The sequence below is a fragment of the Rhizobium arsenicireducens genome (assembly GCF_964021225.1).
Window position 1 is genome coordinate 115,783 of sequence record NZ_CAXHYK020000001.1, and the last position, 55,411, is coordinate 171,193.

At 62.8% G+C, this 55,411-nt stretch carries 55 protein-coding genes (1 of these 55 cut by a window edge); 32 read left to right on the forward strand and 23 right to left on the reverse strand.

Annotation, left to right across the window (positions count from 1 at the left end; genetic code table 11):
* The 3 genes from minD to ACWPVA_RS00580 all read left to right on the forward strand — a co-directional run.
* Positions 1-193: the end of a septum site-determining protein MinD gene (minD, locus tag ACWPVA_RS00570; protein WP_454285811.1), read on the forward strand. Its footprint begins 623 nt before the window's first position; only the last 193 of its 816 coding nucleotides appear in the window; its start codon lies beyond the left edge, outside the window; the stop codon is at positions 191-193.
* Positions 190-450, forward strand: coding sequence for a cell division topological specificity factor MinE (gene minE / locus ACWPVA_RS00575; protein WP_454285812.1), 261 nt, complete (start codon positions 190-192; stop codon positions 448-450). The genes minD and minE overlap by 4 nt, the downstream gene beginning before the upstream one ends.
* A 361-nt stretch (positions 451-811) precedes the next feature.
* Positions 812-1,285: a hypothetical protein gene (locus ACWPVA_RS00580; RefSeq protein ID WP_454285813.1), complete on the forward strand. Its 474-nt coding sequence runs from the start codon at positions 812-814 to the stop codon at positions 1,283-1,285.
* A 388-nt stretch (positions 1,286-1,673) separates the two neighbouring features.
* On the opposite strand, the gene ACWPVA_RS00585 is transcribed toward ACWPVA_RS00580, so the two are convergent.
* Positions 1,674-2,501: a transporter substrate-binding domain-containing protein gene (locus ACWPVA_RS00585; protein WP_454285814.1), complete on the reverse strand. Its 828-nt coding sequence runs from the start codon at positions 2,499-2,501 to the stop codon at positions 1,674-1,676.
* A 161-nt stretch (positions 2,502-2,662) separates the two neighbouring features.
* The gene (locus tag ACWPVA_RS00590; RefSeq protein ID WP_454285815.1) at positions 2,663-3,592 is read right to left on the reverse strand and encodes a LysR family transcriptional regulator; all 930 of its coding nucleotides are present in this window, start codon (positions 3,590-3,592) and stop codon (positions 2,663-2,665) included.
* A 150-nt stretch (positions 3,593-3,742) separates the two neighbouring features.
* Here ACWPVA_RS00590 and ACWPVA_RS00595 point away from each other — a divergent pair, with 150 nt between their 5' ends.
* From ACWPVA_RS00595 to ACWPVA_RS00635, 9 genes are all read left to right on the forward strand, one after another.
* The gene (locus ACWPVA_RS00595; RefSeq protein WP_454285816.1) at positions 3,743-4,918 is read left to right on the forward strand and encodes an NAD(P)/FAD-dependent oxidoreductase; all 1,176 of its coding nucleotides are present in this window, start codon (positions 3,743-3,745) and stop codon (positions 4,916-4,918) included.
* Positions 4,915-5,169, forward strand: a complete 255-nt coding sequence (locus ACWPVA_RS00600) for a 2Fe-2S iron-sulfur cluster-binding protein (protein WP_454285817.1) — start codon at positions 4,915-4,917, stop codon at positions 5,167-5,169. The genes ACWPVA_RS00595 and ACWPVA_RS00600 overlap by 4 nt, the downstream gene beginning before the upstream one ends.
* The gene (locus tag ACWPVA_RS00605; RefSeq protein ID WP_454285818.1) at positions 5,162-6,499 is read left to right on the forward strand and encodes an FAD-dependent oxidoreductase; all 1,338 of its coding nucleotides are present in this window, start codon (positions 5,162-5,164) and stop codon (positions 6,497-6,499) included. The genes ACWPVA_RS00600 and ACWPVA_RS00605 overlap by 8 nt, the downstream gene beginning before the upstream one ends.
* Positions 6,496-7,914, forward strand: coding sequence for an aldehyde dehydrogenase family protein (locus ACWPVA_RS00610; protein ID WP_454285819.1), 1,419 nt, complete (start codon positions 6,496-6,498; stop codon positions 7,912-7,914). The genes ACWPVA_RS00605 and ACWPVA_RS00610 overlap by 4 nt, the downstream gene beginning before the upstream one ends.
* An 11-nt stretch (positions 7,915-7,925) precedes the next feature.
* Complete coding sequence (locus ACWPVA_RS00615; RefSeq protein WP_454285820.1) at positions 7,926-8,669, forward strand: 4-hydroxy-tetrahydrodipicolinate reductase; 744 nt, start codon at positions 7,926-7,928, stop codon at positions 8,667-8,669.
* Between the two features lie 23 nt (positions 8,670-8,692).
* On the forward strand, positions 8,693-9,610 hold the full coding sequence (gene dapA / locus ACWPVA_RS00620) for a 4-hydroxy-tetrahydrodipicolinate synthase (RefSeq protein ID WP_454285821.1): 918 nt from the start codon (positions 8,693-8,695) through the stop codon (positions 9,608-9,610).
* 189 nt (positions 9,611-9,799) lie between these two features.
* Positions 9,800-10,465 carry an amino acid ABC transporter permease gene (locus tag ACWPVA_RS00625; protein ID WP_454285822.1) on the forward strand — a complete coding sequence of 222 codons (666 nt, stop codon included), beginning with the start codon at positions 9,800-9,802 and terminating at the stop codon, positions 10,463-10,465.
* A gap of 18 nt (positions 10,466-10,483) precedes the next feature.
* Entirely contained in the window at positions 10,484-11,257 is a 774-nt protein-coding gene (locus ACWPVA_RS00630) for an amino acid ABC transporter ATP-binding protein (RefSeq protein ID WP_454285823.1), read from the forward strand.
* 8 nt (positions 11,258-11,265) lie between these two features.
* On the forward strand, positions 11,266-12,342 hold the full coding sequence (locus ACWPVA_RS00635) for a saccharopine dehydrogenase family protein (protein ID WP_454285824.1): 1,077 nt from the start codon (positions 11,266-11,268) through the stop codon (positions 12,340-12,342).
* A gap of 49 nt (positions 12,343-12,391) precedes the next feature.
* Here ACWPVA_RS00635 and ACWPVA_RS00640 read toward each other — a convergent pair whose 3' ends face one another.
* The gene (locus ACWPVA_RS00640) at positions 12,392-12,595 is read right to left on the reverse strand and encodes a hypothetical protein (protein WP_454285825.1); all 204 of its coding nucleotides are present in this window, start codon (positions 12,593-12,595) and stop codon (positions 12,392-12,394) included.
* Positions 12,596-12,851: 256 nt separating this feature from the next.
* On the opposite strand from ACWPVA_RS00640, the gene ACWPVA_RS00645 reads away from it, so the two are divergent.
* Entirely contained in the window at positions 12,852-13,112 is a 261-nt protein-coding gene (locus tag ACWPVA_RS00645; protein WP_454285826.1) for a DUF6455 family protein, read from the forward strand.
* A 233-nt stretch (positions 13,113-13,345) separates the two neighbouring features.
* Positions 13,346-14,113: an SDR family oxidoreductase gene (locus ACWPVA_RS00650; RefSeq protein WP_454289493.1), complete on the forward strand. Its 768-nt coding sequence runs from the start codon at positions 13,346-13,348 to the stop codon at positions 14,111-14,113.
* Between the two features lie 61 nt (positions 14,114-14,174).
* On the opposite strand, the gene msrA is transcribed toward ACWPVA_RS00650, so the two are convergent.
* From msrA to denD, 4 genes are all read right to left on the reverse strand, one after another.
* A complete protein-coding gene (gene msrA / locus ACWPVA_RS00655) occupies positions 14,175-14,684 on the reverse strand; it encodes a peptide-methionine (S)-S-oxide reductase MsrA (RefSeq protein WP_454285827.1) in 510 nt (169 codons plus the stop codon).
* 123 nt (positions 14,685-14,807) lie between these two features.
* Positions 14,808-16,592, reverse strand: coding sequence for an IlvD/Edd family dehydratase (locus tag ACWPVA_RS00660; protein WP_454285828.1), 1,785 nt, complete (start codon positions 16,590-16,592; stop codon positions 14,808-14,810).
* Positions 16,589-17,500, reverse strand: a complete 912-nt coding sequence (locus ACWPVA_RS00665; RefSeq protein ID WP_454285829.1) for an NAD(P)-dependent oxidoreductase — start codon at positions 17,498-17,500, stop codon at positions 16,589-16,591. Before ACWPVA_RS00665 ends, ACWPVA_RS00660 begins: the two co-directional genes overlap by 4 nt.
* Positions 17,500-18,483, reverse strand: coding sequence for a D-erythronate dehydrogenase (denD, locus tag ACWPVA_RS00670; RefSeq protein WP_454285830.1), 984 nt, complete (start codon positions 18,481-18,483; stop codon positions 17,500-17,502). Before denD ends, ACWPVA_RS00665 begins: the two co-directional genes overlap by 1 nt.
* Positions 18,484-18,686: 203 nt before the next feature.
* Here denD and ACWPVA_RS00675 point away from each other — a divergent pair, with 203 nt between their 5' ends.
* The 6 genes from ACWPVA_RS00675 to ACWPVA_RS00700 all read left to right on the forward strand — a co-directional run bounded on the left by ACWPVA_RS00675 (position 18,687) and on the right by ACWPVA_RS00700 (position 25,095).
* Positions 18,687-20,108, forward strand: a complete 1,422-nt coding sequence (locus tag ACWPVA_RS00675) for an FAD-binding oxidoreductase (RefSeq protein ID WP_454289494.1) — start codon at positions 18,687-18,689, stop codon at positions 20,106-20,108.
* Positions 20,109-20,140: 32 nt separating this feature from the next.
* Positions 20,141-20,857: a FadR/GntR family transcriptional regulator gene (locus ACWPVA_RS00680; RefSeq protein ID WP_454285831.1), complete on the forward strand. Its 717-nt coding sequence runs from the start codon at positions 20,141-20,143 to the stop codon at positions 20,855-20,857.
* Positions 20,858-21,050: 193 nt separating this feature from the next.
* Entirely contained in the window at positions 21,051-22,220 is a 1,170-nt protein-coding gene (locus ACWPVA_RS00685; protein ID WP_454285832.1) for a fumarylacetoacetate hydrolase family protein, read from the forward strand.
* Positions 22,221-22,231: 11 nt separating this feature from the next.
* Positions 22,232-22,765: a TRAP transporter small permease gene (locus tag ACWPVA_RS00690; protein ID WP_454289495.1), complete on the forward strand. Its 534-nt coding sequence runs from the start codon at positions 22,232-22,234 to the stop codon at positions 22,763-22,765.
* On the forward strand, positions 22,765-24,042 hold the full coding sequence (locus tag ACWPVA_RS00695; RefSeq protein ID WP_454285833.1) for a TRAP transporter large permease: 1,278 nt from the start codon (positions 22,765-22,767) through the stop codon (positions 24,040-24,042). Before ACWPVA_RS00690 ends, ACWPVA_RS00695 begins: the two co-directional genes overlap by 1 nt.
* A 48-nt stretch (positions 24,043-24,090) precedes the next feature.
* On the forward strand, positions 24,091-25,095 hold the full coding sequence (locus tag ACWPVA_RS00700) for a TRAP transporter substrate-binding protein (protein WP_454285834.1): 1,005 nt from the start codon (positions 24,091-24,093) through the stop codon (positions 25,093-25,095).
* A gap of 184 nt (positions 25,096-25,279) precedes the next feature.
* Here the strand turns inward: ACWPVA_RS00700 and ACWPVA_RS00705 are convergent, their stop codons facing one another.
* The 9 genes from ACWPVA_RS00705 to ACWPVA_RS00745 all read right to left on the reverse strand — a co-directional run bounded on the left by ACWPVA_RS00705 (position 25,280) and on the right by ACWPVA_RS00745 (position 34,796).
* Complete coding sequence (locus ACWPVA_RS00705) at positions 25,280-26,155, reverse strand: DMT family transporter (protein ID WP_454289496.1); 876 nt, start codon at positions 26,153-26,155, stop codon at positions 25,280-25,282.
* A 77-nt stretch (positions 26,156-26,232) separates the two neighbouring features.
* Positions 26,233-27,435 carry a mandelate racemase/muconate lactonizing enzyme family protein gene (locus ACWPVA_RS00710; protein WP_454285835.1) on the reverse strand — a complete coding sequence of 401 codons (1,203 nt, stop codon included), beginning with the start codon at positions 27,433-27,435 and terminating at the stop codon, positions 26,233-26,235.
* Positions 27,436-27,524: 89 nt separating this feature from the next.
* Entirely contained in the window at positions 27,525-28,367 is an 843-nt protein-coding gene (locus tag ACWPVA_RS00715; RefSeq protein WP_454285836.1) for a fumarylacetoacetate hydrolase family protein, read from the reverse strand.
* Positions 28,368-28,463: 96 nt separating this feature from the next.
* A complete protein-coding gene (locus ACWPVA_RS00720; RefSeq protein WP_454285837.1) occupies positions 28,464-29,210 on the reverse strand; it encodes an SDR family oxidoreductase in 747 nt (248 codons plus the stop codon).
* A gap of 186 nt (positions 29,211-29,396) precedes the next feature.
* The gene (locus ACWPVA_RS00725; protein ID WP_454285838.1) at positions 29,397-30,422 is read right to left on the reverse strand and encodes an Ldh family oxidoreductase; all 1,026 of its coding nucleotides are present in this window, start codon (positions 30,420-30,422) and stop codon (positions 29,397-29,399) included.
* Between the two features lie 89 nt (positions 30,423-30,511).
* Positions 30,512-31,423 carry a dihydrodipicolinate synthase family protein gene (locus ACWPVA_RS00730; RefSeq protein ID WP_454285839.1) on the reverse strand — a complete coding sequence of 304 codons (912 nt, stop codon included), beginning with the start codon at positions 31,421-31,423 and terminating at the stop codon, positions 30,512-30,514.
* A gap of 160 nt (positions 31,424-31,583) precedes the next feature.
* Complete coding sequence (locus ACWPVA_RS00735) at positions 31,584-32,726, reverse strand: M24 family metallopeptidase (protein WP_454285840.1); 1,143 nt, start codon at positions 32,724-32,726, stop codon at positions 31,584-31,586.
* Between the two features lie 35 nt (positions 32,727-32,761).
* Positions 32,762-34,024, reverse strand: a complete 1,263-nt coding sequence (locus tag ACWPVA_RS00740) for an NAD(P)/FAD-dependent oxidoreductase (RefSeq protein ID WP_454285841.1) — start codon at positions 34,022-34,024, stop codon at positions 32,762-32,764.
* Positions 34,025-34,073: 49 nt separating this feature from the next.
* The gene (locus ACWPVA_RS00745) at positions 34,074-34,796 is read right to left on the reverse strand and encodes a GntR family transcriptional regulator (protein ID WP_454285842.1); all 723 of its coding nucleotides are present in this window, start codon (positions 34,794-34,796) and stop codon (positions 34,074-34,076) included.
* A 278-nt stretch (positions 34,797-35,074) separates the two neighbouring features.
* Between ACWPVA_RS00745 and acsA the strand changes: the two genes are divergently transcribed.
* From acsA to ACWPVA_RS00765, 4 genes are read left to right on the forward strand one after another with little or no spacing between them, the layout of a single operon-like run.
* Positions 35,075-36,823 carry an acetate--CoA ligase gene (gene acsA, locus ACWPVA_RS00750; protein WP_454285843.1) on the forward strand — a complete coding sequence of 583 codons (1,749 nt, stop codon included), beginning with the start codon at positions 35,075-35,077 and terminating at the stop codon, positions 36,821-36,823.
* Complete coding sequence (gene pdhA, locus ACWPVA_RS00755; protein ID WP_454285844.1) at positions 36,820-38,826, forward strand: pyruvate dehydrogenase (acetyl-transferring) E1 component subunit alpha; 2,007 nt, start codon at positions 36,820-36,822, stop codon at positions 38,824-38,826. Before acsA ends, pdhA begins: the two co-directional genes overlap by 4 nt.
* A gap of 2 nt (positions 38,827-38,828) precedes the next feature.
* Positions 38,829-40,037 carry a dihydrolipoamide acetyltransferase family protein gene (locus tag ACWPVA_RS00760; RefSeq protein ID WP_454285845.1) on the forward strand — a complete coding sequence of 403 codons (1,209 nt, stop codon included), beginning with the start codon at positions 38,829-38,831 and terminating at the stop codon, positions 40,035-40,037.
* Complete coding sequence (locus tag ACWPVA_RS00765) at positions 40,034-40,288, forward strand: acyl carrier protein (RefSeq protein WP_454285846.1); 255 nt, start codon at positions 40,034-40,036, stop codon at positions 40,286-40,288. Before ACWPVA_RS00760 ends, ACWPVA_RS00765 begins: the two co-directional genes overlap by 4 nt.
* 89 nt (positions 40,289-40,377) lie before the next feature.
* On the opposite strand, the gene ACWPVA_RS00770 is transcribed toward ACWPVA_RS00765, so the two are convergent.
* From ACWPVA_RS00770 to ACWPVA_RS00780, 3 genes are read right to left on the reverse strand one after another with little or no spacing between them, the layout of a single operon-like run.
* Positions 40,378-41,970 (reverse strand): acyl-CoA dehydrogenase family protein, encoded by a 1,593-nt coding sequence (locus ACWPVA_RS00770; protein WP_454285847.1) that lies wholly within the window; start codon positions 41,968-41,970, stop codon positions 40,378-40,380.
* 5 nt (positions 41,971-41,975) lie between these two features.
* Positions 41,976-42,737 (reverse strand): SDR family NAD(P)-dependent oxidoreductase, encoded by a 762-nt coding sequence (locus ACWPVA_RS00775; RefSeq protein ID WP_454285848.1) that lies wholly within the window; start codon positions 42,735-42,737, stop codon positions 41,976-41,978.
* Positions 42,734-44,587: a feruloyl-CoA synthase gene (locus ACWPVA_RS00780; protein WP_454285849.1), complete on the reverse strand. Its 1,854-nt coding sequence runs from the start codon at positions 44,585-44,587 to the stop codon at positions 42,734-42,736. Before ACWPVA_RS00780 ends, ACWPVA_RS00775 begins: the two co-directional genes overlap by 4 nt.
* Positions 44,588-44,726: 139 nt before the next feature.
* Between ACWPVA_RS00780 and ACWPVA_RS00785 the strand changes: the two genes are divergently transcribed.
* The 6 genes from ACWPVA_RS00785 (at position 44,727) to ACWPVA_RS00810 (ending at position 49,920) form a co-directional block, all read left to right on the forward strand.
* Positions 44,727-45,521: a crotonase/enoyl-CoA hydratase family protein gene (locus ACWPVA_RS00785; protein WP_454285850.1), complete on the forward strand. Its 795-nt coding sequence runs from the start codon at positions 44,727-44,729 to the stop codon at positions 45,519-45,521.
* A gap of 10 nt (positions 45,522-45,531) precedes the next feature.
* Positions 45,532-46,002 carry a MarR family winged helix-turn-helix transcriptional regulator gene (locus ACWPVA_RS00790; protein WP_454285851.1) on the forward strand — a complete coding sequence of 157 codons (471 nt, stop codon included), beginning with the start codon at positions 45,532-45,534 and terminating at the stop codon, positions 46,000-46,002.
* Entirely contained in the window at positions 45,993-46,874 is an 882-nt protein-coding gene (locus tag ACWPVA_RS00795; RefSeq protein WP_454285852.1) for an amidohydrolase family protein, read from the forward strand. Before ACWPVA_RS00790 ends, ACWPVA_RS00795 begins: the two co-directional genes overlap by 10 nt.
* Before the next feature lie 43 nt (positions 46,875-46,917).
* Positions 46,918-48,033: a C4-dicarboxylate TRAP transporter substrate-binding protein gene (locus ACWPVA_RS00800; RefSeq protein WP_454285853.1), complete on the forward strand. Its 1,116-nt coding sequence runs from the start codon at positions 46,918-46,920 to the stop codon at positions 48,031-48,033.
* Positions 48,034-48,100: 67 nt separating this feature from the next.
* Entirely contained in the window at positions 48,101-48,616 is a 516-nt protein-coding gene (locus ACWPVA_RS00805; RefSeq protein WP_454285854.1) for a TRAP transporter small permease, read from the forward strand.
* Positions 48,613-49,920, forward strand: a complete 1,308-nt coding sequence (locus ACWPVA_RS00810) for a TRAP transporter large permease (RefSeq protein WP_454285855.1) — start codon at positions 48,613-48,615, stop codon at positions 49,918-49,920. The genes ACWPVA_RS00805 and ACWPVA_RS00810 overlap by 4 nt, the downstream gene beginning before the upstream one ends.
* Positions 49,921-50,110: 190 nt before the next feature.
* Here the strand turns inward: ACWPVA_RS00810 and ACWPVA_RS00815 are convergent, their stop codons facing one another.
* Positions 50,111-51,022: a methylenetetrahydrofolate reductase gene (locus ACWPVA_RS00815; protein WP_454285856.1), complete on the reverse strand. Its 912-nt coding sequence runs from the start codon at positions 51,020-51,022 to the stop codon at positions 50,111-50,113.
* Positions 51,023-51,229: 207 nt separating this feature from the next.
* Here ACWPVA_RS00815 and purU point away from each other — a divergent pair, with 207 nt between their 5' ends.
* Positions 51,230-52,078, forward strand: coding sequence for a formyltetrahydrofolate deformylase (gene purU / locus ACWPVA_RS00820; protein WP_454285857.1), 849 nt, complete (start codon positions 51,230-51,232; stop codon positions 52,076-52,078).
* A 13-nt stretch (positions 52,079-52,091) separates the two neighbouring features.
* Here purU and ACWPVA_RS00825 read toward each other — a convergent pair whose 3' ends face one another.
* The 3 genes from ACWPVA_RS00825 to ACWPVA_RS00835 are packed head-to-tail and all read right to left on the reverse strand — an operon-like array spanning position 52,092 to position 54,304.
* On the reverse strand, positions 52,092-52,412 hold the full coding sequence (locus ACWPVA_RS00825; protein ID WP_454285858.1) for a YciI family protein: 321 nt from the start codon (positions 52,410-52,412) through the stop codon (positions 52,092-52,094).
* A gap of 4 nt (positions 52,413-52,416) precedes the next feature.
* Positions 52,417-53,259 carry a class III extradiol dioxygenase family protein gene (locus ACWPVA_RS00830; RefSeq protein WP_454285859.1) on the reverse strand — a complete coding sequence of 281 codons (843 nt, stop codon included), beginning with the start codon at positions 53,257-53,259 and terminating at the stop codon, positions 52,417-52,419.
* Positions 53,252-54,304: an alpha/beta fold hydrolase gene (locus ACWPVA_RS00835; RefSeq protein WP_454285860.1), complete on the reverse strand. Its 1,053-nt coding sequence runs from the start codon at positions 54,302-54,304 to the stop codon at positions 53,252-53,254. The genes ACWPVA_RS00830 and ACWPVA_RS00835 overlap by 8 nt, the downstream gene beginning before the upstream one ends.
* Before the next feature lie 228 nt (positions 54,305-54,532).
* Between ACWPVA_RS00835 and ACWPVA_RS00840 the strand changes: the two genes are divergently transcribed.
* Positions 54,533-55,267, forward strand: coding sequence for a GntR family transcriptional regulator (locus ACWPVA_RS00840; protein WP_454285861.1), 735 nt, complete (start codon positions 54,533-54,535; stop codon positions 55,265-55,267).
* Positions 55,268-55,411 lie beyond the last annotated feature (144 nt).

The following is a 55,411-nucleotide window of genomic DNA, read 5'->3' on the forward strand; positions in this document are numbered from 1 at the left end:
CATTCCCGAAAGCATGGAGGTGCTGCGTGCCTCCAATATCGGCGCACCGGTGACGCTTGCCGATGCCCGCAGCGCGCCCGCTCTCGCCTACTTCGACGCGGCACGCAGGCTTTGCGGCGAAGCGTTGCCGATCGAGATCCCCGGCGAAAAGCGGGGGCTTTTCGGCAAGATTTTCGCGCGGAGGGCAGCATGAGCATTTTCAGCCTGTTCCGCAAACAGAAGTCGGCACCAACCGCACGCGAGCGCCTGCAGGTCCTTCTTGCCCACGAACGCGCCTCGGCCGGCTCCGACCTCGTCGCCGTGCTTCGTGAGGAGATTCTCGCTGTGATTGCGAGACACGTGCAGGTCGATGCCGACAAGGTGCACGTCACCATGGATCGCGCCGAACATGTCTCCATCCTCGAGATCGAGGTCGAGATCCCGCTGGACGGCGCAAGATTGGCTGCCTGAGGCGGGTCGGGTCGGTTGCGCGCCATCCACCGTAGGACTACGTCACGGGACCGCCCCAAGGGGCGGTCCCCATTGTACGATTGATCCGCCAAAGCTCCGCCGGTCCACCGTGGCGCCAATCGGGACCGCTGGCGAATATCCGGCTGACCATTTCCGTGGAATGATTGCGGCGCATGAGCGACAGACGAGAGTTTTCGGCAGAATGCGGCGTCGCCACCGGACGATGAGGCGTGTCGCGCTGCAAGCTTGACGGAGGGACATCGCTGACTCAAGCACTGGCCGGCACCGATGCGAGTTGCATTCGGGGAGGCTTTGCCTATCTTAAAGGTATGAACACTCGTCCATATAGGGAGGTGGCATAATGCCTTGGGCCGCTGCCACCGCAATCCTTCTTGTCATCGTCCTTTTCTATCTGAACCGCCGCGTGGCTGCCATTGTCTTGGCTGTTGCCGTGGTTGTCGGTGGGATCCTGTGGGTTGTCACTGAAAGACAAACCAAAGAGCGGACAGCACGGAAAGAAGCAGTCGCTGCAACGGCAGCCGACAATATGGAGGCATGTCCTGATCCCAGTCGGCCCATCATGGTTGAATTTCAAAATCAGAGTGATCAGACTGTCGAACGCCTCTCGTTTGAGCTTGCGGGCAGGCTGAGAGGGCATTCATCGATCAGTTATCGAGCCTTTCTGCGGGATGACAAGATCATTTCGCCGGGCCAATCTTCAATGACCTGCTATGGCGTTCTTCCTCACGGTTTTTCCTCTGCTGGGCGAGATAGTGACGATCCCAGTGACTATGAGTGGTCCGTTCGCATCTCGTTGGTCAGCTTTTCTCCATGATAACAATTGGGCAAGGAACCTGATCAACAAGATGCGGGTTCGACACGAGAAGGCCGCACCTTGACGGGTGCCGGATGTGGGCGGCTCGGCTCGATCTGCCCAATGGGCCCGGCGCCTATGGCGAGAGCATCTCTAACCTGCTTGCGTTTCGGGCTGCAGATCGTCTTCATCAAAGTCTGCTCGATCGGAATGCCCGAGAATTGGCTACTTTTGAACCCATTTTTTTGCGGGGGGATTACCTCTGCAATCTAGGGCTATCCAGATCGATAAAAGGAAGGCCGGCGCAAACCTGCGCCGGCCTTCTTAGATGAACTTGCAGAGGGGAAGGTTGCCAAAGCCCAGGTCAAGGGCAACTTCTCCTCGCATGGCGAGAGACAAAAGCGCGTTCTTAACCGCCGAAGCCGAAGCCGACCGGCATGTCGGCCAGTGTGATGCCGAAAGGCTCGAGGCTCTTCAGGATCCAGGTCTGATTGTTGCCGATGCGGCGATTGTATTCGGCCCACGCGGAAACGAAGCTCTTGAAGGTTTCATCGGCGCCGTAGTTGAGGGCGATGACCGAAGGCGTGGAGAGAACCGGCGTTGGAACTTTGACGGCGCCGATAGCCGGAGCCTTCTTGGAGATCACGAGACCATTCAGCATGGTGTTGACGAGGCCATCGGCCTTGCCCGTGGTGACGGCGATGATTGCCTCGTCACGGGTCTTGAAGCGCAGGATATTGGCTTTTGGAAGATATTGCTGCGTGATCAGGTCCTGGGCGGAGCCGAGGTCAACTGCAAAGGTGTATTGCGGATCGTTGAGTTCGGTCCAGGACTTGCCGTCCAGTTCCTCCTTGGCGGAGACGAGCACGAAGCTGTTGTAATAGGTCGGGTCGGAGAAGGAGACCGACATGGCGCGGACCGGCGTCGCGGTCACCGCAAAGGCCATGTCGACCTTGCCGCTCTGTACGTCCAGAATGGCGTTCGCCCAGCTGGATTCCACCACTTCAAGCTTCACGTCGAGCGTCTTGGCGACATCGTTCGCCATGTCGATGACGAAGCCCTGCCATTCGCCCGTACGCGGATCCTTGTTGAAGTAGGGCGTCTCGTTGAGGATCGCCGGAATGCGAAGGACGCCGCGGGCGCGGATGTCATCGATGGTGCCGGCCACGGCCGCCGTGCCGCCCAGCAGCGACAGCGCCATCGCCGCCACGCCACAGATCTTCGAGAATAGTTTCATGGTCTGGTTCTCCTTTGTTCCCCGGGTACTCTTTGATGTTCGCCGCCACGCACCGAATATGTCGTCCGCAGTTCACCGGCCGAAAGTCAGCCTATCCGTGAATCGATCGCGAACAATGCTAGAGAGTCCGAGCCTCTTATCGGCTTTTTTATATGTCGCGGTCAGAGCGGTGGCAGGGAGAGTTCGCTGCTGCGCGGCGGATCGAGCACCGGACCGACCAACTCGCGCCGGCAGTCCTCGTACAATTGCTGCACCATGGGATGCTTCTGCAGGAAGCCGGCATTACCGAAGTAGACACGCACTTCCGGCAGGTTGGTGAGCTTCGTGCTGCGGATAGAGACATCCTCGACTCCAACACACCAGGAGGGAATGATCGAGAAGCCGAGGCCCTCCTCGACGCAGCGCTTGACGCTGGAACTGCCGGAAGTGGAGACCGCCGGCTGGATGACCGCGCCGTCCCGGCCGAGGAAGTCGACTGCCAGGTTTCGAAGCGTCTGGCCGGGCTCATAGGTGATGAAGGGGCGGCCCTCTGCCCAGCCCGGAATGTCCTGTTGCTCAGGCGGCTCGCCCCAGGCCCGGGGATAGACGAGGCTCAGCCGGTAGCTGCCAAGCAGACGTTGCGGCACGACGGGGTCGCCGAAATAGCGTTCGGAAATGCAGACGTCGAGGCTGCCGTTCTTGACGAGTTCGGCGAGCACCGTGTCGCGCTCGTAAACGGCAAATTCCATTTCGGGAAAGGCTTCGCGGAATCGCGAAAGGACTCTCGGGAACAAATAGAAGAAGATCGCCTGGGGCATGCCGACGCGCAGCGACGAACGCTGGTTCTCGATCAGCTTGGTCAGCCGCTCGAGCATGATGTCGAGTTCGGGGTGGAGCAGGCTGTAAAGCGCCCGTCCGCGTGGGGTGAGCGAGATCCGCTTCGCACCCTGCTCGGAATCGATCAGCTTGCCCTGCAGGATCTGCTCGAGCCGACGGACATGGTTGGCGGCCGACTGGTAGCTCAGGTTCAGATCGCGCGCCGCACCCGAAAAAGAGCCGTGCCGCGCCACCTGGTAGAAAGTCTGGATGAGTGTGAGGCTGATCTTGGCCATGGCGTTGGTCCCCCTCCTTCTCTGTTAAGGGGTCGGGACTTTGTAGCGGATACAAATTTCGTGAACAAGCAAGGCCGTCATCTTGTATCGACGGTCAAGCCCTGCCGCCGCCAATATTGGTCGACAACCAACAAGGCCGGCTCGAAACCCATGCAATCCCGTCACCCGTCCAGTGCGATCGTCATCGGCTCCGGCATCGTCGGAGCCGCCACGGCCTATTTCCTGGCCAAGCGTGGCATCGCCGTCCGACTGATCGATGCGTCGGCTCCGGCCGCGGAAGCGACGGGTGCAGCCGACGGCGCCGTTTCGGTTGCCAGCAAGCGACCGGGACCTATGATGGCGGCGGCGCTCAAGGGTGTAGCACTCTATGGCGAACTGGCGGATACGGGCCTGTTCGCCGGCGCCTTCAAGCGTCGCTCGACCTTCATCGTTGCGGCATCGGATGAGGAATGCGCCGTGCTCGACGCCCATTCGTCCGCTCTCGCCAGCGCAGGCGTCAGGGTCGAGACCCTGTCCGAAGCCGATTTGCGCCAGACCTTCCCGGCCCTCTCGCCGCAGGCGAAGATGGCGGTCGAGGTGCATGGCGAGGGCCATGCGATCGGCTATCAGATCGTCCACAGGCTGCTCACCGCATCCGGCATCACTGTCGACCGCGATATGCGGGTCGAGTGCCTTCGGCTTGGAGAAGGGGGCAGACGCATTGCCGGGATCACCACGAACCGCGGCTCCCTTGACGCCGATGTTGTGGTCATCGCCGCCGGCAATGGATCGGCAGAGCTCCTCGGGTTGTCCGGCGTGCTGACCCCGCGCAAGGGCCAGTTGCTGGTGACGGAACGGGCACCTGAGCTCAACGCCGCGATGCGCGGCGCGATCATGTCGGGTCGCTACCTGCTCAGCAAGGGCAGCCAGAAGGCCGGCCACGCCCCGCCGCCGCGCGGGCTGGGACTGGTGATCGACCCGCTCGTCACTGGCCAGTTCCTGATCGGTGGTACGCGCGAGGATTTCGGCAATCGCGAAACCAACGACATCGACGCGGTCTCGCGTATTCTCACAGACGCCGTGGCGCTCGTGCCTGGCCTTGCCGACCTCAGATTGCTGAGGAGTTTCGCCGGCGTGCGCACCGCCGTTGTCGATGGTCTGCCACTCGTCGGCCGGATCCCCGGTCTGGAGAATGGCTATGTGGCGACCGGCTTCGAGGGCGACGGCATCTGTCTCGGCCCGGTCACCGGCAAGTCGATTGTCCAGCTTATCTGCGGCGAAGAGCCGGACATTGATCTTTCATCCTTCGATCCGGCCCGGTTCGCCGGCCAAGGAGTGGCGGCATGAGCGCGCTGACCTTTGACTGGATGGGACAGAGCATCCCGTTCCGCACGGGAGAGAGCGTCACGGCCGCGCTGGAGGCCGCCGGCATCCTCACCTTCGGCCCCGACGCGCTCGGCCAGGAGACGCGCTATTTTTGCGGCATCGGCGCCTGCCAGTGCTGCCTGCTGCGGGTTGACGGTGTCGTCCGGGAAGCGTGCATCACGCCGGCCAAGACGGGCATGCACGTCGAAGCGCTGGAGAGACGCCATGATTGAGCCCGATGTCATCATCATCGGCGGCGGTCCGGCCGGGCTTGCGGCAGCGACCGAAGTTGCTCGCTCCGGTTACACGGTCGAACTCGTCGAACAACGCGAGAGCCTCGGCGGTGCGATCCATCGCCAGCCGATCGAAGGCGTTGCGCCGATCAACCAGGCGGCTGGTCCCAAGGCCCGCTGGCAAGCGCTGGCGGACGCCTTTTCTGCCGCACGCATCCCGGTGCGTCATGCTTCGGTTTTCCTCGGCGTCGACGGCGACGGGCGGGTGCTGATCGAGAACCGGCGAACCGGCCGGGTCGAACAGTTGTGCCCCAAGGCTGTCATCCTCGCGACCGGCGCGGTCGAGAAGGTCTATCCGCGGCCCGGCTGGCAGATGGCCGGGGTTTCGACCGCCGGCGGGTTGCAGGTGATGATGAAGGAAACCGGACAGGCGCCCCAAGGTCGCGTCCTGCTCGCCGGTAGCGGGCCGTTGCTGATTGCGGTCGCGGCGCAGATGGCACGGCTCGGAAATCCACCGGTAGCGATCATCGAGGCGGGCGATCCTGTGCGGCGGATCGGACCAGCGCTTGCCATGCTCGGCCACGCCGCACTACTGCGCGAAGCAGCGGGCTATCTCTCGGACATTTATCTGCGCCGCATTCCGTGGATGCGTGGCACGCAGTTCATGGCGATCGAGCGCGATGGCGCGAGCCTTCAGGGCGTCGTACGCCGACGCGACGGTAGTGAACAGCGGATCGCGGTCGATCGCATCGGCCTGCATGACGGCATTCGTCCCAACGACTTCGGCCTGCCAAACGAGACGACAGAACCGACGTCCGGGCCTTTGATCCTCAGGGCCGGGGATTGCCGCGAGGCGCTCGGCGCCTTCGCCGCCAAGGCCGACGGACGGCGGGCGGGCCGCGCGGTCGTGGACATCCTGTCGGGGAGCCGCGACCGCGCGCAGCTTGATCGGGCGATCGAACGCGCCCGCACAGCGCAAGCGACCTTGGCCGCGCTGTTTGCGCCAGTCCACGGCGCTCGCCCGCTCTCATCCCTGCCGGACGAAACCATCCTTTGCCGTTGCGAAGGCAAGACGGTCGGCGACCTGCGCAATCTTTGCGACCGGGCGGATCGGCTGACGGGCCGGGAAATCAAGCACAATGGCCGTTTTGCCATGGGCGCCTGCCAGGGCCGTTTCTGCGCCGCCAACACGGCGGCGCTGATGGCCGAGATCAATCCGGATGTCCCCGCACCTAAGCCCGAGGATTTGACCGGTCGCCGCTGGCCAGTTCGGCCGATTTCCATCGCGGCGCTAACCGGCGCCACTTCCCAGAACACTGAAAACGAATGACGAGGTTTACCGACATGACGCAAGCCCAGCGCCTGGCTCTTGAGACAACCAATACGATCCTGGTCCGCAACCCCTTCGACGGCGCAGCGGTCGGTGAGATCGCCGTGAACTCGACGGCCGAGATCACTGCAGCCGTTGTCCGCGCCAAGGCTGCCCAATGGGATTTTCGTCGCTCGACCCCGGCCGTGCGCCGCGCCATGCTGAACGCACTGGCCGCCGAGATCGCAGCCGACGCCGAAAATCTGGCACGCATCATTTCCAACGAGATGGGCAAGACCATTCGCGAAGCTCGCAACGAGGTACGCCGTGCGCAGAACACGCTGAAGCTTTCGGGCGATGCCGCGACCTTCCTCGACGGAGAGGCGCTGCACTGCGCGATCGTCGAGGGCGGTGCGGACCGGCTGGCGACGATCACCTACGAACCCGTCGGGGTCGTGGGGGCGATCACCCCGTTCAACTATCCGCTCAACCTGCTTTGCCACAAGCTGGGTCCGGCGATAGCCGCCGGCAATGCCGTGGTGGCCAAACCGTCGCCCAAGGCGCCGCTGGCCGCCCAGCGCTTGCGCGAACTGGCGCTGAAGGCCGGCTGGCCGGCCGACCTGTTCCAGATCGTGCATGGCGCGGCGGAGGCTGCCCTGTCGCTGGCCCGCTCGCCGATCGATCTTCTGTCGTTTACCGGCGGGCCGGGTGCGGGCCTCGCGCTCAAGAATGCCAGCGGGCTCATTCGCTGTCTGATGGAACTCGGCGGCAACGACCCGCTGTTCGTGCTGCCCGATGCCGATCTTGACATGGCGGTCGCCACCACCATCGGCCACCGCTTCGAGATCGCCGGACAGAGCTGCGCCGCGGTCAAGAAGCTCTACCTGCACCAGGACATCGAGAAGCTCTTCACCGAGAAGTTGCTCGCGGCCGTCGACGCCGTCGAGTTCGGCGATCCCTCCAAGGACGACACCGACATGGGCACGGTGATCGACCTGGCTGCGGCCAAGACCGTGGCCGAGCGGGTCAATGCCAGCATCTCCGGCCATGGTGGCAAACTGCTGACCGGGGGCACCCATGACGGCACGGTCTTTGCGCCGACCGTCATCTCGCAGGTTGCGGTCGACGCGCCAGTGATCGCCGACGAGACGTTCGGCCCGATCATCGCGATCCGCAGCTTCACCGACCCGCGCGCGGCGATCGCCGAGGTGAATGCCGGCGCCTATGGCCTGCAGGCCGGCGTCTTCACCAATGATCACGCGCTCATCAAGACCTTCTCGCGCGACCTCATCGTCGGCGGCGTGATGATCAACGAAGGTCCGGACTTCCGCGCCGAACACGTGCCCTTCGGCGGCGTCAAGCGTTCCGGCCTCGGTCGCGAGGGTGTCCGCATCGCGCTACGCGAAATGTCCGAGCCCAAGGTGGTTATCGACTGAGGAGCGAGGTCATGCGCATTGGTATCATGGGGGCATCGGGCCGGGTCGGAACCCGGCTCGTCGAACTGATCCTCGCCAATCCGGGGATGGAACTCGCCGCGGCCCTGGTCTCGCCCGGTTCGAAGCTCGCAGGAACGCCGGTCGCCGGCGGCAGCATCGAATACCGCCCGGCCGAGGCGGCGATGAAGAGCCATTGCGACGTGATGATCGATTTTTCGACTCCGGTCGCGAGCTTGGCATTGCAGGAGGGCGTCGGCAAGAAGGCCATCCCGATGGTGATCGGAACCACCGGCTTCACGGCTGAGGAGGACGAGCGGCTTACTGCGTTCAGTCGATATCGGCCGATGCTGGTCAGCGCCAATTTCGCCCGCGGTTTCGAAGCTTTCAGGTTGGCGGCTATCGATTTTTCGCGACGCATGCCCGACGCCGAGGCCTCCGTTTCCGAAACCTACCACGCACGCAAGAAGGCAGAACCCTCGGGGACCTCCCGGCTTCTTGCCCGACAGCTTTTCGAGGCGCGCAGTCGAGCCATGGGTTTTGCCGCACCAGAACCGGCAATCACCGTCAACCGCGAAGGCGATACGGTCGGTGTTAACGAGATCCGCTTCGACCTGGGTTCGGCCGAGGCCGTTTTCACCTACCGCGTCCACACGCTCGCAGCCTATGCCGAAGGGGCAATTGCCGCGGCGCAATGGCTGGTTTCCACACCGCGCACCGCCGGCCGCTACAGCCTGGCGGACAGCCTGAACGACTAATGATACTAGAGAGGAACATGACCATGCAGGACCTTCATCAACGCTTCAACGGCGTCTTCACCGCCCTTATCACGCCCTTCAAGGACGGCGCCGTCGATACAGCGGCCTATGACGCCCTGGTCGAGCGCCAGATCGAAGCCGGGGTCGCCGGTCTCGTTCCGGTGGGAACGACAGGGGAAGCAGCGACGCTTTCCGACGAAGAGGCCGACGCACTGATCGCCCGGACCGTGAAGCTTGCCGCCGGGCGTGTCCTGGTGATGGCGGGCGCTGGCGCCAACGACACGAAAAAGACGATCGACAAGGTCAAGCGGGCCGAGCAGGCCGGGGCGGATGCCGTTCTGATCGTCACGCCCTATTACAACAAGCCGACCCAGGCCGGTCTCGTCGCGCATTACGGCGCAGCGGCTGAGGCGACCTCGCTGCCGATCATGCTCTATTCGGTTCCCGGACGCTGCGGCGTGGAGATATCACCGGAGACCTGCGCGGTCCTGATGGAAAAGCACGACAACATCATCGCGATCAAGGAGGCCGGCGGATCGGCCGCCCGCGTCACCCAATTGCGCGCCGCCTGTGGCGACGGGCTGATCATCCATTCGGGCGATGACGGGCTGACCTTGCCCTTCCTGTCACTCGGCGCGCTTGGCGTCACCAGCGTCGTCGCCAATGTCGCGCCGCGCGAGATGGTGCAGCTGGTCGAGGCCTGGAAGGCGGGCGAAACGGCGCGGGCCCTCGCGCTGCACGAACTCATTGCCGAACTCACCGACGGCATGTTCATCGAATCCAATCCGGGCCCGGTCAAGGCGGCGCTGGCGCTCGCCAACCTTGCCGGACCGGAAATGCGCCTGCCGATGGTTCCGGTGTCTGCCGCCAACCGCGAACGGCTCGCCGGCATTCTCGGACGCTTCACCTCGGCTTCGGCCGCCTTCCAAGAAATGCGGTAAGCGGCGGCATCAGCTTTGCATTGTCCGTGGCGTTCGGACGTAGGACTATCAACCGTCGGCTCCCGGCCTTGCCGGAGGCCGACGCAAGACCAGGGGAACAAGAATGACAAACAGGACTGACAAAGACCGGTGTCCCCGGTGCGGGCGTCGCCCGTCTTGCCGGGTGACCAGGATCGCAGGAGGTGCCCTATGAGTTATAGCTGGGACTTCCATTCTGTATGGCAATACTGGGACCTCTTTCTCTGGGGGCTCTGGATCACCGTCCTCTACACCTTCGGCTCGATCTTCTTCGGCATCCTGATCGGCTTCCTCACCTGCGCGGCGCGGCTGTCCGGCTTGAAAATCCTTTCCGGCATTGCCCGGGTTTACCAGGAAATCTTCCGCTGCACGCCGCTACTCGTCCAGCTTTTGTGGTTCTACTATGCCTTCCCGTTGCTGGTCGGTGCTTCGATCGACAACCGCGTCGCGGCGATGCTGACGCTGTCGCTCTATGTCGGCGCCTTCTACGCGGAAATCTTCCGTGGCGGGATCGTCTCGATCGACAAGGGACAGCGCGAGGCGGCCTCGGCGATCGGCATGAGCCCCTGGCAGTCGATGCACCGGATCATCCTGCCGCAGGCGATGAAGCGCGTGCTGCCATCCTTCATCAACCAGTCGGTCATCCAGTTCAAGAACACGTCTCTAGTCTCGGTCATCTCTGTTGCGGACCTTGCCTACATGGCAGCGGTGGTGAATGGCCAGACCTACCGGCCGCTGGAATCCTACACCCTCATGGCCGGTCTCTACATCGCCATGCTTCTGCCGCTCACTCAGGCCGCGGACTGGATCGAACGGCGCCTCAGGGTCAGCGACTAACGGAACGGAAGCACGGACATGACACAGAACTCCACACTCAAGGCACCCGTGATCGAAGCCTCCGCGCTACGCAAGAGCTACGGTACGCTCGAAGTCCTCAAGGGGCTCGACCTCAGCCTCGAGCGCGGCGAAGTGGTGGCGCTGATCGGCCCCTCCGGGTCCGGCAAGTCGACCTTCATCCGCTGCCTCAACATGATGGAAATCCCGACGGGCGGAACGATCCGGTTTCGCCAGAAGGCGGTCGGCGAGCGGTTTCGCGACAAGGGCGACGAGATCGGCATCGGCACGCTGCGCCGCCATGTCGGCATGGTGTTTCAGCACTTCAACCTCTTCCCGCACAAGACGGTGCTGCAGAATGTCACGGAAGGTCCGATCGTGGTGTGCAAGCGGCCGAAGCGTGAGGCGGAAGAGCTCGCCATGGACCTGCTCGCCCAGGTGGGACTGGCGGAAAAGCACGCCGCCTATCCGAACCATTTGTCCGGCGGCCAGAAGCAGCGCGTGGCGATCGCCCGGGCGCTGGCGATGGAACCCGAGGTGCTGTTGCTCGACGAGGTGACCAGCGCACTCGATCCGGAGCTGGTGGGTGAGGTTCTCGCCGTCATCCGCGGGCTGGCGGACAAGGGCATGACGATGGCGATCGTCACCCATGAGATGGCCTTTGCCGCCGACGTCGCGAGCCGCGTCCTCTTCCTTGACCAGGGCGTGATCGCCGAGACCGGTAGTGCCGAGGATGTGATCCTCAATCCGCAGAACCCGCGTCTTCAAGGATTCGTAGCGCGGTTCAAGGGTTGAGCGTCACCATGGCGAAACTGAAGGTCAGCATATTCGGTGCCGGTGAAATCGGCTCGGCACTGGCAATGGCATTGTCGGCCAGCGACGATTTTGCCGTACAGGTCATCGACCGGTCGGAGGAGGCGCTTGATCGCCTGCGCACAATGAACGTCAAGGCGACGCTACATGCCTTCGGCCACGGCGACGAGTTGCAGGGACTGCTGTCCGGCCAGGACGTCGCAGTGGCGGCGGTGCCAGAAGGGGCCGTGAACGAGGTTGCACAGGCAGCATCGCGGGCAAATGTGCACTACCTCGATTTCTCATGCGCCCGACCGGGAACGCGGGCCATCCTCGCACCGCTCGCCGAGAACCGTGCCGTCTTTAACGGATGTGGTGTTTCGCCAGGAATGATCGGCAATGTCGCTTACGGGTTGCTGAGTGCCTTCTCCCCGGTGACCGATCTGACCATCCGGGTCGGCGCCATACCGCGCTACCCGACCAACCGCCTCGGCTACGGCCAGATCTGGAATGTCGACGGCCTGATCGACGAATACACCCGACCGAGTGCTGCGATCCGTGACGGCCACGCGGTGTGGGTCGCGCCACTCGAGGAATATGGCCAACTGAGCATCGACGGCGTAAGCTATGAGGAATTCGTCACATCGGGCGGGGTCGAGGATCTGTCGATCTTCTCCGAATCCGCCCCGAAGAACGTGACGTTCAAGACGATCCGCTATCCCGGCCATCTCGACTACATGCGCTTCCTGCTCGATGATCTCGGACTTCGCAATCGCCGCGACATGCTGCGATCGCTTCTCTACAACGGCTTGCCAGTCATCGAGGACGATGTCCTTCTTCTGGTCGTCACCGCCCGCGGCTATCGCGGCCGCCAGCCGACGGAGCGAACGATCTGCCACCGCTTTTCGCCGAACCGGAGCCTGGGGCCATTCAATGCCCTTACTTCGGTCGCAACAGGCTATGCGGCAACCCTGCTTTCAATGCTCCACCACGGAGAAATTGCAGCCAGGGGATCCATCGCGCATCACCGCATCGATAGCGAAACGCTATTGTCAGGCCCGTTTCTCAAGCCCCTGCTTTCCCGTTGAGCGGGCTACACAGCGCCAGATCACGGACCTGCACCGGCCGAAGCAGCCGTCAGGCCGCCGATTGCTGCTCGTCACTCTGCCGTGCCAGCGATTGCCTTTGTGAGCACCTGCTGTCTGTCGCAGGCCGATTGGCGCCACCGTTGGCTGCGTCTTCGAGCAATTGAGCGAAGGATGCGTGGCTTACCTTGTCGGCGCGCAGCAATTCTCCGATCAGCGGATCCGTCAAAACCTCTGAAATCGTCATGTCCTGCATGGCATTCCTCCTCCTGCTTTGCACAGAAGCTACAACGGGACTGCAAAATCTCGATGTCGTCAGGGTGTCAAAAGCAAGGCAATGCGACCAGCGCACCTGCATCGTCATTCGCCTGCACGAAGGCGGAGCAATTCATGACGCCTTCGTGCTTTTCGGGGGCGACTGGATAATTCCAGCAGCTTGCGCTGGATCAATCGCGACCGGGAGCGAGAGCGATATATTTATCCACAAATGTTCGGGATGAGGGAGAGGTAGGATGGGCATCGTGGAAAAAGTCGAGACGCGGCTCGAACGTCAGGCTCATTTGATGGGCCTGATGATGGAGCGGCTGGGTGTAGACCAAGAGTTGGCCGGACAAGAGCAACTCGGATTGAGTTTGGCGCGGGCGGTGCGATCTTGCGTTTTCTGCCGCCACAGCGACGCATGTGAATCCTGGCTCAACGGATGTTCCGAGCATCAGCCGGGCCTCGGCCCCGATTTTTGCGGCAACCGACAGTTCTTTGGCGCGCACAGCTAATAGCTTGCTTGAGGTGGGCCGCCGCACGTCTCGACCGTGTGACCTGGCCGGAGTGGCGAGCCAAGACGGTTGCCGAGACGTTCGTTGACGCCGCCTGCCGGATGAGAGTCTAAAGGCGGGTCAGCGACTTCCACATGGTTTCGGATCCTCTATAGTCGGACGCGGGCGTGATCCTGTCGGCCTTGGCGGCGGGCAGGGGAGCCGCGCGAATCACGGCATTTGGAGTGACAGAGTTGAAAAATCCGCTATTCAGCCTCGAAGGCAAAACCGCCCTCGTGACCGGTTCGTCGCGCGGACTCGGACAGGCTATCGCCATCGGTCTCGCCGAAGCCGGTGCCCGGCTCGTGCTGAACGGCATGGATGCCGACCGGCTGGCGAAAGCCGCTGGCACCCTGGCGTCGCAAGGACGTGCCGTTCTTGCCGAGCCCTTCGACGTGACCGATGAAGCGGCCGTCGTCGCTGCCTTCAGGCGGCTGGATGCGGCGGGTATCGAGATCGACATTCTCGTCAATAATGCCGGCATCCAGCTTCGCAAGCCACTCGTTGAACTTGAGGCCGAGGAATGGCGGCGGGTGATTGACACGAACCTGACCAGCGCCTTCTTCGTCGGTCGCGAAGCGGCCAAGCGCATGATCCCGCGCGGGCGTGGCAAGATCGTCAATATAGGCTCCCTTATGAGCGCCTTTGCCCGCCCGACGGTCGCGCCCTACACGGCGGCGAAAGGCGGCATCAAGCTGTTGACCCAGTCGATGGCGGCCGAGTGGGCCGAGCATGGCATCCAGGCCAATGCCATCGGTCCTGGCTACATGCTGACGGACATGAACGAAGCGCTCACCAGCAATCCGCAGTTCGACGCCTGGGTGAAGGGGCGCACGCCGTCGCGGCGTTGGGGGCGTCCGGAGGAACTGGTGGGGGCCGCCGTCTTCCTTGCCTCGTCAGCCTCGGACTACGTCAACGGCCAGATCATCTATGTCGATGGTGGCATGAGCGCCGTGCTCTGACACGCAGAAACGCCGCCGGGTCTGATGGATCGGCGGCGTCTGTACTTGTCTGTTTGTCCGCTCAGGCGGCGCGACGGGGCAGTTTCCAGTTCGGCCGCGGGAAATGGCAGGTATAGCCGTTCGGAATGCGCTCCAGGTAGTCCTGGTGCTCCGGTTCCGCTTCCCAGAAATCGCCGACGGGATCGACTTCGGTTACCACGGTGCCGGGCCACAAGCCTGACGCGTTGACGTCGGCGATGGTGTCCTCGGCCACGCGTTTCTGTTCTTCGCTCGTATAGTAGATCGCCGAGCGGTAGCTCATGCCGATGTCGTTGCCCTGGCGGTTGGGCGTGGTCGGATCATGGATCTGGAAGAAGAATTCCAGAAGGTCGCGGTAGCTGACTTTCGCCGGGTCGAAGGTGATCTCGATGCCTTCGGCATGGGTGCCGTGATTGCGGTAGGTGGCGTTCGCCACGTCGCCGCCGGTATAGCCCACGCGGGTTGAGAGAACACCCGGCATCCTGCGGGTCAGTTGCTGCATGCCCCAGAAGCATCCGCCAGCCAATACGGCGCGTTCGGTGTTTGTTGTCATGCCATCCTCCTCGGGGGTGTGAGTTCCACCCTTAAATGGGGCTCGCGGCCGGCAAGGTCAAACTGGCGGGCCGCGAGGAACGAGGATGTGATCGGGGATCGGTTTCCCGCGATCGAAGTTGTGTCAGTGGTTGTGGCGCGGCGGCGTCTTCGCCAGTTGGCGGAATTCGTCCGCGCCCTTGATCGTCGCTCCCTCGGAGAGCTGTGTGACCGTCTGGCGGTAGATCCGCTGCCACGGGGTCGCGTCAGCCGGCACCTTGGGGATACCCTCGCCCTTGCGGCGGGCGAGTTCCGCCTCGTCCACCAGCATGTTGCAAAGCCCCTGGTTGAAGTCGATGCGGATCACGTCGCCGGTCCTCACCCAGGCGAGACCGCCGCCGGCTGCACTTTCCGGCGAGGCGTTGAGGATCGAAGGGCTGTCGGCGGTGCCCGACTGGCGGCCGTCGCCGATGGTCGGCAGGCTCATGATACCCCTCTTCAGCAGGTGGTCTGGCGGCTGCATGTTGACCACTTCGGCCGAGCCGGGCCAGCCCATGGGCCCTGCGCCGCGGATCACCAGAATGGTGTTCTCGTCGATGTCGAGGGCCGGATCGTTGATGCGGGCGTGATAGTCTTCGGAGCCGTCGAACACCACGGCCTTGCCGTCGAACACGCCTTCACGACCCGGTTCCTGCAGGTAGCGCTCGCGGAAGCCCTCCGACACAACGCTCATCTTCATGATGGCGAAGTCGAACAGATTGCCCTTCAGCACCAGGAAGCCGGCGCGTTCGCGCATCGGCGCGTCATAGGGCTTGATGACCTCGCGGTCCTGGGATTCACGGCCCTCCAAGTTCTCGGCCATGCTCTTGCCGGTGACGGTCGGACAGGCGCCGTCGAGCTTGCCGGCTTTCAGCAGTTCCCACATGATCGCCGGTACGCCGCCGGCACGGTGGAAGCCCTCGCCGAGATAGGCACCAGCCGGCTGGACGTTGGCGAGCAGCGGAATGTCGAAGCCATGGACCTGCCAGTCGTCCGGATGAAGTTCGACCCCGGCATGCTTGGCCATGGCGGCAAGATGCGGCTGGGCATTGGTCGAGCCGCCGATTGCCGAATTGACCTTGATGGCGTTGAGGAAGGCGGCGCGGGTGAGAATGTCGGACGGCTTGATGTCCTGGAGGACCAGTTCGACTGCGCGGCGGCCGGTGCGGTAGGCCATCTGGCCGCGCTCGCGATAGGCGGCCGGAATGGCGGCGCAGCCTGTCAGCGACATGCCAAGCGCTTCGGCCATGGCGTTCATCGTCGATGCCGTTCCCATGGTGTTGCAGTGGCCGACCGAGGGCGCTGAATTGAGCGCCGCCTCGAGGAATTCCTCGCGGGTGATCTCGCCCGCGGCGAGCTTGCGGCGCGAGCGCCAGATCACGGTGCCGGAACCGACGAGGTCGCCGTCATGCCAGCCGTCCAGCATCGGGCCGCCGGAGAACACGATCGCCGGAATGTCGACCGTGGAGGCCGCCATCAGCGCCGACGGCGTGGTCTTGTCGCAGCCGGTGGTCAGAACGACTCCGTCGAGCGGATAGCCGTAGAGGATCTCGACCAGGCCGAGATAGGCGAGGTTGCGGTCGAGCGCCGCGGTCGGGCGCTTGCAGTTCTCGAACAGCGGATGGGTGGGGAACTCGATGGGAATGCCGCCGGCGTCGCGAATGCCGTCGCGCAGGCGCTTGGCGAGGTCGAGGTGGTGGCGATTGCAGGGGTTGAGGTCGCTGCCGGATTGGGCGATGCCGATGATCGGCTTGCCGGAGCGCAGCTCTTCCGGCGTCGTGCCGTAGTTCATGAAGCGCTCGAGATAGAGCGCGGTCAGATCGATATGGTCGGGGTTGTCGAACCAGTTCTGCGAGCGCAGGCGTCGGCCCGTCTTGGTTTCTTCGCTCATTGGTTCTCCTCCCGCTGGCGATGATTGATCTTTTCGAGATGCAGCAGAAGACCACTATGGTCTTTCTGGCCGCCGCCGTCTGCGACGAAATCGCGGAATTCGTCGCGCACCATAGCGGTGAGCGGCAGGTCGAGATTGAACAGGTCGGCCATGGCCGCGACGGCATCAAGGTCCTTCAGCTGCAGGCGCGAGGGGCCGCCAGGCGCGAAGCTACGCGCCACCATGCGGGCGCCGTGCAGGTCGAGGATGCGGCTTTCGGCGAAACCGCCGCGGATCGCCTCGCGGAATTTCTCGCGGCTGGCGCCACCCGCCTCGACCAGGATCATCGCCTCGGCGACGGCACCAATGGTGATTGCGACGATCTGCTGGTTGGCGAGCTTGCAGATCTGTCCGGCGCCCGAAGGGCCGACATAGGTGACGCGGCCGAGGGCGGCAAAGACGTTGGCAAGGCTCTCGACAATGGCCGCATCGCCGCCGGCCATGATTGCCAGCGTGCCCGCCTCGGCCCCGACTACGCCGCCCGACACCGGCGCATCAATGTGGTGCACTTGCCGCTGCGCCAGCTTTTCGGAATGCTCGCGGGCAATCGGCGGGGCGATCGACGAGCTATCGACAACGATCGCTCCGGGTTTCAATATGTCGGCAACGCCCTGGTTGAACAGGACCTCCGTTACCGCCGTGCCGTCGCTCAGCATGGTGAAGACGACATCGGCGCCGCGCGCGGCGTCGGCGGCGGAAGCGGCAACGCTCGCGCCGTCGGTGCGGAGTGCCTCTGCCTTGGACGGGTCACGGTTCCAGACGGTGACAGCGAAACCCGCGTTGCGAAGGCGGCGGACCATCGGTGCGCCCATCAAGCCAGTGCCGAGAAAGGCGATGCGGCGGGATGCGTAGGCTGTTTCCGCTGACATCACAGCTTGCCTCCCAGTTCGTCCTCGATATGCACGCGGATGATTTCGTCGAACGAGGTCTCGGCGGTGAAGCCAAGTTCGCGAGCACGCTTGGCCTCGAAGCCCGGCGCCCATCCGGCGCACATGCGCATGATCATTTCGTCCGGTTCGCGGCGAATGAGTGCGACCGCCTTATCCCCCGCCACGCGCCGCAGCGCCTCGATTTGCTCACCGACGGTGGCGCTCAGGCCCGGCATGGATAGGTTGCGGCGCGGGCCGACCTTGTCGAGGTCGATTGTGGCGCCGTGGATCAGGAAGCCGACGGCCGAGCGCGGCGAGGCATGCCAGTGGCGCACGTCGTCGGAGACGGGAAGCACGGCTTCCTGGCCGACCAGCGGCTCGCGCAGGATGTTGGAGAAGAAGCCGGAGGCAGCCTTGTTCGGCTTGCCGGGGCGGATACAGACCGTCGGCAGACGGATGCCGATGCCGTCGAAGAAGCTGCGGCGCGAATAGTCGGCCAGCAGCAATTCGCAAATGGCCTTCTGAGTGCCGTAACTCGTGAGCGGCGTGGTGTGGAATTCGTCCGGGATGGGATAGGGCAGGGGAGCGCCGAACACGGCGATCGACGAGGTGAAGACGACACGCGGCTTGTAGCCGTCCTCGCCATTGGCGATACGGATGGCGTCGAAAAGGTACCGCGTGCCGTCGAGGTTGATCCGATAGCCCTTGTCGAAGTCGAGCTCCGCCTCGCCAGAGACGATCGCTGCCAGATGGAAGACCACGTCGGGTCGGCCGGCGATAAGACGTGCCGCTTCGCCGGATGCGGAAAGATCGACAGTCTCCAGCGTTACCTTGCCGGCAAAACCGGCTGGAGCGTCCGGGGTGACCACGTCGACCAAGGTCATGGCCTTGATCGGGCGGCCGCCGAGCGCACCGTCGCGCGTCAGGCGGTCGGCAAGCTTGCGGCCCACCATTCCGGCGGCGCCGATGATCAGGATATGCATGGATTTTCCTCCTCCGGCAGGGCTTGGCGGTGACATTCCGACAAAATACAAGCTGCTCAAAACAAATATTGTAAGGTTGTCTGATAACCTTATATGATGGTTTTGAAAACAGAATTGTTGGCGATGCCGCCATGAACCGGCAATGGTTGGTTCCGCGGCGAGCGGAGAATGCGATCTTGAGCGGATGGGGCGAGGCGGCAGTAGTGGCGGATGACCGGCAGGAGGGCCTGCGCCGGGCGCTGGGACCGGACATGGTGCTGGTCGGCGAAGATGTCCTGCGCTATTGCCGGGACTGGCATGGCGACGTGACGACGGGTGCGGTCGCGGTTCTCCGCCCTCGCTCGACAGAGGAGGTCGCCACGGCCGTGCGGGCTTGTGCATCCCTTGGGCTTTCGATCGTACCGCAGGGCGGCAATACCGGTCTCGTGCTTGGCGCGACGCCGGATCAACCCGACAGCCAGGTGGTGATCTGCCTCGAACGGATGGCCCGGATCCGGCGCATCGATGTCGATGATTTCTCGGCGGTGGTCGAGGCGGGGTGCATTCTGTCGGAATTAAAGGATGCCGTTGCGCGTGAAGGCATGTTCTTTCCGTTGGCGCTCGGCGCCCAGGGTTCCTGCCGGATCGGCGGCAATGTCTCGACCAATGCCGGCGGCATCAACGTGTTGCGTTACGGGATGACGCGCGAACTGGTGCTTGGCCTCGAGGTCGTGCTGCCGGACGGGACGATCTTCGACGGCCTCTCGACGCTGCGCAAGGACAATCGCGGCATTGATCTCAAGCAACTCTTCATCGGTGCGGAAGGCACGCTCGGGATCATTACTGCCGTGTCCGTCAAACTGATGCCGGCGCCCGATCAAGTGGCGACAGCGCTTGTCGGCCTCAACGCTCTGGATGATGTGATCGCGCTTTATCGCCGGGCGCGTCGGGATTGCTGCGACCTCCTATCGGCCTTTGAATTCATGCCGCCGCTTGCCTTCGTGCTGGCCCGCGAAGCGATCCCCGATCTCGCGATGCCGATGGCTGGCAACTATCCGGCTTATGCGCTGATGGAAATCTCCGGATCAGGCCTGGTCGACATTGCCGACCTGATGGAGCGCTTCCTCGGGGGCGTGATGGAAGAGGGACTGGTCGCCGATGGCGTCATCGCCACTTCGGAAAGTCAGGCCCGCAATCTCTGGCTCTTCCGTGAAGGAATGAACGAGGGCCAGGCGAAGCGCGGGCCGCATTTGCGCACCGATGTTTCCGTACCGCTGTCTAGGCTCGCCGATTTCGTCCGCGACGCGGAAGCTGCGGTGGCTGCGGCGCTGCCGGATTGCGTCAGCGTGTCCTATGGTCACGTCGGCGACGGCAATGTGCATCTGAACGTGCTGCCGCCCGCAGGACTTTCGCCGGAAGAGAGCGCCGCGCAGATCTACAAGGCCAAGGTCGCGATCAATACCGTCCTCGATGCCTATCACGGATCGATCAGTGCGGAACACGGCATCGGCCGATTGAAGAAGACGGATTTCGAAGCCCGGCTGCCGGATGTGCGGCGCAAGCTGCTCACCGCTCTCAAGGGTGCCATCGATCCGACTTTCGTCATAAATCCCGGTTGCCAATTGAACTTCGCGCGCGATTCATAGAAGAACGCCGGTTACGGTAGGGAGAGGGCGACATGACGGTGGATTTCGGTCAGATCAGGCGCAACGAGCATTTGCCCGCGCGCATCTCCTCACAAATTGCCCGAGACATTGCGGAGGGCCGTATCCTGCCGGGCGAGAAACTGCCCACGGAGCATGTGCTTGCCAAGGGATTCGGCGTCAGCCGCTCGGTGGTGCGCGAGGCGATCGCTCAATTGCGCAACGAGCGACTGGTGGAGACCCGCCAAGGTGTCGGTGCCTTCGTCACGGAGCAGCGGGCTCGTCAGTCTATCCGGATCGAGCAGGATGACTTGCACGACCGCGAGAGTTTCCGCGAATTGTTCCAGCTGCGTCTGCCGCTTGAGATCGAGGCTGCGGGTCTTGCAGCCGTGCACCATGATGGCGACGATCTCCGCAAGCTGGACGAGACGTTGGCGGCAATGACCGGCGCCGACAAATGGACGGATCAGGGCATCGTCGCCGATCTTGCCTTTCACCGTATCCTCGCGGCGGCCACCAAGAACGAGTATTTTTCGCTGTTCATCGGCTTTATTGCCGAGCGTATCAGTCTGGCGATCAATGCTGCGCGGGCCGCAGCCGTGCTAGAAGAGATTGTCGAGGTGACGATCGCCGAGCATCTGGCGATCCGCGACGCGGTGGCGAGCCGTGATCCGCAGCGGGCGCGCGCGGCCATGCGCCGGCACTTGCTCGGGGCGACCGGTCGGCTCGGTCTCAAGCTCGAGTCATATTGAAAATGCCATCGCGGCCACGGTCCACTGGACCTTGGACAAGGTGGTGAAAATTGCATTAGCAAAACAATATTGGCCGCTAGACAGTTGGAAAAAGACCGACTAAAACGTTTCAGGTAATGTTGTCAGACATCCTGACAATAGGGCAGGCGCGCTGGAGGGCGAGCCTGAAGTCTACAAACCGGGGAGGATGGTCTTGGGTTCCACGCATTCGCTGATTGCCGCGCAAATTTTGCCCGAAGATGCCGCCGAAGCCTTGTTGGTCGGGCGCGTCTGGTCGAAGGCTGTCGACGGGCCATGCCCGGTCCTTGTGCGGAATGGCCGTCTGCTGGATCTTTCACTGCTATCTGCTACCGTTTCTTCCCTTCTCGAAATCGAGGATATTGCTGCCCGCTTGAAGAGCGAGAGCGGCCTTGCCGAGCTTGGTTCGCTTGACGACTTTCTGTCCGGAGAGGCTGGCGAACTGCTGGCCCCGGTCGATCTGCAGGCGATCAAGGCGGCGGGCGTGACCTTTGCCGACAGCATGCTGGAGCGGGTGATCGAAGAGCAGGCCAAGGGCGACGCTTCCCGAGCGCGCGATATTCGGACACGGCTTGCGCCGGTGCTGGGCGACAGTCTGCGCGGCGTCGTCGCAGGTTCCGAACAGGCTGCGCGCGTCAAGTCGCTATTGCAGGACATGAACCTTTGGTCTCAATATCTCGAAGTCGGCATTGGTCCCGATGCGGAGATCTTTACCAAGGCACAGCCTATGTCGGCCGTCGGCTGCGGTGCCCACGTCGGCATTCATCCGATTTCGGAATGGAACAACCCAGAGCCGGAAGTCGTGCTCGCGCTGCGTTCCACTGGCGAGATCGTCGGTGCGACGCTTGGCAACGACGTCAACCTGCGCGATGTCGAGGGCCGCTCGGCCCTACTTCTCGGCAAGGCCAAGGACAATAACGCTTCCTGTTCGGTCGGACCTTTCATCCGCCTGTTCGACGGCGCTTTCTCGCTCGAAGATCTCGGCCGTGTCCGCGTTTCGCTGCTCGTCGAAGGCAAGGACGGTTTCGTCATGACGGGGGAGAGCCCGATGGAGGCGATCAGCCGTAAGCCCGCCGATCTTGCCCGCCAGCTCATCAACCGAAATCATCAATATCCGGATGGCGCCGTGCTCTTTCTCGGTACCATGTTCGCGCCGGTCAAAGACCGCCGCGGTGCAGGCCAGGGCTTTACGCATGAGATCGGCGACCGGGTAGAAATCGCCACGCCGAAGCTCGGCCGCCTCATCAATTGGGTCGAGCGCAGCGACGCCTGCCCCGAATGGACCTTTGGCACGACGGCGCTGATCCGTAACCTGGCCTCCCGCGGCCTTCTGGACAAGGTTTGATGGGACTGATCATGCAAAGGGCAACCGACACATTCTATCGTATTCTCGAGTTCCTGTTGATCTTCCTCCTCTCGGCCATGGCCGTGATGGTCTTCGTCAACGTGGTGCTGCGCTACGGTTTCAATTCGGGTCTCAATATATCGGACGAGTTGTCGCGCTATTTCTTCGTCTGGCTGACGTTCATCGGCGCGGTTGTCGCATTCCGTGAACACTCGCATGTCGGCGTGGAAACGCTGGTCATGCTCTTCGGCCGCAAGGGCCGGATCATCTGCATGATCCTGGCGAACATCATCATCATCGCCGTGTCGGCGATCTTCTTCTGGGGCACCTGGAAGCAGGCTCCGATCAATGCCAGCATGGCAGCGCCGGTTACCAAACTGCCGATGATCTGGGTCTATGGAATCGGGTTCTTCACTGGCGCCGGCGTTGTGCTGATCGCACTCGAGCGCCTGTTCCGCCTGTTGACCGGTCGGGTCACCGAGGAAGAAATCGCCGCGTTTGCCGGAGAGAACATGGACCTCGAGCATCTCTCGGAGCGTGTCTGATGACTCTGGTCGTATTTATCGCTTCGCTGCTTGGCGCCATGGCGATCGGCGTGCCGGTCGCGTTTGCGCTGATGTTCTGCGGTGTCATGCTCATGTGGTTCATGGGCATGTTCAACACACAGATCATTGCCCAGAACATGATCGCGGGTGCCGACACTTTCACGCTGCTCGCCATTCCCTTCTTCATCCTCGCGGGTGAATTGATGAATGCCGGCGGCCTGTCCAAGCGGATCATCGATTTCGCCATCGCCTGTGTCGGCCACATTCGCGGCGGTCTCGGCATTGTCGCGATCATGGCCGCCGTCATCATGGCCAGCATTTCCGGCTCCGCCGCGGCCGACACGGCAGCGCTTGCCGCCATTCTCATTCCGATGATGGCCAAGGCCGGCTACAATGTGCCGCGCTCTGCCGGCCTGATCGCCGCGGGCGGCGTCATCGCCCCGGTCATACCGCCGTCCATGGCCTTTATCGTCTTCGGTGTCGCCGCGAACGTTTCGATCACGCAGCTCTTCATGGCCGGTATTGCGCCAGGTCTGATGATGGCTACTGCGCTGATCATCACCTGGCTGATTGTCGTCCGCAAGGACAAGGTCGAGGCGCTGCCCCGCACGCCGATGAAAGAACGCCTTCGGGTGACCGGCCGTGCACTCTGGGCACTCGGCATGCCGGTAATCATCCTCGGAGGCATCAAGGCAGGCGTCGTGACGCCAACCGAAGCCGCTGTCGTTGCAGCGGCCTACGCGCTCTTCGTCGGGATGGTCATTTACCGGGAACTGAAGCCTAGCGAACTGTCGGGGGTTATTCTTCGGGCGGCCAAGACTACGTCAGTGGTCATGTTCCTGGTCTGCGCAGCGCTTGTTTCCGCCTGGCTGATCACGGCTGCCAACATTCCTGCCGAGATCACCGGCTTCATCGAGCCGTTGATCGATCGCCCGACGCTGCTGATGTTCGCCATCATGCTGCTTGTGCTGATTGTCGGTACCGCGCTCGACCTGACGCCGACCATCCTGATCCTGACGCCCGTGCTGATGCCGATCGTCAAGCAGGCGGGTATCGACCCGGTCTATTTCGGCGTCCTGTTCATTATGAATACCTGCATCGGCCTTCTGACCCCACCTGTGGGCGTCGTCCTGAACGTCGTCAGCGGGGTGGGGCGCGTGCCGCTCGGCAAGGTGACGGTGGGCGTTGCGCCCTTCCTTGTCGCGCAGATCGTCGTGCTCGTCATCCTGATCCTGTTCCCGGATCTGGTTCTCGTCCCCGCTCGCTGGCTGCGTTGACAGCCCGCGTGCATCGATTTCACACTCAACAATCCATGGGAGGATAATATGAGAAAACTGCTTCTGACCACCACTGCCATCGCATTCGCATGCTCCGCCGCGGCTCCGGCCTTTGCGGAGTTCAACGAACGCAATATCCGCATATCGAACGGCATCAATGCAGATCATCCGGTTGGCAACGGTATCGATGCCATGCAGGCCTGCCTGGACGAAAAGTCCGGCGGCAAGCTCAAGCTCACTGCGTTTTGGGGTGGTGCGCTTGGCGGTGACCTTCAGGCGACCCAGGCCCTGCGGTCCGGCGTCCAGGAAGCCGTCGTGACCTCGTCGTCGCCGCTCGTCGGCATCGTGCCGGCGCTTGGGGTCTTCGACCTGCCGTTCCTCTTTGCCAGCGCTGACGAGGCCTACAAGGTTCTCGATGGCGATTTCGGCGACCAGATGAACAAGAAGCTCGAAGAAGCCGGTCTGGTGAACCTGGCCTATTGGGAAAACGGCTTCCGCAACCTGTCGAACTCGGTTCGCCCGGTCAACAAGTGGGAAGACTTCGAGGGCATGAAGGTTCGCGTCATGCAGAACAACATCTTCCTCGACACCTTCCAGAACCTCGGTGCCAACGCGACCCCGATGGCTTTCGGCGAAGTCTTCTCGGCGCTGGAAACCAAGGCGATCGACGCGCAGGAAAACCCCTATGTGACGATCGACACGTCGAAGTTCTATGAAGTGCAGAAGTACGTCACCGAGACCAACCACGCCTATACGCCGTTCCTTCTCCTGTTCTCGAAGGCAATCTTCGATACCTACACGCCGGAAGAACAGGCAGCCCTCCGCGAATGCGCCGCAGTCGGCCGTGACGAAGAGCGCAGGGTTATCCAGGATCTGAACAAGAAGTCGCTGGAGAAGATCAAGGCGGAGGGCATCGAGGTCAACGTGCTGTCCGCAGACGAACAGGCTCGCATTCGCGAGAAGTCGATGATCGTCTATGACAAGCACAAGGCCGAGATCGGCGCCGATGTCGTCGACGCAATCCTCGCCAACCTTGCCGAAATCCGCAAGTAAGCCGAACACGGCAATGGATCCGGGTTCATAGCCGCCCGGTAGTGAAATGAAGGAAGGCCCGGGAGACAACCTCCCGGGCCTTCTTCTTATTCTCGCCCCTTGCGGGTCGAAAGCCTGACTGGGAAAGGGGGCCGAATGCGGGAAATGGACCCTTTGTTGAAAGATCGGGCGGATGGCCTTGTGGTCACGGCACGTCGAGCGGGGTGTCGGGCTGGCACCTCTTCAATTGCTGTTCGCGGAAGAAGATGAACATGCCGGAGCCGACGATCAGGGCGGCGCCGAGCATCATGGTGAGGCGCGGCACGTCGCCGAAGAACATCCAGCCGAACAGGATGGCCCAGAGCAGCAGAGTATATTGCAGCGGGGCGACGGTCGCGGCATCCGAGATCTTCAGGGCGCGGTTGACCAGCATATGCGCCCCCATGGCGACGACACCGAGCAGTCCAAGAAGCGCAAGCTCGGATACGGAGGTCAGCGGCGTCCAATCGAACGGCGCGAAGACGAGACCAGCAAGGCCGGCGCCGCCGACCTGGAACAGAACGAGCGTCTTGTCGGGTGTGCCGCGCAGACTGCGCCCGGAGAGCAGCATGAAGGCGAAGGCGAAGGTGCCGATGATGGAGATGATCGCCGGCATGGTGAACATGGCGCTGGACGGTTCGAGCGTGATGATGACACCCACGAAGCCGATGAAGATCGCGCTCCAGCGGCGCCAACCGACCTTTTCCCCGAGCAAAAGCGGCGACGCGGCGGCGACATAGATCGGTGCGGCCAGCCAGTAGGTCATGACGTCGGCAAGCGGCAGATACATGACCGCGTAATAGAAGCAGAACACCTCCATCGTCGAGAAGACGACGCGGGCCAACTGCATCAGCGGCTGCTCCGCCTCGAGGATCGGCTTCCTGCCGGCGAGCCAGAGGAAAGGTGAGAGGATCAGCAAGGCGGCTATGCTGCGGACCAGGATGACCTGGCCGAGTCCGTAGCTGGCGACGAGCCATTTGCCCATGGCGTCGTTCAGCGCGAACATCAGCATGCCAAGCAGCATGACCGCGGGTCCTGCCATGGCGCGGTAGCGGCTGGTGCCAAGGGTGTCAGAGGTGTTTGCCATTTCTGTTTTCATCCGTAGAGTTTTTGCGGCGTTCAGATCGTCGATGCATCGGAGATGCGACGGGTGACCGTAAAGGCCCGCTCGAGTTCAGGATTGAGTTCCATGCCGAGACCGGGGCCGGGCGGCACGGTGATCATGCCGTTCTTCACCTCGGGAAGGGCGGTGACCAGGTCACGGTACCAAGTGCGATAGAAGGCGCGAACGCTTTCCTGTACCAGCGCATTGGGTGCGTTGAGCGACAGATGGGTGGAGGCGCAGAGAACCACAGGGCCGGTGCAGTCATGCGGTGCGACCGGCAGGTGCCAGGCCTCGGCCATGGCGGCGATCTTGCGGGCTTCCGACAGGCCACCGCACCAGGAAATGTCCAGCATGACCACGCCGGCCGCCCCGGTCTCGAGATAATCGCGGAAGGCCCAGCGCGAGCCGAGCGTCTCCGAGGCCGAGATCGGCGCCGGGGAGACTTCGGCATAACGCTTGAGGCTAGACAGACTGTCCATCTTGATCGGGTCTTCGTGCCAGAAGGTCTGATAGGGGGTGAGCGCCTTGGCAATTTGCATGGCCGGAAGCAACTGCCACATGGAATGGAACTCGACCATGATGTCCATCTTGTCGCCGAGGGCGGCGCGGATCTTCTCGAAGGGCTGAAGCGCCTGCTTGAGATCCGGCATGGAGATGTAGTGCCCCCTGGATTTCTCGGCCGCGGCGTCGAAGGGCCAGATCTTCATCGCCGTGATCCCTTCTTCGAGAAGGGACTGGGCCAGTTCGTCGGCGTGATGGAGGAAGCCGTTCAGGTCATCATAGTCACGGCCTTCAGCGAGCCCGTAATTGGCGGTCGTCTGGCCGGTCGCCTTTTTGATGTATTCGGTGCCGGCGCAGGTGTTGTAGGTGCGGATCTCGCGGCGGGTGAAGCCCCCGAGAAGCTGGGCGATCGGCTGGTTGGTCGCCTTGCCGAACAGATCCCAGAGCGCGATGTCGAAGGCGGAATTGCCGCGCACCTCGGCACCCGACGAGCGGAAGCCGAGATAGCCGACGAGATCGGCGGACAGCCGGTCGATCTCCAACGGATCGCGGCCGATGACCCGCGGTGCGATGTATTCGTGGACATGGGCCTCGACCGTTTCTGCGCCGAAGAAGGTTTCGCCGAGGCCGGTCAGTCCCTCGTCCGTGTGGACGAGCAGCCAGAGAAGGTTGGCACGCTCGGCGACGCGCACCGTTTCAAGGCGGGTGATTTTCATGGGGGCTCCTCCCGGGTTTGTCGCCCTCGCTACGCAAGGCGCCGGATCAAGCTCCTCCTGATCCGGCGCGTCATGATTTCAAAGTGCGGTCAAGCGTCGGCTTTGAATGTCTGCTTTTGTGTTCCGAGACCGTCGATGCCAAGCTCGACCACGTCTCCGGCTTTCAGATAGCGCTGCGGCTTCATGCCCATGCCGACGCCGGGGGGCGTACCGGTGGAGATGACGTCGCCGGGATGGAGCGACATGAACTGCGAGAGATAGGAGACGAGATGGGCGATGCCATAGACCATGGTGGCAGACGTGCCGTTCTGCATCTTCTCGCCATTGACGGTCAGCCACATTTTCAGGTTCTGCGGATCGGCGACCTCGTCCTTTGTCACCAGCCAGGGGCCGATCGGGCCAAAGGTGTCGCAGGACTTGCCCTTGGTCCACTGGCCGGCGCGCTCGGTCTGGAAGGCGCGCTCGGAGACGTCGTGGGAGACGCAATAGCCGGCAACATAGTCCATGGCCTCGGCCTCGGAGACGTATTTGGCCGTCCTGCCGATCACGACGCCGAGTTCGACCTCCCAGTCGGTCTTTTCCGAACCGCGCGGGATCAGCACGTCGTCGTTCGGGCCGCAGATGGCCGAGGTCGCCTTCATGAAGATCACGGGCTCGGGCGGCACCGCCATTCCGCTTTCGGCGGCGTGGTCTGAATAGTTGAGCCCGATGCAGATGAACTTGCCGGTGCCGGCGATGCAAGGACCGATGCGGTCGGCTTCAAGCTCGGGAAGCGCGCTCAAGTCGAGGGCGGCGATCTTCGCCAGGCCTTCCGGCGAGATTGCCGGGCCGCCGATGTCGGCCACGTGGGCGGAGAGATCGCGGATCTTGCCGTTCTGGTCGAGAATGGCCGGCTTTTCCAGGCCCGGTTGGCCTACGCGCATCAGTTTCATGGGAGTGTCCTTTCGAATTCGCGGTCGAGCCGCACTTTGTTCTTTGCTGTTTGCAATGCCGGACGGAAAACCGCTTCACACTTTTCCTGGCATTGCTCAGATGGTCCAGCCGCCGTCGATGGCGAAGGCCTGGCCCGATGTATAGGTGGCGCCGGCGATGTAGACGGCCAGATCGGCGATCTCGTCTGGCGTGCCGAGGCGGCCCATGGGCTGGCGCGCGATGAAGGCGGCACGCGCCGCGTCATAGTCGCCCTGGGCGCGCATGCGGTCCTGCAAGGACGGGCTTTCTACCGTGCCGGGACAGATCGCATTGCAGCGGATGCCCTGCGTTACGTAGTCGGCGGCGACCGACTTGGTCAGCCCGACGACGGCGGCCTTGGTGACGGTATAGGCGCAGCGGTTGGGTACGCCCTTTACGCTGGAGGCGACCGAGGCCATGTTGATGATCGAACCGTCACCGCGTTCCAGCATCGCGGGCAGCACGGCGCGGATGGTGCGGATCATGGCGCGGACATTGAGGTCGAAGGCGAAGTCGAGATCCTTGTCGGCCATGTCCATCACCGTGCCGCCATGAACGACGCCGGCGCAGTTGAACAGGATGTCGAAGGGGCCGGTCTCGGAAACGATCGTCTTGACACCCTCATCGCTCAGCACATCGAGCACGCGGGTCTCGATCGCAAGGCCGACCTCTTTCGCTTCGGTCGCCAGGCTGTCGAGTGCGTCGGCGTTGATGTCGGTCGCCATCACGCTTGCACCGGCACGGGCAAAGGCAAGCGCGCTCGCCCTGCCGATCCCCTGGCCGGCTGCGGTGATCAGGGCCTTCTTGTCGCTCAGCGACGTCATGATGGACGCTCCTCCTGCGTTGTCATGTTGTCAGACCTCTTCGGTCAGTGGTCGACAATGTGACCGCGATCGGTCGCAAGCACAACCTTTTTTAGCGGCGTTTCAGCTGCTTTTCATTCGGCGTAGTCGTGGGCTTGGCATGGCAAGTTCCCCGGCGGGTTGCCGGGGAGATCTCTTGCTGCGCGTTCAGGCGAGCGAGGCCAGCATTGCCTTCAATTCTTCGAGCAGGGAGGCCTGCACCGGAATGCCGCGGCCTTCGTTGCGGGCACGGGCCTCGTAGCGGCGCTGCGAGGGCAGGCGGGCGCCTTGGGCCGTGATGGCGGCGAACATGTCTTCGGCTCGCCGCATATGCTCTTCCATCCCGCCTCCGAGGAAGACCTTGGGATCGAGCGCGAGGATCAGTTCGCCGTGGCAAGGAGCAACGCCTGCGCCGTCGTCGAAGGCCATGGATTCGGCACTCGTCATGTCGGCGATCAGCGGGCCGGCCATCAGTTCGATCATCGCCGAAAGCGCCGAGCCCTTGTGCCCGCCGAAGGTGAGCATGGCCCCTTCCATCGCCTTTGTCGCATCGGTCGTGTCATTGCCGTCGCTGTCGATTGCCCAGCCGAGCGGGATGGGCTTGCCGGCGCGGCGATGCAGTTCGATCTCGCCGCGGGCGGCGGCGCTGGTGGCGAAGTCGAAGACGAAGGGATGGGGCCCGACGCGCGGCCAGCCGAAGGCGATCGGGTTGGTGCCGAAGACCGGCTTCTTGCCGCCGGCCGGCGCCACCCAGCTGTGGCTCGGGGTCATGGCCAGTGCCACGAGGCCGGCTTCGGCGATCTCCTCGACTTCCGGCCACAGCGCCGAGAAATGGTAGCAGTGGTTGATCGCCATGGCTGCGATGCCGAGGCGGCTGGCCTTGGCGATCAGCTCGGGCAGGCCTTCCTGGAAGGCGAGCAGGGAGTAGCCGAAATTGGCGTCGACCTTGACGATGCCGGGTGCCGAGGCGTCGACCGTCGGCACGGCCTTCGGATCGACCTTGCCCTTGCGCACCGTCGCCACGCAACCGAGCAGGCGCCAGAGGCCGTGCGAATAGCACTCGTCGCGTTGGGCCGAGACGACGGACTTCGCGATCGCTTCGGCGTGCCCTTCGGAAAGTCCGGCCGCGAGAAGCAGGTCGATGGCGAGGCGCTGGGCGTCTTCGAGCGGGATGTATTGGAGATCCTGGGACATGGGATGGTTTCCTGTCGGGTTAAAAAGAAAGGGCCGCCAGCGCGATGCGGCTGGCGGCCCGGATTTCTGCGGACGGGCCGGAGTGCGGCTCAGGCGGTCTTTGCCGTCTTTGAGGGACGGGTGGCGGCTGCCTTTTCGACCATGGCGGTGATCTCGGCGCGGCGGGCGCCCTGAAGGATCATGCGCGGCATGCGGACGCGCTCGGAACCACGGCCCATGATCTGTTCGGCGAGCTTGATGGTCTGGACCAGATCATGCTCGGCATCGAGATGCAGCAGCGGCATGAACCAGCGGTAGATGCGGCGGGCTTCTTCCCAGTCGCCACGGTCGATGGCGGCGATGAGCGCAACCGATTCCTGCGGGAATGCGCTGGTGAGCCCGGAGACCCAGCCCTTGGCGCCGAGCATCATGCCTTCGAGGGCCACGTCGTCGAGGCCGGCGAAGATGTCGAAACGGTCGCCGAATTCATTGATGAGGTCGGTGAAGCGGCGGGTATCGGGGGCGCTTTCCTTGACGGCCTTGATGTTGGCCACGCCTTCGAGCTGGCGCAGGACGTCCGCGCCGATGTTGACGCGGTAGGCCGGCGGATTGTTGTAGAGCATGATCGGCAGCGAGGTTGCCTCGGCGACCGTCTTGAAATGGGCGACCAGTTCTTCGGGTTTCGGCACATAGACCATGGCGGGCAGCAGCATCAGGCCGTCGGCGCCGGCCTTCTCGGCGTCGCGGGCATAGGCGACGGCGCGGCGGGTATCGAATTCGGAAACGCCGGTGATGACCGGAACGCGGCCGGCGACGACTTCGACGGCCCCCTTGAGGATGGCGCGCTTTTCATCGGGATCGAGCGAGTTGTTCTCGCCGCAGGTGCCCATGACGATCAGGCCGTGCACGCCGTCGTTGACCAGCGCGTCCTGCACCCGGCGGGTGTTTTCGAAGTCGATCGACAGGTCTTCGTTGAATTGGGTCGTTACAGCGGGAATGACGCCGCGCCAGCCAGTGGTCATAGCAATCTCCTTGGGTTGGTGTGATATATCAGTATACAATTTGTCGACAGGCGACAAGGAGGGGCGCAGGAATTTTCTTCTATTGGGTGGGCGCGCCGGATACCCTCAAAGATCCCGCATTGATGCCAGACTTCCGCCGGGCGTTGATACTGCGGGTGAATCAGGCGAACGGTTCGGTCGGTCCCTTTGCCGGCGGGGTGAACCACTGCGGTCCGCTTTCGGTGATGTGGATATGGTCTTCAAGGCGGATGCCGAACCGGCCGGGCACGACGATCATCGGCTCGTTGGAAAAGCACATGCCCGCTTCGAGAGGGGTGCGATTGCCGCGGACGATATACGGTTCCTCGTGGATCTCGAGTCCGAGCCCGTGGCCGGCGCGATGGGGCAGGCCGGGCAGTGCATAGTCCGGGCCGAGCCCGTACCGGACGAGTACGGCGCGGGCGGCGGCGTCGAGGCTTTCGCAAGGTGCGCCGAGCCGTGCGGCGTCGAACACGGCCTGCTGGGCTTCCCGCTCGATCGCCCATATCCGCGAGAACTCAGCAGTGGGTTCGTCGAGCATATAGGTGCGCGTCAGGTCGGAATGGTAGCCGTCGAAGCGGCAGCCGGTATCGACCAGAACGACGTCACCCGGCTTGCAGACCTGGTCGCCATCGGCGCCATGCGGTAGCGAGGTGGCCTCGCCGAAGGAAACGATGCAGAAGCTCGAGCCGCCTTCGGCCCCCAGTGCGCGGTGCTGGTCATCGATGAAGCGGATGACTTCGGAGGCGCGGATGCCGGGCCTGATCAGGGCGTGGGCACGCCTGTGGACATCGAGCGTGAGGTTCATGGCGTACTGGATGATGGCGATTTCCGCGTCTGACTTTTGCAGGCGCTGGCGGCGGATGACCGGTCCGCCGTCGATCAGGCGCTCGGGGCCGAACTGGCGGGCCAGCGCGTGATAGGCGAAGAGGGGCAGGGCATCGTCAAGTGCCAGCGTTGCCTGGCGGGGAACCAGCGATGCGACGAGAGCGACGCTGCTGTCCTCCTCCTGCCAGACGTGGATTTCGCCCGGCAGATGCGGCAGGCTTTCGACGCGGCTCTGTTCGAAGCCGGGCACGATGTAATGCAGTCCGTCCGGGGTCACGATCGCGCCGAGAAGGCGTTCGCTCTGGTGCCAGACGAGGCCGGTGTAATAGCGCAGGCTTTCGGTCGAGCCGAGCAAAATGGCGCCGATCCCCTTTTCGGTGAGGGTGCACCTCAGCCGCGCCAGGCGGACGGCTCTTTCCTCGTGCGAGATCGGGGTGAAGGAAGGTTGGACGCTCATCGGCATGTCTCTCTCGGATCGTCGGGATAGAGGGTTCATGGGCCCCGGCGGAAACGGCCGGGACGGAAGGGGTCAAGGGAAAGGCTGGTGGGGCGGCCGGCGGCCAACTCGCCGATCAGCCTGCCGGTCGCGGCCGACTGAGTGAGGCCGAGATGGCCGTGGCCGAAGGCATAAAGGACCGCGGGGCTTGCGCTGGAGCGGCCGATGACCGGAAGGCAATCCGGCATGGAGGGGCGGAAGCCCATCCATTCACGCCCGCCCTCGGTCTTCAATTCCGGCAGGAAACGTAAGGCTTTGGCGAGCAGCGCCTTCGAGCGGCGGTAGTCGGGCGGAAGATCGAGCCCGCCCAGTTCGACGGCACCGCCGACCCGAATGCCATCCGCCAGCGGGGTGACGACGAAGGCATGGTCGTTGAAATAGAGCTGGCGCTGAAGCGCAAAGGCCTGGGCGGGGAGCGTCGTGTTGTAGCCGCGCTCGGTTTCGAGCGGCAGCGGATCGCCCAGCCGTGCGGCAAGCGCCTTCGACCAGGCGCCGCCCGCGACGATGACGGTTCTGGCGGTGATCGTCGCGCCATCGACGAGTGCGATCAGCGCGCCATCTGCAAGCGGTGCGATGTCCTGGACTTCACCTTTCCGGAGCGTGCCGCCACGGGCTACGAGGCGATCGGCGACTGCCCGGGTTAGGCCCTTGGGATCGTTCACCTGGATGCCGGCGGGCGAATACATGGCGTGGCGGAATTGTGGGGCGAGGCCCGGCTGCAGCCGCTCGATGTCCGCTCGCTCGACACTGGTGAACTGGAAGCCAGCCTTTTCCTTTTCCAGCCAGTCTGCAGCCGCGGCGTTGAAGCTTGCTTCGCTATCGTAAAGATCCAGCGTTCCGGTCGTGTCGAAGAAACCCGAGAGTTCCGGGGTTTCCCTTATGCGCTCCATTTCGGCGGCGGCGAGCCGCATCATATCCGTTTGCGCGGCAATCCCGCGCGCGAAGGTCTGGCGGGCGCTGGCGCGCCAGAAATGGAAGAGCCATGGTGCGATCTTCAGCGCATAGGCTGGCGGCACGCTCAACGGGCCCAGGGGATCGAGCAGCCATCTGGGCGCCTTGAACATGATGCCGGGGGAGGCAATGGGGATGATCTCGGGAAAAGCGAGGATGCCGGCATTGCCGGCGCTCGCCCCGGCTGCGACCTCTTCGCGTTCGATGAGCAGGACATTGCGGCCGTCGGCTTGCAGATAGAGGGCGGTCATGACCCCCACGATCCCGGCCCCGATGACGACGGCATCGGCCTCTGTCTCCGCACTCATAGTATCTTCCTGTTCAGTTTTCGTTGATGGTTGCGACCAATCCGTTTCGTCAGGGATCGCTGATCGCCACTGCCTTGTTCATGTCGCGGGCGACATAGTCCTGGATCTGTCGGACGATCTGCGCCGCATGGGCAATGGCCAGCCGGTCGGCCTCGTCGATGTTGCCGGCCTCGATCGCTGCGATGATGTGCTCGTGTTCTTCCACATATTGCAGGGGCAGCCGGTCGTCGAAGGTGGAATAGTAGAGGCGCAGGATGCGTCGGCCCTCATCGAGAAGACGGGAAAAAAAGCCTGTGTAATAGGGATTGCCAGCCAGTTCGGCGATGGCGACGTGGAATTCGCGGTTGGCCTCGATCATTGCATAGGCGTCGCGTGCCCTGACCGCGGCTTCGAATTCGCACTGGCGCTCACGGATGGCGGCCATGCGGACCGGGTCCTTGCGGCTGGCGGCTCCGCGGGTGGTGACGCGGTACATCAGCATCATTGCGTCGAAATAGGGTGGCAGGCTGGCGAAATCGATCGTCGAGACGATCGTGTTGCGGTTCGGCAGGGTCGTCACCAATCCGTCGGACGAGAGCCTGAGCAGCGCCTCGCGCACTGGGGTCCGAGACATGCCAAAGCGCTCCGAAAGCCGGACCTCGTCAAGTGGGCTCCCGGGAGGCAAACTCATCGAGAGGATTTCCTGTCGCAGTCGGCTGTAAACCGTTTGCGTGCCGGATCCTCGCGAGCGTGGCGCCTCGGATAGAATGTCGTCTGCCGTCGATTTTGTCATGGCCGAGCCGGTGCCTTATCACTGGTGTATATGGCTTTCCTGTATGCATATTGTCGACATCGTTCTCCCGCAACTACTTTGTGAGGGGTGAAACGGGAATGCTACCTATTCGCGGAGGATAACGATTGACTGAAGTCAATGCCGTCAGGTTGCGCATTCGTTGATATAGCGAATAGTGTGGGAGCTGGCGCCCCGGTCAATCGGTGGTCACAAAGATGCCTTCGGGCGGATCAAGTGCAGCGGAAATATCCAACGGACGGACGGGAGGCCGAACGGAAATGGATGTCCTCGTAAAAACGCGCGAAGATATAGAGGGTGCAAATTTTCCAAGTTATAACGCCTTGCTGGAGGGTTTCTCCTGGGAACGCGCAAGGTCCTTGCTGGATGGGCTGCCGGAGGGCGGCCTCAATATCGCCCATGAAGCCATCGACCGGCACGTCGCCAAGGGACTCGCAGCCAAGACCGCCATCCGCTGGATCGCCAAGGACGAAAGCCGCCATGATTTCACCTATGGCGACCTGAAGGCTCTCACGAGCCGCTTTGCAAACGTCCTGCAGTCACTCGGCATCGCGAGGGGGGACCGGGTCTATGCGCTGCTGGGGCGCGTGCCCGAGCTCTACATCGCCGCACTTGGAACGCTCAGGTTCGGCGCGGTCTTCTGTCCGATGTTTTCCGCCTTCGGTCCGGAACCCATCAAGGCGCGTATGGAGATCGGCGGAGCGCGCGTGCTGGTAACCTCGGCGGCGCTCTACAAGCGCAAGGTTGCGGCCTGGCGGGATCAATTGCCCAACCTGGACGAGATCCTCATCATCGACTGCGAGGGCGAGACCCTCGAGGGTACGCGCGACCTGCGCAAGCTCTTGGCGGAATCCTCTCCGAATTTCGACGTGGCGCACACCGCGCCCGAGGACATGGCGCTCCTGCATTTTACCAGCGGCACAACGGGCAAGCCCAAGGGTGCGGTGCATGTGCACGAGGCGGTCGTCGCCCATAACGTGACGGGCAAGATCGCGCTCGATTTTCACCCGGACGACATCTTCTGGTGTACGGCCGATCCTGGCTGGGTGACGGGCACGTCCTATGGCATCATTTCGCCGCTCACCAACGGCGTGACGATGATCGTCGATGAGGCCGAGTTTGACGCGGAGCGCTGGTATCGCATCCTGGAAACCGAGCGCGTCAATGTATGGTACACGGCGCCGACCGCGATCCGTATGCTGATGAAGGTGGGGGCGGGTCCGGTCAGGGCGCATGATCTTTCGCACCTGCGGTTCATGGCCAGTGTCGGGGAGCCGCTCAATCCTGAAGCCGTGATCTGGGGCAACGAGACCTTCGGCAAGCCTTTCCATGACAACTGGTGGCAAACCGAGACGGGCGGAATCATGATCGCCAATTACGCCGCCATGGATATCAAGCCAGGTTCGATGGGCAAGCCCTTGCCCGGCATAAAGGCAGGGATCGTTGCGAAAACAGAAACTGGCGTCCGTGTGGTCGAGAAGCCCATGACCATCGGCCAACTGGCGCTGAAGCCCGGATGGCCGTCGATGATGCGGGCCTATCTGCATGAGGAGGAACGCTACAGAAAGTGTTTTGTAGGTGGCTGGTATCTCACTGGCGACCTCGCGATGAAGGACAGGGACGGCTATTTCTGGTTCGTCGGGCGCGACGACGATGTGATCAAGAGTTCCGGGCATCTCATCGGCCCCTTCGAGGTGGAGAGCGCGCTGATGGAACACCCGGCCGTCGCGGAAGCCGCGGTCATCGGCGTTCCCGACGAAACCGCCGGCGAGGTGGTCAAGGCCTTTATCGCGCTGAAACCCGGATACCAGCCCAACGAAGAATTGGAACTCGACGTTCTTGGCCATGCCCGTCGGCGTCTCGGACCGGCCGTCGCACCCAAGCAGATCGTCTTCCGGACCAACCTGCCAAAGACCCGTAGCGGCAAGATCATGCGACGGCTTCTCAAGGCCCGCGAGCTTGGCCTGCCGGAAGGGGATATTTCAACGCTCGAAAGTGATGAAAAATGAGCAACACCAGCAGCGTGAAGCCACATCTCACCCGCGAGCATTCGCTGGGTCTCCTGAAGCACATGATCCGCGTCCGCAGATTCGAGGATAAATGCGCGGAACTTTATACGCAGGAGAAGATCCGGGGCTTCCTTCATCTCTACGACGGTGAGGAGGCCATATCGGCTGGCGTCATCCCGGTCCTCGAGGAAAAGGACCGCGTTGTGGCTACCTACCGCGAGCACGGACATGCGCTGATGCGCGGGGTCCCGATGGGCGAGGTCATGGCCGAGATGTACGGCAAGGCGGAGGGCTGTTCGGGCGGACGAGGCGGATCGATGCATCTCTTCTCCCGCGAGCGGAACTTCTATGGCGGCAACGCGATCGTCGGCGGTGGCTTGCCGCTTGCCGTCGGTCTGGCGCTTGCCGACAGCATGCGGGCGGAAGATCGCATAACCGCCTGCTTCTTCGGTGAAGGGGCGGTTGCCGAAGGCGAGTTCCATGAAAGCCTCAACCTCGCGTCGCTCTGGGGCCTGCCGGTCCTCTTCATCTGCGAGAACAATCGCTACGCCATGGGAACCGCACTGGAGCGTTCGGAAGCGGAGACCGACATCCACCGGAAGGCGGAAAGCTATGCCATCATCAGCGAGGTGGTCGACGGGATGGATGTGGTTGCCGCGGAGGCCGCCGCCCGGCGGGCCATCCATACGATCCGCGAAACCGGGAAACCCTATTTCCTCGAATTCCGCACCTATCGCTTCCGCGCCCATTCCATGTTCGATGCGCAGCTCTATCGCGATAAGGCCGAGGTCGACCTGTGGAAGGCCAAGGGGCCGATTGTTCGTTTCCAGACCTGGCTGACGGAGAACGGCATCGTTCATGACAACGATATTTCGGAAATCGAAGAGGCCGTGGCCGGGGAGATCAACGAGGCGGTGGCCTTCGCCGAGGCCGGAACGTGGGAGCCCGTCGAGACGCTCTCGCGCGATGTCTATGCCAGTGTGCGGCCTGTCGCGCCGCCCAAGATCGAGCCATCGGGTGAGACCGTCGAGATCAGCTATCGCGACGCGATCAAGGCGGCGATCGTAGATGCGCTCGAACGGGACGCGCGGACCTTCCTGATGGGCGAGGATGTCGGCCAATACGGCGGCTGCTATGCGGTCAGCAAGGGCTTGTACGACCGGTTCGGCCCGCAGCGCATTCGCGACACGCCACTTTCCGAATCTGGCTTCACCGGAGCGGGAATCGGAGCCGCTGTCGCGGGTATGCGTCCCATCGTCGAGGTGATGACGGTTAACTTCTCATTGTTGGCGCTCGATCAGATCCTCAACACCGCTGCCACCTTCCGGCATATGTCGAATGGGCAGTTTGGAGTTCCCGTCGTCATTCGCATGGCGACGGGGGCTGGCCGACAACTGGCCGCCCAGCATTCCCATAGCCTTGAGGGCTGGTACGCCCATATTCCCGGCATCCGGGTCCTTACGCCGGCCACCCTCGAGGATGCGCGCGGCATGCTTTGGACGGCGCTGGAGGATCCCGACCCGGTGCTGATCTTCGAAAACGTGATGTTATACAATCGTACCGGACAACTCGCGACGAATGCAGGGCCGGTCGATATCGATCGCGCTGCCATCCGGCGCGAAGGCAGGGACGTTTCCCTGATCACCTATGGCGGATCTTTGTTCAAGACGCTCGATGCGGCCGAGCAGCTTTCGGGCGACGGGATCGACGCCGAGGTTATCGATCTGAGAACCCTGCGCCCGCTCGATATGGAAACGGTTCTTGCTTCGCTCGCAAAGACGCATCGCGCCGTGATCGTCGATGAGGGATGGAGGTCCGGAAGTTTGGCCGCAGAAATCGGAATGCAGCTCGCCGAGCGCGGGTTCTTCGACCTGGATGCGCCGCTGGTGCGCGTCTGTAGCGAGGAGGTGCCGATACCCTATCCCGCCCATCTCGAACAGGCCTCCATTCCGCAGGTCGGCAAGATTGTTGCTGCGGTCAAGGCAATGTTTGGAAAGGCGTGAGCATGAGCACCTTTCGAATGCCGTCTCTCGGTGCCGACATGGAGGCAGGGACGCTGGTCGAATGGCTCGTCGCGCCCGGTACAGCCGTGAAACGTGGGGACGTGATCGCCGTGGTGGAGACCCAGAAGGGTGCGATCGAGATCGAGGTCTTCGAGGACGGCGTCTTTCGGGAAAGTCTTGTGTCGATCGGCGACCGATTGCCGGTCGGCGCTGCGATGGCGACGATCTCCCATTCCGGAGAGGGAGAGGCCCGTTTGGAGCCGACGGAGCCGGCGCCGGCTGGGGGGATGGCCGAAATTGCTGCGACAGCGCCTGCGCCGGTCGCAATTGAAAGGCCCGCACCGACCGAGCTGGAACGGTCGCCTGTCGCCCGCATCCTTGTCACGCCGGCGGCACGCCGGCTCGCGCAACAGTCTGGGATCGATCTGAAAGGCCTGCGCGGCACGGGACCGCAGGGCGAGATTATCCTTGCCGATATCACTGCGCCGATGAAGATCTCGGCCGTGCCGGCAGCGGCGGAACGCGCGGAATCCGGCGCCCAGGAGACCATGTCCGGAATGAGGGCGGCGATCGCCGCGGCCATGGCGCGCTCCAAGCGCGAAATCCCGCATTACTATCTCGCGCATACCGCGGTATTGACGAAGGCCGATAGCTGGCTTTCCGCCTACAATGCTGACAAGGAGCCCGCGCAGCGGATATTGCTCGGCGCTCTCTTCATCAAGGCGGTGACGAAGGCCGTGAAGAAATACACTGAATTCAATGGTTTCTATTCCGACGGTGCTTTCACCGCCGTCTCGAGCGTCCATGCCGGCGTTGCCATCAATATCCGGGGCGGCGGGCTTGTCGCGCCGGCCATCCACCAGGTGGATCAACTGGCTCTGCCGGAACTGATGGAAAAGATGCGCGATCTCGTCACCCGCGTGCGGGCCGGTCGCTTTCGCGGATCGGAGCTCGCGGACCCGACCATCACCATATCGAGTCTCGGTGAACGTGGCGTGGAGACGCTTTACGGCGTGATCTACCCGCCGCAGGTGGCCATCATCGGCTTCGGCACGCCGGAGACGGGAGCCGTGGTCGAAGACGGGATCGTCACGGCGCGTCGGATCGTGCGCATCACCCTTGCCGGCGATCATCGGGTGAGCGATGGGCATCGCGGCGCACTTTTCCTCAATCTGATTGCAGAATTGCTCCAGCGCCCGGAGGCACTATGACCGCCCAAGAGATTGCCAGCGCCCTCAAAATGGAACTGCATCGGATCGCGCCCGACATCGATGCAGATGCCATCGACCCCGATGCCCTGTTGCGAGAGGAGTATGACATCGACTCGATGGATTTTCTCAATCTGGTGGCGGCGCTGGGCAAACGCTTCGGCCTTCCGATGCCGGAAGAGGACTATCCGCGTCTGTCGACCTTTTCCGGGATTGTAACTTATCTCTGCGAAAAGACCGGGACCCCAGACTGAGCTTTGCCCTTGTGCCGCAAGGCTCGATGCTCTCTGGCCGCTGCCAAGGCGGTGCGACAAGCGAGGAACCGCGCCAACAACTGGCCAACTTAGAACCGAGCGGTTTCTTGGGGAGAGGCCAGTTGTAGCCTCAGAGCCATCCAGGCCGAAACCGCGCCCCAAGCGGCGCTCATATAGTCGTTCGCCTGATAAAGGGCGGTGTCCGGATCTGCCTGCAGCGCCATCATGCGCGTGCTGAGGTCAACGAAGTCATCAAGGATGCGGAGGGCATCCGCCGCTTCATCCGGGTGCCGGACCGCCTGGGCCTCGATCTCTTGGCGCGCGCGCTTTTGGAAGACGCGAAGGCCGCGACCTTCCTCCCGCCAGAGCCTTCGCGTCAGAAAGTCCAGCGCCTGCATGCCGGTCGTGCCTTCGTAGATGGTCATCACGCGGGAATCGCGTAAGTATTGCTCGAGCGGCCAGTCTCGCGTGTAGCCGGCGCCGCCAAGCACCTGAATGGCGGCATTGGCGACGTCGAATCCGGCGCCAGCGCCGAAATTCTTGATGAGCGGCAGCATCCAGCCCGCAAGATCGCCAAGCTCCCGGCGAAGATCCTCATCCGCTTCGAGGCGGGCAAGATCCATCACGGTGGCGAGTTCCAGCACCGCGGCCCGCAGCACTTCCGTGCGCGATCGGATATCATGCAGTTGACGACGCACGTCCGGATGGTCGGCGATCGGCACCGGGGGGCGTTCGGGCGGCCCGCCCTGGCGACGCTCGGCGGCGTAGCCTTCCGCGATGTCGGCGGAAGCGGAGGCGATTCCGAGCCCCTGGCAGGCGGTCAGCAGGCGCATCAGCTCGATCATGGTAAAAAGCTCCGGCAAGCCGCGCCCTTGCTCGCCGATCATCACTGCGCGTGCGCCTTCGAAGCGTAGCGCGCAGGTGGGCGAACCGTGCAGCCCCATCTTGTCCTCGATCCGATCGAGCGAGACGCCATTTGGCTGGCCGTCGATCAGATTGGGGACGAGAAAGAGACTGAGACCCCGCGTGCCCGGTACATCGTCGGTGCGCGCAAGCAGGCAATGGCCGATCCGCGCGGTCATGTCGTGATCACCAAAGGAGATCCAGATCTTTTGTCCGCTGATGCGCCATCGACCGTCGATGAACTCCGCCCGGGTGCGTAGCCGCCCGACATCCGACCCAGCCTCCGGTTCGGAAATGCAGATGGTCGCCGCCCAGTCGCCGGCTGTCAGTTTCGGCACCCATTCGGCGGCGACCGCCCCATCGGCAGCCTTGGCCAGGAGGTGGGACGCCGCGCGGCTTGACCCTGCCGCCATCATCAGTGCTACGCAGCCCCGTTCGAAGAGTGGCGCGCAAACTGCCTGAACGGTGATCGGCAGTCCCTGGCCGCCGAAGGTCTCCGGCACATCCATGCCCAGCCAGCCGGCTTGCGCGTATTGGCGATAGGCGTCGGCAAAGCCTTTCGGTGTGCGGACGCGGCCGTCCGTCACATCGCAGCCCTGGCGATCGCCGATCGTGTTCAGCGGCTCAAGCACACGCTCGGCGAAAGCGGCGGCCTCATCGATGATCGCCTCTATTGTCTCGTCATCGCAATCGGGGTGCAATGCCTGGACCCGCTTCCAGCCGGGCGTGACCTGAAGAAGCTGTGTGGTCCGTGCCGCCTGTCGCGCAAAAGCTGACATGCGGGTCACTTCGGCTGCATGCGGATCGCCCCGTCGAGGCGAATGACTTCGGCGTTCAGATACTGGTTCTCGATACAGAAGCGGACAGCATCCGCATATTCCGTCGGGTTCCCGAGGCGCGAGGGATAAGGAATGGCAGCGGCCAGGCTCTGTTGCACCTCGGTGGGCATGGATTGCAGCAGCGGCGTGGCGAATATGCCCGGCGCGATGGTGTTGACCCTGATGCCGAAGCGGGCGAACTCGCGCGCCGCCGGCAGGGCCATGGACACGATCGCGCCCTTGGAGGCCGAATAGGCCACTTGGCCGATCTGTCCGTCGGTCGCTGCGACCGATGCCGTATTGACGATCGAGCCGCGCGCCTTGTCGTCAAGTTCGGGCAATCCCGCCATCTGCGCCGCTGCGAGCCGCATCATGTTGAACGTTCCGATCAGATTGACGCGGATGACCTTTTCGAAATCGGCGAGCGGCATCGGCCTCTCCCGGCCGATCACCCGGGCGGCAGGGCCGATGCCGGCGCAGTTGACGAGGATTCTCAGCCCATCCCCGGCTTCGCCGGCGCGGGTGATCGCCCGTTCGGCATCCGCCTCGCTCGCGACATCGCCGGCGATGGCGATCCCGCCGATGTCAGCCGCAACACGCGCGGCAGCGCCCTCGTTGAGATCCATCACATGGACAATCGCGCCGCGGGCGGCGAGCATGCGGGCAGTCGCTTCCCCAAGACCCGATCCGCCGCCCGTCACCAGCGCGCTGCTACCCTCGATCTTCATTGTGCCATCTCCTTCTCGAAACGAATGACGTCCCTACCACCTTCATAGAGAGCGGCAACCAGATCGGCGCGATGCGACAGCATTGCACGCTGATTTAGGGAGCCCTTGTCGGTTACCTCACCACGCTCGAAGCGGGGCGGATCTTTCAGCAGCATGATCCGCATGACGCGGGTCGCCGAGCCGGACGCCGAACGCGCATGTTCGGCGAGCTTCTCGGCCAGGGCGGCATGGACCTCTGGGTGTGCCAGGATTTCGGCATCGCTCATGCCGTTGCTTTCGCCAACCAGAGCCCTCAAGGCGGGAAGGAAGGGCACGACCAACGCGCCGAGCTCATCGCGGTCGGCGCCGGTGATGACGGCATCGCGGATGAGGCCGCCGAACTGGTCGACAAGCTGGGCCCGCAGCTTGCCGACGGAAACCCAGGTGCCGGTCTGCAGCTTGAAGTTCTCGGCGGTCCTTCCGTCGAAGAAGAAACCGTACCTGGGATCGCGGTCGACGGCGAACTTCACCGCATCGCCGATCATGTAGAAGCCCTCCTCGTCGAAGGCGGCGGCTGTCAGCTGCGGGCTGCGCCAGTAACCGGGCGTGACATTGGGGCCCTTCAACCGGAGTTCAAACTTGTCCTCGACGGGAACCAGCTTCAGGGTGATGCCCTGCGCCGGAATGCCGATATTGCCGGGTCTGTCCTGCGGATCGGTGCAATAGAGCGAAAACGGCGCCGTCTCGGTCGAGCCAAGACCGGTGCCGATGTGCACAGGCTCGCCGCCCGCCTTTATCGAAAGCTCTTCGAGGGCATCCCAGGTGTGCTGCGCCATGCCGGCCCCGGCATACATCAGCATCTTCAGGTCGCGGAAGAAGGTGTCCCTGAGCACCTCGTCTTCACGCATCGCGTGGACCAGCATCTCGTAGCCGGCCGGCACGTTGAAATACCAGGTGGGCGAGACCTCGCGGAGATTGGCGATGGTCTCGCGGATCGCCGTAGGCGTTGGCCGACCCTTGTCGATATAGAATGTGCCGCCATTATAGATGACCATGTTGAACACCTTGTTGCCGCTGGCGGTATGGTTCCAGGGCGCCCAGTCCACGACGATCGGCGGATCCTCGCGCAGGAACGCGTAGCAATCGGCGACCATTTCCTGGTTGGAGCACAGCATGCGCTGGGTCTGAATCACCGCCTTCGGCGAACCTGTCGTGCCAGAGGTGAACAGGAACTTCGCCACAGTGTCGGGGCCGACAGCGGCATGGGCCGCATCGACCGCCGGACCGGCCTCGACATCATAGAGATCGGACAGCAGGCGAAACGGCCGGTCGGACGGTGGATTGCGCAGGCAGGCCACCGGGATGTCGGGCGAGAAAGCCGCCGTGATGGCGGCATGAAACGGGGCCGCATCTTCGGCGAAGATGAGGCCGGGGGTGATCTGGCCGACAATGTCCTTCAACTTGTCGAAGTCGTTCGACACCGTGGCATAGGCCGGCGAGATCGCCGCCGAGGGAATGCCGACATGCTGCGCAGCGAGTGCCACCAGCGCATGGCTGATCGAATTGTCGGACAAGATGATCAGCGGGCGCTCGGCAGATAAGCCGAAATCGAGAAAGAACTGACCGATCGCCCGAATTCGGGCCATGGCCTCGCCATAGGAGAGCTTGATCCAGCCGCCCTGACCGTCGCGCTCGGCCATCCATATCCGGTCCGGCACCGTCTCTGCCCAATGGGCGAAACGCTCTGTAATCTTGTCGGGATAGGCCCCGAGCGCATCGTTGCGCCAGATCAGGATAGAGCCATCGGGTTTCTCTTGCCACTCAAGCTCGGGTGACCATAGCTTGATGTCGCGCATGTGCCTTGTCGTCATGACTCTCCTCCCAGAATGCCAGCAACGATATCAATAGCCCCTCCCGGGCGTTGGAATTTTGTTTACAAAGAAACAATCCCCTTGTAAACAATCGACAAGAAAACAAAATCAAAACACATCTGATCGAGGAGCACCCATCATGGGCCTGGACGCGGCATCGCATTTCGTAACCTATGAAACCGTGGGCGAGATTGCGCATATCGGCCTGAACCGGCCGGAAAAACGCAATGCGATCAGTGACCGTTTCGTTGAAGCCATTGCGGACGCCGTCGCCAGGGCCGAGCGTGAGGCGAAGGCCGTCGTGCTCTACGGGCACGGCAATCATTTCTGCGCCGGCCTTGATCTGGCCGAACACGTGAAGAAGTCGGCGATCGAGGGTGTGCGCGGCTCCCGCCGCTGGCATGCCGTCTTTTCCGGTATCGAGCACGGCACCATCCCGTGGTTCTCGGCCCTGCATGGTGCGGTGGTCGGTGGCGGCCTGGAACTGGCGGCCTCAACCCATATTCGCGTCGCCGACGAGACTGCGTTTTTCGCTCTGCCGGAAGGGCAGCGGGGCATTTTCGTGGGCGGCGGCGGATCGGTACGGGTTGCACGACTGTCAGGAGTGGCGCGCATGACCGACATGATGTTGACCGGCCGTGTTGCCTCATCTGCCGAGGCGGAGCGTTGGAACCTCGTGCAATACGTCGTTCCGGCCGGCCAGGCGCGCCAGAAGGCGCACGATCTGGCGGTGGTCGCGGCCTCGAACGCGGCGCTGTCGAACTACGCCGTCATCAATGCCTTGCCGCGTATCCAGGATATGGCGAAGGAAGACGGCCTCTTCGTCGAATCCTTCATCTCCTCGTTCACCGCCACCAGCCCGGAGGCGGAAGAACGGTTGCAGGCCTTCCTCGATAAACGTGCGGCGCGCTTGAAGGCGCCCGGCGCGAATTGAGGAGAGCGTCGTGGATCTGTCTCTCCGCAGCATCGATCAGGTGAAGGTGGGGTCGCTTGCCGGTTCTCTCGGCTTCCTGCTGCGGCTGGCGCAGTTGCGCGCCTTTGAGGATTTCTTTTCCGACCGGGGGCCGCGCGACCTGAAACCCGGCGAATTCTCCGTCCTCTGGGTCATCGCCTGCAATCCCGGCATCCGGCAGAGCGCGCTCGGCCAGCGGCTGATGATCAAACGCGCCCACATGACCAAGCTGGTCCGCGTTCTGGAGGAACAGGGCTTCGTTTCCAGGCGGATCCCCGATGCTGATCGGCGCGCGGTGGAATTGACGTTGACGGAGGCGGGCCGGGATGCCGTCGAGACGGCCGCCGCCGCCTTTTTTGCTTACGAGGAAACGACCGGCGCGCCGCTCAGCAAGGGCGAACAGGCCCAACTGATCGCGCTTCTGCAGAGATATGTCGGTTTGGAGGAGGACACATGCCGATAAGCATCGATGATCTGGTCGCGATCGACTTCCACACTCACGCCGAGGAACCCTGCTGCGGCCCGCGCGACGACGGATATGACGAGTTCCAGGCCGGAATGGCCAATTACTTCAAGAATCCGGCCGGAGCACAAGGCATGCTTCCGACCGTTCAGGAGACGGCAACCTACTACCGCGAGCGCAAGGTCGCCTGCGTGATCTTCCCGGTCGATGCCGAACGGGAGACCGGTTTCCGCCGCTACGAGAACGAGGAAGTCGCACGGATCGCGGCAGAAAACGCCGACATCATGATCCCCTTTGCCTCGATCGATCCGGCCAAGGGCAGGCTCGGGGCCCGCGAGGCCCGGCGGCTGGTGCGCGAATTCGGCGTCAAGGGTTTCAAATTCCATCCGACCATGCAGGGCTTCTATCCTTATGACCGCAGCGCCTATCCGCTCTATGAGGCCATCGCCGAGGAAGGCGCGATCACGCTGTTCCATACGGGCCAGACCGGCGTCGGCGCCGGGATGCGCGGCGGCATGGGCATGCGGCTGAAATATTCCAACCCGATCCATCTGGACGATGTCGCGGCCGATTTCCCCGACATGCCGATCATTCTCGCCCACCCCTCCTTCCCCTGGCAGGAGGAGGCGCTCTCCGTCGCGACCCACAAGCCCAATGTTTACATCGACATGTCCGGATGGTCGCCGAAGTATTTTCCGCCGATCCTGATCCGCTACGCCAATACCATGCTGAAGCACAAGATGCTGTTCGGCTCGGATTGGCCGGCGATCACTCCGGACCGGTGGCTCAAGGATTTCGAGACGATCGAAATCCGTGACGAAGTCCGTCCGCTTATCCTGAAGGAAAACGCGCGGAGACTGCTGAAACTTTAAAATCCATCGCCCGTAACGTGTTCTGAACTGGGAGGAAATGAGCATGAAACGTATTTTGCACTTGATGATGGGGCTTGCTGCCCTGGTTGCCACTACCGCCGATGCGCGCGAATTGCGTGTCGCACCCGGCGCACCGCCCGCCCATCCGTCCAACAGCCACCTTTATGGAAAGCTCATCGAATATTTGCCGGAGGTCTCAGGTGGAAACCTGACCGCGCAGATGCTCGGTCCCGAAGTGGTCGGGCTCGGCCAGATGAAGGACGCGCTGCAAAGTCAGCTCGTCGAAGTGGGTAACCTGCTGCCGCTCTATTTCCCGGCCGACCTGCCGAACATGTCGTTGGCCGGGGAACTCGCGCTGTCCGGTCGCGAGCCGCACGCCATGGCGGCGGCGATGACGGAATACATGGTGACCTGCGAAACCTGCCAGACGGAGCTGAAGAAGTTCGGCGTTGTCTATCTGGGGTCGGGCTCCTCGGACGTCTATGCGCTCCTGACCAAGACGCCGGTCAAGACCGTGGCCGACATCAAGGGCCTGCGGCTGCGCAGCGGCGGTGCGCCTTTCTCGCGCTGGGCTGAGAACTTTGGCGCCGTACCCGCCAATATCGGCGTCGGCGACACCTTCGAATCCATGTCGCAAGGCGTGATCGACGGCTCGATGGCCTCGATCGGCGACCTGCTGTCGTTCCGGCTGGTGGAGCTGGTGAAGAACATTACCTTCATACCGCTCGGCACCTACCATGCGACCTCGGATTTCACGGTCGCCAATTCCGCTTGGGAGAGTCTCTCGCCCGACGAGCGCAAGCAACTGGCAACCGCCGCCAACAAGGCCAATGTCGTCTTCACGCAGCGCTGGGGCTATGAGATGGCTTCCATCGCCAAGGACGCAGCGCAAAAGGCGGGCATCCAGTTCCTCGAGCCCGATGCTGAATTCCTCAAGGCATCCGAGGCTTTCGCTGAGGCGGACATGGCGACTGCCGCCAAGGTCTCGCAGGAGCGCTTCGGTTTCGACGACGCGCAGGCTCGCGTCGAGCGCTTCGTCGCTCTGGTCGAGAAGTGGAACGGCATCGTCAAGGAAGCAAACGGCGACACGGACGCGATCACCAAACGCTTGGACGAGGAAGTCTGGAGCAAGATCGACTTTGCCAGTTACGGCATATGAGGTCCGGGCCGGCGGGTCGATCCCCCGCCGGCCGGTCTGACTGAAAACGCCTTTCAAAGGGTCCTTCATGTCCCAGATTAGCAACCTTGCCGACAGACTGTCGCGCATGCTGGCATTTGTTGGCGCGCTCGGCGTCATCCTGATGATGGTTCACGTCTGCGCGGACATCGTGGCACGCACGATTACCGGTGCCTCGCTTCCGGCCACGGTCGAGATCGTCTCCTATTACTACATGGTGCTTGTCGCCTTCCTGCCGCTGGCATGGGTTGAGCGCAAGGGCGGCATGATCACCGTCGAACTGATGGAACTCATGATGTCGCCGCGCATGGTGAAGATCTCAGACGTGACGGTCGCCGTGCTGAGCTTCTGCATCTATGCGGTTATGGCCTATGCCACCTGGATCACCGCGATCAAGAACTACAGCACCGGGACTTTCGTCGTCGCGTTGCAGGTCAAAATCATCACATGGCCGGGCTATTTTCTGCCGCCGGTAGGCTTCGCGCTCGCCGCACTGATCCTGGCTGTGCGCTTCCTTCAAATCACCACCGGTAGTGTCGATACGGCCCGGGAGAGAGAAGCATGAGCGTTGAGACCGGCTTCTATGGCATCGGAATATTGGCGCTGCTCCTCTTGATGCGGATTCCCGTGGCACTGGCAATGATTGCCGTCTCGTTCGGTGGGATCGCGGTGCTGCTCGGTTTCAAGCCGGCGCTCGGCATCGTCACCTCGACGCCCTACAGTTTCGTGGCGAGCTGGACGATGAGCGCCGTGCCGATGTTCCTGCTTATGGGTTTCATTTCCTTTCATGCCGGGCTCACCACTAACCTCTTCGAGGCGGCGAAGGCGATCCTCTGGCGCGTGCCTGGAGGGCTGGCGATCTCCTCGATCTTTGCCTGCACCGGTTTTGCCGCGGTCAGCGGCTCCTCGATCGCGTGTGCCGCCGCCATGGGCCGGATCGCCATCCCGGAAATGGTTGCGGCCGGCTATCGGCCAAGTTTTGCCGCCGGCGCACTCGCCGCCGGTGGTACGATTGGCGCGCTGATACCACCATCGATCCTGATGATCGTCTACGGTGTCTTTGCCGAGACCTCGATCACGCAGGTCTTCGTCGGCGGCATCGGCGTGGGTATTCTAACGGCCCTGTCCTATTGCCTCATCGTGCTGGCGGTATGCTGGCTAAGGCCCGACATCGTACCGCGCACCCTGACAAAGGTTGCCGGTAAAGGGGGGGGGCGCGCCGCGATCCTGCGCATCTGGCCGCTGGCGATCCTCGTCCTGCTGGTTTTCGGTGGCTTGTTCTCCGGCTATTTCACCGCGACGGAAGCAGGGGCAGTCGGTGCAGGAGGGGCGTTCCTGCTCTCGGCGGTGACCGGCAAACTCAGCATGCAGGTCGTCCGCATCTCTCTCTTGGAGACGCTGACCACCTGCGCGTCACTGTTCATCATCGGCATCGGCGCCTCGATGTTTACCCGCTTCCTGGGCATCACAGGACTTTCCTCTTTCATCGGCTCATTCGTCGCTGGGGCCGATCTCGGTTATGCCGAGCTGATGGCGATCATCGTGGTGATCTATCTCATTCTCGGTATGTTCATGGAGCCCTTCGGTGCCCTGTTGGTGACATTGCCGGTGCTGTTGCCGGTGCTCAAGGCCGAGGGCATCAGCCTCGTCTGGTTCGGGGTTTTGGTGGTCAAGCTGCTGGAGATCGGCATGATCACGCCGCCCGTGGGGCTCAACGTCTTCGTCATCAAGAACGTGGCGTCTCGCTATGTCACGGTGGTGCAGGTGTTCAAGGGCGTGTTGCCCTTCATGCTGGCCGATCTCCTGGTGGTAATCCTGACGATCACCTTCCCAGCAATTGTTCTCAGCCTGCCACAATTGTTCTTCTGACGAAGCGCGGGACAAACTGCGGTCAAAATTGAGAAGGCGGATGCGACACCCGCCTTTCTCCGTTTTCGCCCATGCCAGCTCGGTCCCCAGAAATAGACCGGGGCTTGAGCCATGGAAGAATCTCGCTGGTTGCTTCGGTCTCTTGTCGGGGTGATCGATCCGCATCTGTGCGGCCGGCGGTCTTTCCGCTCTATCCTGGTTGGCTGCTGTTTTCCTGGCGGTCCACCCATTCTCCCGCCGCCTTGATGCCGCCCAGGGGGAAGAGGTGCAATTGCTCGATCAGACTGTCGGGATTTCTCGCCTTATAGTCGGCGAGCCCCGCCACGACCTCGGTCGGCTCGTAGGGAACGAGAAGGCGTGTCACGTCCAGGGCCCGCTTCTGGAGCACCTTCAGGGACGGTCCGACGCCGCACGAAAGCGCATACTGGACGAGGGTCTGCAACTTGGCCGGCCCGGCGATGCCGACATGGATCGGCAGAGTGACGCCGGCACGCTGAATGCGGTCAGCCCAAGTCGTGACGGCGCGCGCGTCGAATGCAAACTGTGTTACGATTGCCATCCTGGCATCGGTCCGGGAGGCAAAATCTTGTTTCCAGGCGAGTGCTTTGTCGACGCTACGCGTCGAGCCGTCCCTGTCGATATCGCGGTTTCCTTCCGGGTGTCCGGCAATATGCAGACGGGAAAAGCCGTGTCGATCGAACAGACCGGTTTCCAGCATCTGGATGGAGCTGTCGAGGCTGCCCGCAGGCTCCTGTTGCCCCCCGCCCAAAAGAAGTGCCTCCTGCACGTCTGCTTCGTTGCGATAACGTTTGATCCAGTCCTCCAGCGTTGCAGAATCGGGAATGCTGCGGGCCGGGAAGTGCGGCATGACCGGGAAACCCTCGTCGCGCAGGCGGCGTGCGGTCGCGACCATGTCTTCAATTGGTGTTCCGGCGATGTGGGCGACATAGACGCGCGTTCCGGCTGGTAAGAGCGTCCTGAAATCGTCGATCTTGGCTGCCGTGCGCGGCATGACCTCGATCGACCAGCCCTCGAGAATGTCCCCCAGACCAGATGACGGTGCTTGCCGGTTCGCGCGGGCCATGAAATTTGACAATGCCATTTTTTCCTCCCAGACACATTTTTGTATACATTGAATGAAGTCAGGAAATCAAGTGATGTCGAAAATTGCCGATTTATATCAGAAAAGTGAACATCTGGCGTTGCCTTGCTCGGTTCTGGAGGCCATAAAAGAATACATTTCGACGGCTGCGTTCGGGAGGTGGTCGCCGCTGTAAAACGCGCAGTGCGGTAGCGACAGGGAGGAAGTATGACCAATTACGTTTTGACCCTGCGCTGCAACAACCGCAGCGGCATCGTCGCTGCAGTGGCAACGCGCATTGCCGCCTGTGGCGGCGACATTTTCGAGGCGCATCAGTTCGACGACGGCGAGACCGGCATGTTCTTCATGCGGGTGGCTTTCGCGATGGAGGGGCCGGTCGAGGTCTTCCGGACGGCTCTGGCCGAAGACGAGAAGGTCTACGGCCTGGATCTGACGCTGCGCGTGGCGGGGCTGAAGCGCAAAGTGCTGCTGCTGGTCTCCAAGTTCGACCATTGCCTGGGAGACCTGCTCTACCGCATGCGGATCGGCGAATTGAACATGGAAGTCGTCGGCATTATCGGCAATCATCCGCGCGAGGCGCTGAACTTGACGCTGATGGAAGGGATTCCCTATCACCACCTGCCGGTCACGCGCGAGACGAAGCTTGAGCAGGAGGCGCAGATCAGGGCTATCTTCGAGCAAACCGGCGCGGAACTCGCCGTGCTTGCGCGTTACATGCAGGTGCTATCGGACGAATTGTCGGCCTATCTGTCCGGCCGCTGCATCAACATTCACCACAGCTTCCTGCCCGGCTTCAAGGGTGCGAAGCCCTATCATCAAGCCCATGAGCGCGGTGTGAAGATGATCGGCGCCACCGCCCACTACGTGACCGGCGACCTCGACGAAGGTCCGATCATCTGCCAGGACGTCGAAGCGGTGACCCATGCCGACACGTCGGAAGACCTGGTACGCAAGGGGCGCGACATCGAGCGTCGCGTACTTGCACGCGCCGTTACTTGGCATCTGGAGGACCGCGTCTTGCTCAACAAGGGCAAGACGGTGGTGTTCGCGCGATAGACGGGAAGAGCGGTTAGCGGCGCAAGGTCATCGGCTCGGCGATGCGGTGTGCCTGGAATGATTCCGGCAGCGGTGTCAGTTCGATCGAAGCGACGATGCCGGCCCTGTTGAACGGGTCGCCCTCGGCAAAGGCACTGGCCTGGGCGAGGTCCGAAGCCTCGAGAATACCAAAATTGCCGATGGATGCGCCATTCTCGTCGAGCAGCGCCGATCCGATGAGCACGACCGCAGCCCCGTCGCCGCCGGACTGAACCCAGGAACGGTGCGCCCGCCGATGGGCATCGCGAGCCGCATCTTGTCCCGCGTGGTGAAGGCAGCGCATGAGGAAGTACATGATCTCAAGCCGCGTTTTCGAGTACGACCATGCCGGCACCCGTCATCGAGGCCGGGGCATGGTAATGCTTGTGGAGCAGGTTCACTTTGGGGTTCATCGCTGCGCGCATGACCAGCCACATGATCAGTTCCGCCCCTTCCGAGCCGAACTGCTCGACATAGTCCTCGCGGCTCATCGCCCTATAGGGTTCAGGGTTAGCGGCGATGCCGTCGAGCCAGGCGCGGTCCGCCGGCTGGTTGATGAAGCCGGCGCGGGCGCCCTGGAGTTGGTGGGAGAGGCCGCCCGTCCCCATGATGACAACCCGCTCGTCGCCCGGCCAGGTTGCGATCGCCTCCCGCAGGACCAGACCCATCTCCCAGCAGCGCTGCGGGGTAGGGATTGGATACTGGATGGTATTGACCCAGATCGGCAGGATCTTGACCGGCCAGCGCTCCGGGCGGCCGAAGAACAATTCCATGGGAACCTGCAGGCCGTGGTCGACCTCGATTTCGCGGCAGACCAGCGGGTCGAAGTGCCGCTCAACGAGCTTGTCGACGAAATGCCAGGAGAAATCGACGGCACCCTCGAAGGGCGGAATGGCACGCGGGCCCCAGCCCTCGTCCACCGGTTGATAGGTCTCGGCGACACCCACGGCGAAGGTCGGCACCTTGTCGAGGAAGAAGGTATTGCCGTGGTCGTTGAAGACGACGACGGCGATGTCGGGCTTTGCTTCGCGCATCCACTGCTTGCCGACTTCGTAACCGTCGAAAAACGGTTTCCAGTCAGCGCTGTCGCGCAGGCCCTTGTCGAGTGCTGCTCCGATCGAGGGAACGTGGCTCGTCCCGATGCCGCCGATGATCTTAGCCATTTCGTTTCTTTCCCAGCCGTTCGTAGAGAAACTCGTCGTGCGACATGCCAGCCTGCGCCGCGCCGATCTGCGTGATCGGGGTCGGATCCACCGCCGCGATTTTCAGGATGAAGAACAGGTTTCCACCGAGCCGCACCATTTCGTGCCAGTCGCGCCGCATCACGGCCGCCTTTTCATCGGCGGTCAGGCCGAAGCGGTCGAGAAAGGCTTCCTCATTGGCCTTGAAGGCCTCGCGATTGGCCGGCTGGCCAAGCGCCATGGCCATCTTGTTGAGCTTGTATCCGCGGATCGATCCCGCGCGATCGAAGAGCGGGGTATCGGGTATGGTTTGCTGTTCCACCATTTCCCCTCCAAATCTGCGGCTGAGCCAGTCGCAGATGGCATTGGTGACGTCCTCAGCGCGCTCGACCGGGGCAAAATGTCCCGCGTTCTCGATGATGACCAGTTCGGCGTCTGACACCGCTTCGGCGATTTCGCGGTGCCGTGGGATGGGGCTCCAGCCATCCTGGCGCGCCGCAATGAGTAGGATTGGGCAATGAAGGTCTGCCATGTAGGCGCCGGCGTCGGGGCGATCGAGCAGGGCGCGGATCTGGCGTTCGTGCACGGCGGGGCCGGCGCGCAGGACCATCGCCTTTAAGCGTTGAAGCAGTTCCCTGTCGTCCGTGCGGGAAGGGTCGAGCATCGGCGGCAGCCACTGGTCGGCCAGAGCCTCCATGTCGCGATTGCCGAGATCGATCATTTGTTGGCGCTTGGCATCCTCTCCGTCCCGCCGGGGATGATAGCCCGTATTGGCCAACACAAGCCCGCGAACGCGCGCCGGCGCCAGATGCGCCATTTCCATTGCGATGCGCCCGCCCATCGAATGACCGATGGCGATCAGATCGCCTTCGATCTCGCCCAGGATGTGCGATGCCATGGAGGAGATCGAGGCTTCGCGCGTGACGTCGGCGTGATGAATCGGCATCAGCGCCTTTGCAGCCTCGGCAATCGGTTGCCATACCGACGAATCGGACAGCAGCCCCGGAATGAATACCAGTGTCGTCAAAACCATGATCCTCCCGGCGCCAACTTGTGGCGTGTATACAGCAAAGTCAAGTGAATGTATACATTTAGCCCGTGCAGTAGCTGGAATGCGCGGCGATGGGCCTGTTTTCTGCCGTTTTGTTCACGCATGTGAATACAGTCGGCGAAGGAGACCGGTTTGATTCTTCAGGCCGCTTTCGTCGCGGGCGGGCCCAGTGCTATAAAATCTCGAGGAAAATGAGGTGTATTCATGAAGGGTTCCGAAGTCGCGACGCATGGCCGCCGGGCGGTGATCGAGTTGCGCGAGAAGATTGTCAGCGGTGAGTTGCCGGGCGGCACGCGCCTGTTTGAGGTGTCGCTGGCCGAGGTGCTGGATGTTTCCCGCACGCCTGTACGCGAGGCGCTCTCGCGGCTGGCGGAGGAGGGCCTTCTTGACCGCTTGCCCAATGGTGGCTTTGTGGTGCGTCGCTTCGGCTATGCCGACGTCATCGATTCCATCGAACTGCGCGGTGTCATGGAGGGTACGGCGGCTCGGCTCGCGGCCGAGCGCGGCGTGGCACCGGAAGCGCTGGCGCGCATCAGTGACGTCGTCCGGCAGCTCGACAGCTGTTTCGGGCCGGGCGCGGATGAAGTCGATTTCGACGCCTATGCCGACCTGAACGAGGAGTTCCATCATCAACTCGCGGGACTGGCGGGCAGCGACATCGTCCGGCGCGAGGTGGAGCGCGCGAGCTCGCTGCCTTTTGCATCGCCCTCGGCCTTCCTGCCCAACAAGACGGAGATCGAGGCCTTCCGGCGATCCTTGCGCTCGGCCCAGGAGCAGCACCATGCCATGGTCGAGGCCATCGCCGCACGCGAGGGGGCTCGTGCGGAATGGATTGCCCGCGAGCATGCGCGCACGGCCCGGCACAATCTTGAATACATCTTCAGCCAGGATCCCGAACTGCTGCAGAGAATCCCGGGCCTGGCGCTGATTCACCGCTAGGCGACCGATCTCGTGAGGTGACGGCAGGGCGGCCCATTGGCCGCCCTTGGCGTTTCCAAGGCGCGCGTGGCCAAAGAAAGGGGCTTGCATTCTATCCTGTGATCGGCATGAATGTATACATTCAGGCAATTACTCAGGGAGGAG

Excerpts from the sequence above, each read along its gene's own strand:
- ACWPVA_RS00635 (WP_454285824.1), top strand. The coding sequence starts at position 11,266 with ATGGCGAAACTGAAGGTCAGCATATTCGGTGCCGGTGAAATCGGCTCG.
- ACWPVA_RS00630 (WP_454285823.1), top strand. The coding sequence starts at position 10,484 with ATGACACAGAACTCCACACTCAAGGCACCCGTGATCGAAGCCTCCGCG.
- acsA (WP_454285843.1), top strand. The coding sequence starts at position 35,075 with ATGGATGTCCTCGTAAAAACGCGCGAAGATATAGAGGGTGCAAATTTT.
- ACWPVA_RS00810 (WP_454285855.1), top strand. The coding sequence starts at position 48,613 with ATGAGCGTTGAGACCGGCTTCTATGGCATCGGAATATTGGCGCTGCTC.
- dapA (WP_454285821.1), top strand. The coding sequence starts at position 8,693 with ATGCAGGACCTTCATCAACGCTTCAACGGCGTCTTCACCGCCCTTATC.
- ACWPVA_RS00680 (WP_454285831.1), top strand. The coding sequence starts at position 20,141 with ATGACGGTGGATTTCGGTCAGATCAGGCGCAACGAGCATTTGCCCGCG.
- minE (WP_454285812.1), top strand. The coding sequence starts at position 190 with ATGAGCATTTTCAGCCTGTTCCGCAAACAGAAGTCGGCACCAACCGCA.
- ACWPVA_RS00815 (WP_454285856.1), bottom strand. The coding sequence starts at position 51,022 with ATGGCATTGTCAAATTTCATGGCCCGCGCGAACCGGCAAGCACCGTCA.
- ACWPVA_RS00725 (WP_454285838.1), bottom strand. The coding sequence starts at position 30,422 with ATGTCCCAGGATCTCCAATACATCCCGCTCGAAGACGCCCAGCGCCTC.
- ACWPVA_RS00760 (WP_454285845.1), top strand. The coding sequence starts at position 38,829 with ATGAGCACCTTTCGAATGCCGTCTCTCGGTGCCGACATGGAGGCAGGG.
- ACWPVA_RS00800 (WP_454285853.1), top strand. The coding sequence starts at position 46,918 with ATGAAACGTATTTTGCACTTGATGATGGGGCTTGCTGCCCTGGTTGCC.
- ACWPVA_RS00695 (WP_454285833.1), top strand. The coding sequence starts at position 22,765 with ATGACTCTGGTCGTATTTATCGCTTCGCTGCTTGGCGCCATGGCGATC.
- ACWPVA_RS00645 (WP_454285826.1), top strand. The coding sequence starts at position 12,852 with ATGGGCATCGTGGAAAAAGTCGAGACGCGGCTCGAACGTCAGGCTCAT.
- ACWPVA_RS00795 (WP_454285852.1), top strand. The coding sequence starts at position 45,993 with ATGCCGATAAGCATCGATGATCTGGTCGCGATCGACTTCCACACTCAC.
- ACWPVA_RS00775 (WP_454285848.1), bottom strand. The coding sequence starts at position 42,737 with ATGAAGATCGAGGGTAGCAGCGCGCTGGTGACGGGCGGCGGATCGGGT.
- ACWPVA_RS00740 (WP_454285841.1), bottom strand. The coding sequence starts at position 34,024 with ATGAGTGCGGAGACAGAGGCCGATGCCGTCGTCATCGGGGCCGGGATC.
- ACWPVA_RS00610 (WP_454285819.1), top strand. The coding sequence starts at position 6,496 with ATGACGAGGTTTACCGACATGACGCAAGCCCAGCGCCTGGCTCTTGAG.
- ACWPVA_RS00710 (WP_454285835.1), bottom strand. The coding sequence starts at position 27,435 with ATGAAAATCACCCGCCTTGAAACGGTGCGCGTCGCCGAGCGTGCCAAC.
- ACWPVA_RS00660 (WP_454285828.1), bottom strand. The coding sequence starts at position 16,592 with ATGAGCGAAGAAACCAAGACGGGCCGACGCCTGCGCTCGCAGAACTGG.
- ACWPVA_RS00785 (WP_454285850.1), top strand. The coding sequence starts at position 44,727 with ATGGGCCTGGACGCGGCATCGCATTTCGTAACCTATGAAACCGTGGGC.
- ACWPVA_RS00830 (WP_454285859.1), bottom strand. The coding sequence starts at position 53,259 with ATGGCTAAGATCATCGGCGGCATCGGGACGAGCCACGTTCCCTCGATC.
- ACWPVA_RS00590 (WP_454285815.1), bottom strand. The coding sequence starts at position 3,592 with ATGGCCAAGATCAGCCTCACACTCATCCAGACTTTCTACCAGGTGGCG.
- ACWPVA_RS00770 (WP_454285847.1), bottom strand. The coding sequence starts at position 41,970 with ATGTCAGCTTTTGCGCGACAGGCGGCACGGACCACACAGCTTCTTCAG.
- ACWPVA_RS00700 (WP_454285834.1), top strand. The coding sequence starts at position 24,091 with ATGAGAAAACTGCTTCTGACCACCACTGCCATCGCATTCGCATGCTCC.
- ACWPVA_RS00600 (WP_454285817.1), top strand. The coding sequence starts at position 4,915 with ATGAGCGCGCTGACCTTTGACTGGATGGGACAGAGCATCCCGTTCCGC.
- pdhA (WP_454285844.1), top strand. The coding sequence starts at position 36,820 with ATGAGCAACACCAGCAGCGTGAAGCCACATCTCACCCGCGAGCATTCG.
- ACWPVA_RS00640 (WP_454285825.1), bottom strand. The coding sequence starts at position 12,595 with ATGCAGGACATGACGATTTCAGAGGTTTTGACGGATCCGCTGATCGGA.
- ACWPVA_RS00615 (WP_454285820.1), top strand. The coding sequence starts at position 7,926 with ATGCGCATTGGTATCATGGGGGCATCGGGCCGGGTCGGAACCCGGCTC.
- ACWPVA_RS00735 (WP_454285840.1), bottom strand. The coding sequence starts at position 32,726 with ATGAGCGTCCAACCTTCCTTCACCCCGATCTCGCACGAGGAAAGAGCC.
- ACWPVA_RS00720 (WP_454285837.1), bottom strand. The coding sequence starts at position 29,210 with ATGACGTCGCTGAGCGACAAGAAGGCCCTGATCACCGCAGCCGGCCAG.
- ACWPVA_RS00625 (WP_454285822.1), top strand. The coding sequence starts at position 9,800 with ATGAGTTATAGCTGGGACTTCCATTCTGTATGGCAATACTGGGACCTC.
- ACWPVA_RS00690 (WP_454289495.1), top strand. The coding sequence starts at position 22,232 with ATGCAAAGGGCAACCGACACATTCTATCGTATTCTCGAGTTCCTGTTG.
- ACWPVA_RS00705 (WP_454289496.1), bottom strand. The coding sequence starts at position 26,155 with ATGGCAGGACCCGCGGTCATGCTGCTTGGCATGCTGATGTTCGCGCTG.
- ACWPVA_RS00765 (WP_454285846.1), top strand. The coding sequence starts at position 40,034 with ATGACCGCCCAAGAGATTGCCAGCGCCCTCAAAATGGAACTGCATCGG.
- denD (WP_454285830.1), bottom strand. The coding sequence starts at position 18,483 with ATGCATATCCTGATCATCGGCGCCGCCGGAATGGTGGGCCGCAAGCTT.
- ACWPVA_RS00745 (WP_454285842.1), bottom strand. The coding sequence starts at position 34,796 with ATGACAAAATCGACGGCAGACGACATTCTATCCGAGGCGCCACGCTCG.
- ACWPVA_RS00825 (WP_454285858.1), bottom strand. The coding sequence starts at position 52,412 with ATGTACTTCCTCATGCGCTGCCTTCACCACGCGGGACAAGATGCGGCT.
- ACWPVA_RS00715 (WP_454285836.1), bottom strand. The coding sequence starts at position 28,367 with ATGAAACTGATGCGCGTAGGCCAACCGGGCCTGGAAAAGCCGGCCATT.
- ACWPVA_RS00595 (WP_454285816.1), top strand. The coding sequence starts at position 3,743 with ATGCAATCCCGTCACCCGTCCAGTGCGATCGTCATCGGCTCCGGCATC.
- msrA (WP_454285827.1), bottom strand. The coding sequence starts at position 14,684 with ATGACAACAAACACCGAACGCGCCGTATTGGCTGGCGGATGCTTCTGG.
- ACWPVA_RS00840 (WP_454285861.1), top strand. The coding sequence starts at position 54,533 with ATGAAGGGTTCCGAAGTCGCGACGCATGGCCGCCGGGCGGTGATCGAG.
- purU (WP_454285857.1), top strand. The coding sequence starts at position 51,230 with ATGACCAATTACGTTTTGACCCTGCGCTGCAACAACCGCAGCGGCATC.
- ACWPVA_RS00605 (WP_454285818.1), top strand. The coding sequence starts at position 5,162 with ATGATTGAGCCCGATGTCATCATCATCGGCGGCGGTCCGGCCGGGCTT.
- ACWPVA_RS00665 (WP_454285829.1), bottom strand. The coding sequence starts at position 17,500 with ATGTCAGCGGAAACAGCCTACGCATCCCGCCGCATCGCCTTTCTCGGC.
- ACWPVA_RS00585 (WP_454285814.1), bottom strand. The coding sequence starts at position 2,501 with ATGAAACTATTCTCGAAGATCTGTGGCGTGGCGGCGATGGCGCTGTCG.
- ACWPVA_RS00805 (WP_454285854.1), top strand. The coding sequence starts at position 48,101 with ATGTCCCAGATTAGCAACCTTGCCGACAGACTGTCGCGCATGCTGGCA.
- ACWPVA_RS00780 (WP_454285849.1), bottom strand. The coding sequence starts at position 44,587 with ATGACGACAAGGCACATGCGCGACATCAAGCTATGGTCACCCGAGCTT.
- ACWPVA_RS00580 (WP_454285813.1), top strand. The coding sequence starts at position 812 with ATGCCTTGGGCCGCTGCCACCGCAATCCTTCTTGTCATCGTCCTTTTC.
- ACWPVA_RS00730 (WP_454285839.1), bottom strand. The coding sequence starts at position 31,423 with ATGACCACTGGCTGGCGCGGCGTCATTCCCGCTGTAACGACCCAATTC.